Below are 51,655 nucleotides of genomic sequence, written 5' to 3' on the forward strand. Positions count from 1 at the left end.
GATCGCGGCGCGGATGGCGCTTGCCGACGTTCCGCTGAGCCAATTCCTACGGGAGGCCGTGATCCCCTATGAGGCCGACGAGGTCACGCGCCTCGTCATCGACACCCACGATGCAAAGGCCTTCGCGCCGGTGGCCGCGCTCACCGTTGGCGGTTTCCGCGACTGGCTGCTGTCCGACGCCGCGACGACGGAAGGTTTGCGAAAGCTGGCCCACGGCATCACGCCGGAGATGGCGGCCGCGGTGTCGAAGCTCATGCGTAACCAGGACCTGATCCTGGCGGCGCGCAAATGCGAGGTGATCACATCGTTCCGCAACACCATCGGCCTGAAGGGGCGGATGAGCACACGCCTCCAGCCCAACCATCCCTTCGACGACGCCAAGGGCATCACGGCCTCGATCCTCGACGGCATCCTGCTCGGCGCGGGCGATGCCTGCATCGGCATCAACCCGGCGAGCGACGACCCTGCGACCATCGGCCAGTTGCTGCGGCTGCTGGACGAGATCATCGCGCGGCTGAACGTCCCGACCCAGGGCTGCGTGCTCACCCATGTGACGACGACGTTGTCGCTGATCGGGCAGGGCGTACCGGTCGACCTGGTGTTCCAGTCGGTCGCCGGGACTGAGGCTGCCAACCGCAGCTTCGGTATCGATCTCGCTTTGCTCCGGGAAGCGAACGAGGCAGGGCTGTCACTGAGGCGCGGCACAGTCGGGCAGAACGTGATGTATTTCGAGACTGGCCAGGGCTCGGCGTTGTCGGCCAATGCCCATCACGGCGTCGACCAGCAGACCTGCGAGGCGCGCGCCTATGCGGTCGCCCGCGCGTATCGCCCTCTGCTGGTCAACAGCGTGGTCGGCTTCATTGGTCCGGAATATCTCTATGACGGCAAGGAGATCATCCGCGCTGGGCTGGAGGATCATTTCTGCGGCAAGCTGCTCGGCCTGCCGCTCGGGGTCGACATCTGCTACACCAACCATGCCGAGGCGGACCAGGACGACATGGACAATCTCCTGACGCTGCTCGCTGCCGCCGGCGTCACCTTCATCATGGGGGTGCCGGGCGCCGACGACGTCATGCTGAACTACCAGTCGACCTCCTTCCATGACGCGCTCTATGTCCGCGACGTCTTCGGCCTGCACCGCGCGCCGGAATTCGACGATTGGCTGGCGAAGAGCGGGATTGCGGGTGCCGATTTCCGGCTTGCTCGCGATGCGGGGCTGCTACCCGATTTTGCCTCGCGGTTGATCGCCTGAGCCGGCCCAAATTTCGCATGGTCACAGACAATCGGCATGAACCGAGGAAACCATTGGTGCGTCTCATGAATTAGGCCCATGCCACAATATTGAGGAATTTCGGGCCCAGCGTTACGTTATGTGTCTTGATGTCTATTCTGCACGGTTTGTAGGAAGTCGTTGGGGGAAGCTCGATGCGCGCTGAAAGCAACGGAACGATCCGGCATATTCTCTGTGTCTTCCCGCGTTACACCTCGTCCTTCGGTACATTCGAACATGCCTATCCCCTGACCGACGGCGTCAGGGCCTTCATGCCGCCGCAGGGGCTATTGCTCATCTCCGCTTATCTGCCCAGGGAATGGCAGGTGAAGTTCGTCGACGAGAACCTGCGTCCGACGACGGAGGAAGAGTTCGAATGGGCGGAAGCGGTCTTCGTCAGCGGCATGCACATCCAGCGCCAGCAGATGAACGATATCTGCCGCCGCGCCCATGAGCACGATTTGCCCGTCGCGCTCGGCGGCCCCTCGGTCAGCGCCTGCCCGGATTACTATCCGTCTTTCGACTATCTCCATGTCGGCGAGCTCGGCGATGCCACCAATGAGCTGATCGCGATCTTGTCGCGCGAGACCGCGCGCCCGGCGCAGCAGGTGGTGCTGACGACCAACGATCGCGTCCCGATGACGGAATTTCCGATCCCCGCCTACGAGCTTGCGGAGGTGAAGAAGTATTTCCTCGGCAGCATCCAGTATTCCAGCGGCTGTCCCTATCAGTGCGAGTTCTGCGACATCCCCGGCCTCTATGGCCGCAATCCGCGCATCAAGACGCCGCAGCAGATCATCGCCGAGCTCGACCGCCTGCGCGAATGCGGCATGACCGACACGGTCTATTTCGTCGACGACAATTTCATCGGCAACCGCAAGGCGGCGATGGACCTGCTGCCGCACCTGATCGAGTGGCAGAAGAAGACCGGCTACGTGATGCGGCTCGCCTGCGAGGCGACGCTCAACATCGCCAAGCGCCCCGAGATCCTCGAGAAGATGCGCGAGGCCTATTTCATCACCATCTTCTGCGGCATCGAAACGCCCGATCCCGATGCGCTGCACGCGATGCAGAAGGACCACAACATGATGGTCCCGATCCTGGAGGGCGTGCGCACCATCAACTCCTACGGGATGGAAGTGGTGTCCGGCATCATCATGGGGCTCGACACCGACAAGCCGAATACGTCGGATGCGCTGCTTTCCTTTGTCGATGAATCCCGCATCCCGCTGCTCACCATCAATCTGCTTCAGGCGCTGCCCAAGACGCCGCTGTGGGACCGGCTCGAGCGCGAGGGCCGATTGATCAACGACGAGGGCCGCGATTCCAACGTCAACTTCCTGTTGCCTTATGATGATGTCGTGGCGTCCTGGAAGTTCTGCATGGAGCGGGCCTACGCGCCCGAGAAGGTCTATGCGCGCTATCAGCACCAGTGCGACTACACCTATGCCAACCGCCTCAGGGTGCCGGTGCCTGCGGAGATGAAGACCTGGCCCAATATCAGGCGCGGTCTCGTCATGCTGCGCAACATCTTCTGGAAGGTCGGCGTGCTCGGCGACTACAAACGCGTATTCTGGAAGTTTGCGCTGGGCCGGATCAGGCGCGGCGATCTCGAAGGCCTGATCGGCTGCACCATGATCGCGCATCATCTCATCACCTTCGCGCGCGCGGCATCGAGCGGCCAGCAGAACGCGTCGAACTACTCGCTGCGGCTGCGCGAGGCATCCGTTCCCGCCGAATGACGCGACATGTCTAGCCCATCCGTCCCGAACCGCCCGACCCTGGACCTGCGGACGCTAACACCCGCGCGTGTGGCGCTCGGGCGCAGTGGGGCGAGCCTGCCGACCAAGCCGCTGCTCGACTTCACGCTCGATCACGCGCGCGCCCGCGACGCCGTGCATGCCGTCTTCGACGTCGAGCGGATGATCGCGGAGCTAGCCGAGTTCGGCGTTCCCATCCTTGCGACGAGGAGCCGCGCCGCCGATCGCGGCGACTATCTGCGGCGTCCGGACCTCGGACGCCAGCTCGATCCGACCTGCGCCGAGCATCTCGCGGTGCGCGCCGCGGACCGCGGCCGGATTGCGATCGTGATCGGCGATGGATTGTCGCCAACGGCGGTGCATGCGCACGCGGTTGGGTTGTTGCGCGCGCTGCTGCCGGCCCTCGCCGATGCGCCGCCTGTCGCGGTCGGCCACATCATTGTCGCCTCAGGCACCCGTGTCGCGCTGGGCGACGAGATCGGCGCCATTCTCGGTGCATCCATGGTCGTGATGCTGATTGGCGAGCGACCGGGATTGTCGGCTCCTGACAGCCTCGGGGCTTACCTGACCTTTGCGCCCAAGCCTGGCCGTAGCGATGCCGAGCGCAATTGCGTCTCCAACATCCATCAGGCTGGGCTCAGTTATGGCGAGGCGGCCTTCAAGATCGCCTGGCTGGTCCGCGCAGGCCTGTCGCGGGGCGTGACCGGCGTGGCGCTGAAGGACGAGAGTGGCGATCCCCCGGCGCGAATCGGCGCAGCGCTGCCGGAATGAGCCATCAAGAGCCGAAATTGCCGCATCTTGATCGATTTTGTTGCCCAGCGTGTGCTTGCGAGGGGCCGTGCCGACCTGCTAAACCCCTCGCGGCGATTTCCCGCGCATTTTCAAAGGGCAAGCCTCCCATCTGTATGGCGTTTCAGGCCGATATGCGGGACGCATAAGCTCACCGACCGAGCCGATTTAGGAACTGGACAAGGCATGCTCGAAAAGCACAGCGAGAGTGAGGTTCATGTCGACAAGGTCGAGCAGGGACCTTCGTCCTCCATCGCTTTTGGACTCGAACGCATCGGACTGATCGCCGTCCGCGCGCCGGTCCTGTCCTGCCTGATCCTCATCGCACTGATCGTCGGGGCCGTCTTCGGCATCGAGCGGATCAAGATCGACGATTCGCTGTCGCAGCTGTTCCGGTCCAACAGCCGCGAATTCCACCAGTACGAGGAAGTGACCAAGAAGTTCCCGGCCGAGGAGTTCGACGTCCTCGTGGTCATCGAGGGCAAGAACCTACTGGCGCGCGAGAATCTCATGAAGCTGCGCGACTTCATCACCGACATGCAGCTCGTCGAAGGCACGCGTGGCCTCGTTTCGCTGTTCTCCGCGCGCCAGGCGCCGGCGCCAGGCAAGCTGCCCGCCGCGCTGTTCCCGGCCGAGCTGCCCGAAGGCGCCGCCTACGACAAGTTCATCGAGACCGTCAAAAGCAACGAGATCATCCGCGGCAAGCTGTTGTCGGAGGACGGCACCCTCGCGCTGGTCGTGCTCTCCCTCGATCCGGAGGTGGTTGCCTCGAGCAAGCTCGGCAAGGTCGTCGGCGACATCCGCGCGCTGATGAAGGAGGATCTCGGCGACACCGGGCTCAGCGTGCAGCTCTCCGGCGTGCCGGTGATGCAGCTCGAGATCCGCAACGCGGTCGAGCGCGACGGCTTGACCTACAACATCCTCGGCATTCTCGCCGGCTGCATCATCGCCATCATCTTCTTCCGAAAAATCTCCTTCATGGTGGTGGCGGCGTTCCCGCCGATGATCGCGATCCTCCTGGCGCTGGGCGCGCTCGGCTGGGCCAACTTCAATCTCAACATGTTCCTGAACGTGATGACGCCGCTCATCATGGTCATCAGCTTCTCGGACTCGATGCAGCTCACCTTCGCCGCGCGCGACCGGTTGATCGCAGGGCAGGACAAGTTCACCGCGTTCAAGAATGCGGTGCTGGTGGTCGGACCTGCCTGCGTGCTGACGCACGGCACCGCCGGCATTTCCTTTATCGCGCTGCAATTCTCCGACTCCGACCTGATCCGCAAATTCGGCGAGGCGGGATTGGCTGCGACCATCATCGCGCTGGTTACGGTGCTGTCGCTGGTGCCGGTGTTCGGCGTTCTGTTCGTGCGCAACGAAAAGATCTTTGCCGTCAAATTCCAGAGCGCGGACGCCGGCGTGCAGGCGCTGCGCAACTTCTGCTACTGGATCGCGGTGCGCATGGTGGGTCGGCCCGGACTGTTCAGCCTGATCGCGGTGCTGTTCGTAGCGAGCCTCGGCGTCATCTACGCCAACCTCCAGCCACGCTACCGCCTTGCCGATCAGGTGCCGGACAAGCGCCAGGCCGTGGCCGCCAGCAACCGGCTCGACGCCAAGCTGACCGGCGCCAATCCCGTCAACGTCCTGATCACGTTCCCCAAGGGTGAAACGCTCTATTCGGCAGAGACGCTGGAAACCATTGCCGACGTGCACGCGACCGTGGAGAAGGCGGCCGGCGTCGGTAACGTCTGGTCGCTGGAGACGCTGCGCCGCTGGCTGTCGGAAAAGGCGGGCAGCTCGGACGTCGCGACGCTGAAGGAATATGTGAACGTCATTCCCGAGCATCTGGTGCGACGGTTCATCGATGCCGAGCAGGACGCAGTCGTGGTCGCAGGCCGCGTGCCGGACAAGGATTCCAGTCAGCTCCTGCCTATCGTCGACAAGCTCGACCAGGAGCTCGATGCCGTCCGCAAGAAGCATCCCGGCTACGAGGTCGCGGTGACCGGCCTTGCGGCTATCGCCGCGCGCAACTCGGCCAGCATGATCGAGAAGCTGAACCGCGGGCTCACCGTCGAGTTCGCGCTCGTCGCGATCTTCATTGGCCTCGCCTTCCGCTCCTGGGTGGTGATGTTCGCCTGCATCCTGCCGGGCATCTTCCCGGTGGTGATGTCGGGAACGGTGCTGTGGGCGATGGGCGAGGGGCTGCAATTCGCCAGCGTCGTGGCGCTGACCGTCTCGTTCGGCCTGGGCCTTTCCGCGACCATCCACTTCCTCAATCGCCTGCGGCTGGAGAGCAAGCCCGGGGTCTCCTCGGCGCTTGCGGTGGAGCGCGCCACCGTGCTGGTCGGCCCCGCGCTGATCTTGACCACCGTGGTGCTCGCCTGCGGTCTCGTCGTCACCGTATTCTCCGATCTGCCGTCGCTGCGGCTATTCGGTTGGCTCAGCGCGTTCTCGATGGTGGCAGCGCTGGTCGCCGACCTCTTCATCCTGCGCCCGACGGCGATGTGGCTGATCAACCTGCACGAGAAGATTCACGGGGCTGACAAACGCGCGATCTGAGCCGGAGCGGCTCGCGCCGCCTCTTGCTCACGCCTCGATACGGACGATCCCGTACGGATTGGAATTTGAAGTCGTCCTCACGGTACCGCGTCTCGTGCGAGACCGTGAGTTTGCGCGCTAGAAGCGTCGCCTCGATGCCGCGGTGGTAGCCGACCGTCTCGTCGTAGTGCTTGCCGCTAAGTGGGCGCTTGGTTGAGCAGGGGTTCTGCGAATGGGTCCATGTTGAAGAATTCATGTCATGAAAAACCCCCGGCTCGCGAGAACCAGGGGCCATATTGTCTGCTCGTCGGGTGAGGCGAAGCGCTTCAGCTCTTCACCATGGTGATGTTGACGCCGCGGATCTCGCCCTTGGAGCTGATCTGCACCGTCTGCTTGTTGCCGTTGGTGCGCAGCGTCAGGTTGGCGGCAAAACCGTTGGCCTCGACGAACACGTCGATCTGGCCGCCGCCGGCGGTGCCCTGCAGATTGCCGAAGATGTTGCGGCTGGCTTCGCTCCAATTGCCCGAAATGCGGTCGCCCTGGCTCGTCACGTCGCTGGTGAGGTCGAACTTGTAGCTGTCGCTGGCGCAGTGCAGCGCCTGCTTCAGGCCGAGACCGCTGGCCGCGACCTTGTAGTCCGCCTTGCAGCGGATGCGCTCGGTGGAGCCGTCGGACAGCGCCACCGTGCCGGTGCCCGACCACGCGCCGTCGAAGCCAGCAAAGGGGCCGGACGACTGAGCGTGGCTCGCCGAAACCGAGAACAGCAGCGCGGCGCCAATGCCTGCCGCCTTGATCGCGAGTCCAGACCGTCCAAAGAATTTCATGTTCGAATATCCCGTTTTCTGAATGACGTTCGCTCCTAATAGAACGTCTCGCCGCATCGAAGGTTTAGTGTCCCCATCCGCTGGCAGGTTCAAACCATAACCACCCGAGGTGTCAGAACGGCGAACCCTTGCGGCTGCTTTTTCGCTGTTCCGCGCGCGGTTTCACTTGTGTCTTTTCGACGCCGTTGCAAGGGTTTGCGATGCATGTCTGCAACAGGTCCATGGCAAAACACCGCCTGCCTAAATAATCTCATAGTATCAATCTGTTACATCTGCCAATGAAAGCCGTGCGAAGGCGCGATGTGGTGGATTCGGTGCCAATTTGGCCGCATTTGCCAGTGCTTGTGCTGTCTCCACTGCTGCGCGCTCCGCGGCAACGCCATCAGAACAATCCGTTCCGGTCGTCCGCCCTGTGCTGTCCGGGAACGGAGAGATTCTGCCGTCAGAATGAAGGACTACAATGCGTAAATATCTCCTCGCTCTCACCCTGCTGTCGGCATCCCTTTCGACCGCGGCGTTCGCCCAGCAGCCCCAGCAGGGGCGCGGCACGGCCGAAGAGCAGAAGGCCTGCACGCGCGACGTGCAGAAGTTCTGCCGTCCGGTCATCGATCAGGGCGATTTCACGATTCTGGCCTGCCTGAAGGAGAATCGGGCCAAGATCTCGCAGGCTTGCGATCAGGTCCTGAAGACCCACAACCAATAAGCTTTCGCGTGGCCCGTGGAGCGTTCACGGGCCCGCCTTTGCGGCGACCTCGATTCGCGAGGGCAGGGGACCCCGCGAGACAGGTTGGTTTTGCGGGCATATTCCCCTATATGGGGGCCGCGACGGCTTGGCCGGGCGCCTAAAAAAGCCTTCCTGTTCAGACGATTGTTAACCAGTCCTCGATGACCACTGCGAGCGAATTGCGATCCGGCAAGGGTGACCGCGACGAGAATTTTCCCGTCGCGTCGTGGATCATTCATCCGCGTCACCGCGCGCTGATCCTCGCCTTCTACAATTTCGTTCGCACCGCCGACGACATCGCCGACCATGCGACGTTGCCGGCTGAAGAGAAGCTCGCCTATCTCGACCTGCTCGAGGCCGAGCTCAACGGCAACGGCAACTCGCAGGCCGAGGCCGTCAATCTCCGCCGAGCGCTGGCCGAGCGCGGCATGCCGCCGCGCCATGCGCTCGACGTGCTGATCGCGTTCCGCATGGACGTGACGAAGCTGCGCTACGAGACCTGGGATGAGGTCATCCACTATTGCCGCTACTCGGCGATGCCGGTCGGCCGCTTCATGCTCGACGTGCACGGCGAGGCGACCTCGACCTGGGTTGCTTCGGATGCACTCTGCGCCGCCTTGCAGATCAATAATCACCTCCAGGATTGCGGCAAGGACTTTCGCGCGCTCAACCGCGTCTACCTGCCGCGCGATGCGCTGGCCGCAAGCGGCGCGTCGGTCGAGCAGCTCGGCGGCGATCATTCGCCGCCGCAGATGCTGGCCTGTCTCCAGGCGCTCGCCGCGCGCAACGAAGAGCTCCTGAACGAGAGCAAGTCTCTTTCCGCCGAGGTGCGGGACTTCCGCCTCGGCCTCGATATCTCGGTGATCCAGGCCTATGCCGACCGCATCGTGCGCCTGCTCAAGGTGCGCGATCCCCTGCGCGAACGCGTGCATCTGAACAAGGCCGAGCTCCTCACCTTCAGCCTCGCCGGCATCGCCGGCGAAATCGGTCGTCGCGCCTTCGGGCGCAAGCCAATCTCCAATCCGGGGCCGGCCCATGACGCTTGAGGCGACCTCGCCCGGCGCCAATTATGGCTCGACCGCATCCGGCAGCTCATTCTACGCTGCGATGCGGATCCTGCCGCGCCACCAGCGCGAGGCGATGTTCCAGATCTACAGCTTCTGCCGCCAGGTCGACGACATCGCCGATTCCAACGGTCCGCGCGATGAGCGCCTCGCCGCGCTCCAGGAATGGCGCAACGACATCGATGCGCTCTATCAGGGCCACCCGCCGCCACGGCTCGCCGACTACGTCGCCTCGGTGAAGACCTTCGGATTGAAGCGGGAGGATTTCCTCGCCATCGTCGATGGCATGGAGATGGACGTGCCGCAGGACATCCGCGCGCCTGACATGGCGATCCTCGATCTCTACTGCGATCGCGTCGCGAGTGCCGTGGGACGCCTGTCGGTGCGGGTGTTCGGCATGCCCGAAGAGGATGGCATCCTGCTCGCCCATCATCTGGGCCGCGCGCTCCAGCTCACCAACATCCTGCGTGACATCGACGAGGACGCTGGCCTCGGCCGGCTCTATCTGCCGCGCGAGGGCTTGCTGCATGCCGGCATCACCTCCAGCGATCCGCAGCGCGTGATCGCAGAACGCGCGCTGCCGAAGGTCTGCCTGCCGCTCGCCCAGCGCGCGCAGGCGCATTTCGAGAAGTCGGATGAGATCATGGCGCGCAACAAGCGCCGCGCGGTGCGTGCGCCACGGATCATGTCGAAATATTATCACGCCATTCTGGACCTCTTGCTGGAACGCGGCTTTGCCGCGCCCCGCGCGCCCGTGCGCGTGTCCAAGGCCGCACGTATCGCCATCCTTCTCCGCTACGCTTTTTTCTGATGCAAAAGACAGCTCACATCATCGGTGCCGGCATTTCCGGCCTCTCAGCCGCGGTGCGGCTCGCCAATGCCGGCTTCCAGGTCGCCGTGCACGAGGCGACGCAGCAGGCCGGCGGTCGCTGCCGCTCCTATTTCGACGGCGCGACCAATCTCGTCATCGACAACGGCAACCATCTCCTGTTGTCGGGCAACCGCCACGCGCTCGCCTATGCACGCTCGATCGGCACCGAGGCGGGGCTGGTGGGCCCGGCGCGCGCGCAGTTTCCCTTCGTTGATCTGAAGACGGGGCAGCGCTGGCAGCTCGATCTCGGCGACAGCCGTCTGCCGGGCTGGGTATTCGACGAGAGCCGTCGTGTCCCCGACACCGGACTGACCGACTATCTCAAGCTCGCGCCGCTGATCTGGGCGTCGGAGGAGACGCTGGTCGGCAAGTCGATCCCCTGCGAGGGCGTGCTGTATCAGCGTCTGGTGCAGCCGCTGTTGCTCGCGGCGCTCAACGTCGATCCGCCCGAGGGTTCGGCGGGCCTTGCTGGCGCGATCGTGCGGGAGACGCTGCTCGCCGGCGGCCAGGCCTGCCGGCCGCTGATTGCGCGCGACGGCTTAAGCGCGGTGCTGATCGAGCCCGCGGTGAAGTTCCTGGCCGAGCGCGGCCATTCCGTGCAGCTCGGCCATGAGCTGCGCTCATACGCGACCACGGACGGCAAGGTCAGCGCGCTCAATTTCGGCGGCGAGGATGTCGTCGCGATCGGGCCCGACGATATGATCGTGATGGCGGTGCCGCCGCGTGCCGCCGCCTCGTTGCTGCCCGGCTTGAAGACGCCGACGCAATTCCGCGCCATCGTGAATGCGCATTTCCGCTTTGAGCCGCCGCCGGGCTCGGCCCCCATCCTGGGCGTGATCGGCGGTGTCGTCGAATGGCTGTTCGCCTTCCCGAACCGGTTGTCAGTCACCATCAGCAATGGCGATCGGCTGGTCGAGATGCCGCGCGAAGAACTCGCGCAGACGATCTGGAACGAGGTCTGCGACGCGGGCGGCGTTGCCGGCGAATTGCCCCCTTGGCAGATCGTGCGCGAGCGCCGCGCCACTTTTGCCGCCACGCCCGAGCAGAATGCCTTGCGTCCCGGGCCGGTCACCGCGCTGAAAAACCTGTTTCTTGCGGGCGACTGGACTGCTACGGGATTGCCAGCAACCATTGAGGGATCGGTCCGGTCCGGCGATCGCGCCGCCGATTTGGTCCTGGCCGCACGGCGGACCTGACGGGCTTTGGTCCCGGTCAATTATCCCAGCAACTATCGGAGATATCGAGCGAGATGCATTCCGTGAACAAGAGCGCGACCGACCGCGAAGTCTTGGAAACGAGCATTGCGTCGGCCACGCAAGGATTGCTCGGCTTCCAGCAATCCGACGGCCATTGGGTGTTCGAGCTCGAGGCCGACTGCACGATTCCGGCGGAGTACATCCTGCTGCGGCACCATCTCGCCGAGCCGGTCGACGCCGGGCTCGAGGCCAAGATCGGCAACTATCTGCGCCGTGTGCAGGGCGCCCATGGTGGCTGGCCCCTGGTGCATGACGGCGAGTTCGACATGAGCGCGAGCGTGAAGGCTTACTTCGCGCTCAAGATGATCGGCGATTCCATCGATGCGCCGCACATGGTGCGGGCGCGCGAGGCGATCCGTTCGCGCGGCGGCGCGATTCATAGCAACGTCTTCACCCGCTTCACGCTTGCGATGTTCGGCGTCGTGACGTGGCGCGCGGTGCCGGTGCTGCCGGTCGAGATCGTGCTGTTGCCGTTCTGGTCGCCGTTCCATCTCAACAAGATCTCCTATTGGGCGCGCACCACCATGGTGCCGCTGATGGTGCTCGCGGCGCTCAAGCCGCGCGCGCGCAATCCAAAGGCCGTCGGCATCGACGAGCTATTCCTCCAGGATCCGCGGTCGATCGGCATGACCGCCAAGGCGCCGCACCAGAGCATGGCCTGGTTCGTGCTGTTCCGCTCGCTCGATGCCATCTTGCGTGTCATCGAGCCGCTGTTTCCCAAGAGCTTGCGCAAGCGCGCGATCGACGCTGCGCTCGCCTTCACGGAGGAACGGCTGAACGGCGAGGACGGCATGGGCGCGATCTATCCGCCGATGGCCAACATCGTCATGATGTACGACGCGCTCGGCAAGGACGAGAGCTATCCGCCCCGCGCGACCACGCGCCGGGGCATCGACAAGCTGCTCGTGATCAGGGACGACGAAGCCTATTGCCAGCCCTGCGTCTCGCCGATCTGGGACACGACGCTGACGGCCCATGCGCTGCTCGAGGCTGGCGGCACGCAAGCCGTACCGGCTGCGAAGCAGGGCCTCGACTGGCTGATTCCGAAGCAGGAGCTGGAGGTGAAGGGCGACTGGGCGGTGAAGCGGCCCGAGACGCGCCCCGGCGGCTGGGCCTTCCAGTACAACAACGCCCACTATCCCGATCTCGACGACACCGCCGTCGTGGTGATGTCGATGGACCGCATGCGGCGCGAGCACGGCACGGCCGGCTACGACGCCGCGATCGATCGTGGCCGGGAATGGATCGAGGGCATGCAGAGCGACGACGGCGGCTGGGCTGCCTTCGACGTGAACAACCTCGAATATTATTTGAACAACATACCGTTCTCCGACCATGGCGCGCTGCTCGATCCGCCGACCGAGGACGTCACCGCGCGCTGCATCTCGATGCTGGCCCAGCTGGGCGAGACCGAGAAGACCAGCAAGCACCTGGCCGATGGCGTCGCCTATCTCCGGCGGACCCAGCACCCGGAGGGCTCCTGGTATGGCCGCTGGGGCATGAATTTCATCTACGGAACCTGGTCGGTGCTGTGTGCGCTGAATGCGGCCGGCCTCGGTCACGCCGACCCGATGATTCGCAAGGCGGCCGACTGGCTGGTCTCGATCCAGAACAAGGACGGCGGCTGGGGCGAGGACGCCGTCAGCTACCGGCTCGACTACAAGGGTTGGGAGGCGGCGCCCTCGACCGCCTCGCAAACGGCATGGGCCTTGCTTGCCCTTATGGCGGCCGGTGAGGTCGATCATCCGGCCGTCGCCCGCGGGGTGGAGTACCTGATTGCAACACAGAACCAAAAAGGGCTGTGGGACGAGCAGCGCTACACGGCGACAGGCTTCCCCCGCGTATTCTATCTACGGTATCATGGTTACTCGAAGTTCTTCCCGCTGTGGGCGCTGGCGCGGTATCGGAACTTGCGGAACACCAACAGCAGGGTGGTAGGGGTCGGAATGTGACTTTGGGGACGGGGGACGGGGGCTCCGCGGGTAATGCAATAGACCTGCGGCCGATACTAATTGTGACCGGTCTGGTTCAGGAGGCCCGCATCGCGGCAGGGCCCGGGATGGCCGTTATTTGCTCTTCCAGCAGCCCGACGCAGCTGCGGGCGCTTCTGACGGTGGTGGATCCCGAGAGCATCCGGGGCGTGATCTCCTTCGGTGTGGCAGGCGGGCTCGATCCCACGCTCCGGTCGGGCGACGTCGTGGTCGCGACCGAGGTGCTCGCGGGCGACGCCCGCTGGGCCGCCGGCCTGTCGCTCAGCGACGACCTCATTGACAGGCTGACCTCCGGACGCCGCCGCGTCGTGCGTGGCAGTCTCGCCGGTGCCGAACAGGTGGTCACCGGCCGGTCGTGCAAGGCGGCGCTCCATTCCGAAACAGGCGCAGCCGCCGTCGACATGGAGAGCCATATCGCGGCTGCCTACGCCGCCGAGGCAGACCTGCCGTTCGCCGCGCTCCGGGTCATCAGCGACCCCGCCCACCGCGCCTTGCCGGCGCTGGCGCGCGAGGCGATCAAGCCGAATGGCCAGATCGACGTGGCGACGATCTTGCGCGGCGTCGTGCGCAATCCAGGGACGCTGCGCGCGCTGGTCTCCACCGGCATCGACTTCAACCGCGCACTGCGCTCCTTGCGCGTCAGCCGCGACTTCCTGATCGGCAGCGACGGGCCTGTTCCCGAGACGATTTGAGGGGTTTCGAACCGGATAAGCGAGACATACAAAAAGGCCCGATCGAAACGCGATCGGGCCTTTTGCTATCATCGATGTTCCGCCGCTTACGCCGCGGTCGAGGCCTTCTGCTCGGCAGCGAGCGCCTCGTCGCGGCGGATCTCGGAAAGCTTCTTCTGGACCTGCTCCGAGAAGATGTACTGCGCCGGGCGCTGCTTGGAGAGGTCGATCTCCGGCGCCATCGGACCCGAGGTCTTGACGCCGCGCATCGCGACCCAGGCCGCCTTGATCGGGTTCGTCAGCGCAGCGGTGGCCGCCGTCGGCTCGTAGCCGCAATGCGCCATACAGTCGGCGCACTTCTCATACTTGCCGGTGCCGTAGGTTTCCCAATCGGTGGTCTCCATCAGCTCCTTGAAGGTCTTGGCATAGCCTTCGCCGAGCAGATAGCAGGGCTTCTGCCAGCCGAAGATGTTGCGCGCGGGCATGCCCCAAGGCGTGCACTCGTATTCCTGGTTGCCGGCGAGGAAGTCCAGGAACAGGCCAGAATGCATGAAGTTCCACTTCTTGCCCTTGCCCATCGCGAAGACGTCGCGGAACAACTTCTTGGTCTTGGTGCGATTGAGGAAGTGCTCCTGGTCCGGCGCACGCTCATAGGCGTAGCCCGGCGACATCGAAACACCGACGCCGAGCTCGGTGGTGAAGTCCAGGAACTTTGCGATCTCTTCCGCCGGATGGCCATCGAAGATGGTGGCATTGACGTTGACCGTGAAGCCGCGCGCCTTCGCCGCCTTGATCGCGGACACGGCGCGGTCGAACACGCCCTTCTGCGACACTGCCTTGTCGTGGTGATCCTTCAAGCCGTCCAGATGCACCGAGAAGAACAGGTACGGGGAGGGCTCGAACAGGTCGAGCTTCTTCTCGAGCAGAAGCGCGTTGGTGCAGAGCGAGACGAATTTCTTGCGCGCCACGAGGCCGCGCACGATCTCGCCGATCTCCTTGTGGATGAGCGGCTCGCCGCCGGGAATCGCCACCATCGGCGCGCCGCACTCGTCGGCGGCGTCCCAACACTCCTGCGCCGTCATGCGGCGGTTGAGGATCGCGTCCGGGTAGTCGATCTTGCCGCAACCGACGCAGGCGAGGTTGCAGCGGAACAGCGGCTCCAGCATCAGCACGAGCGGATAGCGTTTGCGGCCAAGCAGTTTCTGCTTGAGCAAATAGCCGCCGATACGCATTTCCTTGAAGAAGGGTATTGCCATCACACGTTTCTTTCTGGGCTTGGAATTCAGGTAGGTCAGCTTGCGGCGAGTTCCGCCGGAAGCCGGAATTCGATGTTTTCCTCGCGACCCGGGAGCACCGAGACCGAGACCGGTCCGATCCGTCGCAGGGCTTCGATCACGTCATCCACGAGAACCTCAGGTGCCGAGGCGCCGGCTGTGATGCCGACGGTCTTGGCGTCTTTCAACCATTCCGGATTTAGCACGCTGCCATCGGCGACCAGATAACTCGCCACGCCGGCCTCAGTGCCGATTTCGCGGAGCCGGTTCGAGTTGGAACTGTTGGCAGCGCCCACCACCAAGATCACGTCGACCAGCTTACTCAAGTCCCTTACCGCAGATTGGCGGTTCTGTGTCGCATAGCAGATATCCCGGATGTCGGGGCCTTGAATATCTGTAAAACGGGCCTGGAGGGCCGCGATAATGTCCCTGGTGTCGTCCACCGAGAGCGTGGTCTGGGTGATGTAGGCCACCGGCCGATCCGCCGGCAGGGTCAGGGCCTTAACCTCCTCGACGCTCTGGACCAGCAAAACGGGGCCTGGAACCTGACCCATGGTTCCCTCGACCTCGGGATGGCCGGCATGGCCGATCAGTATCAGGGTACGGCCCTTGGAGATGTAGCGCTTCCCCTGGTTGTGAACTTTCGTGACCAAGGGACAGGTCGCATTCAGCACAGGAAGGTCGCGCGCGGCAGCCTCTTCCTCGACGCTGCGGGCCACGCCATGGGCGCTGAAAACGGTCATCGATTTCGCCGGAACCTCGGACAGCTCCTCGACGAAGATTGCGCCCTTCTTCTTCAAGCTCTCGACGACGTATTTGTTGTGCACGATCTCGTGGCGCACATAGACGGGCGGGCCGTACTTCTCGAGCGCCCGCTCCACGATCTCGATGGCACGCACCACGCCGGCACAAAAGCCGCGCGGCTGCGCTAGATAAACTTCCATAGGACGCCCATTACGCAAGTTGCACCAAATCCGTTCAGTTGTCCCCGGCGGCCCCCGATACATGCCAATAGTGCAATATCCGCACCATTGGTTCCGCATCAGCGGTAGCAGCCCACCCGTCCGTTTGGCCCCAAGCGCATGGAGGCACATAGGCCTTGTGTCAAAAAAACGGGCGCGAGGAAAGGTGGATCGCGTGCTCAGTTCCATTAACGGTATTATGATGCTGCAAGGTTAAGGCAACGGTCTCACCCCTTCGTCACTTTACCGCCTCAACTGGCCGTCTATACCGCCCGCGCGACCATTGACTTCCGTCAATTCCTCGAACCTCCCGACGGGTCAAACCGCCCAAAACAGCGATAGGTTTCGCGGGGGAACTCCGATAAACAGCGGGCGTTTCCGGCAAGCTGTTTTAAAGCCAGAAAGAGAAGATGTGCTGCAAAGTATAGTCGTTGCGATCGTCCGAGCCTGCACCCGATTTGCCACCCTCGTCGTCGTCGCCGGGCTCCTGCTGGCGGTCGGCGCGGGCTACTACGCGGCGCGCCATTTCGCCATCAACACCGATATCAACTCGCTGATCGCGCAAAATCTCGACTGGCGGCAACGCGACCAGGCCTTCGACCGTGCCTTCGACCGTGACGCGACCATTCTGGCCGTCGTCGAGGCGGCAACGCCCGAGATGACGACGGCTGCGGCCGACTCGCTCTACGCCAAGCTGAGGGACGACAGGACCAATTTCGTGTCGATGCAGCAGCTCGGCACCGGCGAATTCTTCGAGAAGAACGGGCTGCTGTTCCTGCCGACCGAAGAGGTCGGCAAGATCACCGGGCAGTTCGAATCCGCGGCGCCCCTGATCGAGATCATGGCCGGCGATCCCTCGATCCGCGGTCTCACCGGCGCGCTGGAGACCGGGCTTGCCGGCGTCAAGCGGGGCCAGGTGAAGCTCGACAATACCGAACGTCCCTTCAACCTGATCGCGCAGACGGTCGAGACTGTCCTGGGCAAGGGCAACGCGATTTTCTCCTGGCGCGAGCTCGTCAGCGACAAGCCGCTTTCCGACTCGGACAAGCGCGCCTTCATCGAGTTCAAGCCGGTCCTCGACTACAACGCGCTCGAGCCTGGCAAGGGCGCAACGGATGCGATCCGCAAGGCCGCGGCCGATCTGGATTTCCCGACCAAATACCAGGCGCGGGTGCGCCTGACAGGTCCGGTCCCGATCGCAAACGAGGAATATGCCACGGTGCAGGAAGGCGCCGTCGTCAACGGCATCGGCACCGTCCTGGTGGTGTTGCTGATCCTGTGGCTCGCGCTGCATTCGGCGAAGATCATCTTCGCCGTGTTCGTCAACCTGTTCGTCGGGCTTGCGATCACGACGGCCGCGGGCCTGATGATGGTCGGCTCGCTCAACCTGCTGTCGATCGCCTTCGCCGTGCTGTTCGTCGGTCTCGGCGTCGATTTCGGCATTCAGTACAGCGTCCGTTATCGCTCGGAGCGCTACAAGGTCAATGATCTCACGTCTGCGCTTGTGCTGGGCGCCAAGCGCTCGGCGATCCCGCTGTCGCTGGCCGCGATGGCGACGGCAGCGGGCTTCCTCTGCTTCATGCCGACCGACTACAAGGGCATCTCCGAGCTCGGGCAGATCGCCGGCGTCGGCATGCTGGTGGCATTCCTCTCCTCGATCACCGTGCTGCCTGCGCTCTTGAAGCTGCTCAACCCGCCCGGCGAGAAGGAGCCGGTCGGCTACGCCTTCCTGGCGCCGCTCGATCACTTCCTGGAGAAGCACCGCGTGGTGATCGTGGGCGGCACGCTGCTGCTCGCCGTCGGCGGCCTGCCGCTGCTCTACTACATGAAGTTCGACTTCAACCCGATGAACCTGCGCAACCCCAGGGCGGAGTCGATCGCGACCTTCCTTGACCTGCGCAAGGATCCGAACACCGGCGCCAACGCCATCAACGTGCTGACCAATTCGGAAGAGCAGGCGAGGCAGATCGAGGCGAGGCTCGAGAAGCTGCCGGAGGTGCTGCGGGTGATGTCCCTCGACAGCTTCGTGCCATCGGATCAGGCACCGAAGCTGAAGCTGATTGCGCAGGGTGCCAAGGTGATCAACCCCGCGCTCAACCCGGACCAGGTCGACGCTGCGCCTTCCGACCAGGAAAACGTCGACGCGCTGAAATCCTCGGTCGAGGCCTTGCGCAGGACTGCAGGCAACGACAAGGGACCCGGCGCTACCGCCTCGCGGCGGCTTGCGGATGGGCTCGAGAAGCTCGCCAACGCGGACGAGGCGACCCGCAACAAGGCGCAGGAGGTCTTCATCACGCCGATGAAGATCGTGTTCGATCAGCTCAGGAACGCGATGCAGGCCGAGCCGGTCACGCTGAAGTCGCTGCCGCCTGATCTGGTCAATGCCTGGAAGAGCAAGGACGGCGTGATCCGCGTCGAGGCGCTGCCGCGCGGCGATCCCAACGACAACGACACCTTGCGCAAGTTCGCCGCGGCCGTGCTCGCGGCCGAGCCGGCCGCGATCGGCGGTCCGGTCTCGATCCTGAAATCGGGCGATACCGTCGTGCGCGCCTTCATCATGGCCGGCATCTATGCGCTGGTCGTCATCAGCCTGCTGTTGTGGGTCACGTTGCGGCGATTCACCGATGTGCTGATGACCTTGGTGCCGCTCCTGGTTGCGGGCGCAGTGACGCTCGAGATCTGCGTGTTGATTGGGTTGCCGCTCAACTTCGCCAATATCGTCGCCTTCCCGTTGCTGCTCGGCGTCGGCGTCGCCTTCAAGATCTACTATGTCGTGGCCTGGCGCTCCGGCAGGACAAATCTGCTGCAGACCAGCCTGACGCGGGCGATCTTTTTCAGCGCGCTGACGACGGCCACCGCGTTCGGCAGCCTGTGGCTGTCGAGCCATCCCGGCACGTCCAGCATGGGCAAGCTGCTCGCGCTGTCGCTGGTGACCACGCTCGCCGCCGTGCTGCTGTTTCAGCCGGCCCTAATGGGCAAACCCCGCAATCTCAGGGAGTAGGCAGATGTCGCCGACGGGATCGGCGGCACCCTTCTGGGCGGGTTTTGCGCTCGCGGCGGCGCTCTTTGGAGCGGCGGGCGCTGCGGTCGCGGCCGTCTTGGGCGCCGCGCCGGTGGTCTTCGGTGAGCCCTTGGCCATGCTGTTGGCGGGGCTCGACGGAATCGGCGGTCCGACTCGGGTCCAGGTCTCGCCGCCGCAGAGAAAGCCGAGCACGCAGCCCTTGATCTCGAGCTGGTCCGTTCCAGCGGGTGTGATGGTCGACGCGTAAAGCTGGCCGTCCTTGGCGTTGTAGACTTGGCCCTCCCACTGGTCGGCACCGGCCTTCTTCTTCATGTCGATCAGAATCGCCATGCCCAGGGTCGGCCTGTTCTTTTTCGAGACATCCGGGTTGTTCTCGTCGCGGCCGCCGGGGGTCTTTTCCCAGGACACCGCGCCCCACATGCTGCCATTGCATTGCGCCACGCGGATGTTGGCGACGCCGTCGGCGACCCGCCAATCGCCGGTGGGATCGGCGGCGAGCGCCGGCGTCAGGCAGGTGTAACCGCAAGCCAGTATTATTCCGGAGTAAAGGGCCAAACGCATGAAAGTTCCTTGGCAGTGCAACATGACCTAAAGCTGTGCTTGCGAAGATGGTCCGAAAAAGGGCAAAAGGCCGCAACGACCGTTTTCTGTTGACGACACAGCCATCAACCGAAGTATGTAGCGGATGCACACTCCAAATCCAAACATGGCTCAGCTCTTTGCTGACCGCGAGGCGCAACGCAGCTCCCTGCATACGCGTCACCTGAACGAGCAGTTCGTTCGGGTGCTCAAGACCATCGGTTACGATGTCGGCTTTCAGAAGGGGCAGGGACAGTACCTCTACGACCGCGATGGCGCGCGCTATCTCGACCTGCTGTCCGGCTTTGGTGTGTTCGCGATCGGCCGCAACCATCCGGTGATGCGCGAGGCGCTGAAGAGCGTGCTCGATGCCGATCTGCCCAATCTCGTTCAGTTCGACGTCTCGACGCTCGCCGGCGTGCTCGCCGAGCGGCTGCTCAAATACGTGCCCTATCTCGACAAGGCGTTCTTTGCCAATTCGGGCGCGGAGAGTGTCGAAGCCGCGATCAAGTTCGCGCGTGGTGCCACGGGGCGCCCGGGCATCGTCTATTGCGCTCACGCCTATCACGGCCTGACCTACGGCGCGCTGTCGCTGACGGGGGACTCGAATTTCCGCAGCGGCTTCGAGCCGCTCCTGCCCGGCTGCACTTCGGTTCCGTTCAACGATCTCGCTGCGTTGGAAAAGGCACTGTCCTCGCGCGAGGTCGCAGGCTTCATCGTCGAGCCGATCCAGGGCAAGGGCGTCAACATGCCCACCGACGAGTTCCTGCCGGGCGCGGCTGCGCTCTGCAAGAAATACGGCACGCTGTTCATCGCCGATGAGATCCAGACCGGCATGGGCCGCACCGGCCGCTTCCTTGCGGTGGAACACTGGAACGTCGAGCCCGACATGGTGCTGCTGTCGAAGTCGCTCTCGGGCGGCCACGTGCCGGTCGGCGCGGTGCTGACGCGGAAAAGCATCTTCGACAAGATCTTCAACCAGATGGATCGTGCGGTGGTGCACGGCTCGACCTTCTCCAAGAACGATCTCGCGATGGCCGCCGGCATCGCCACGCTGGACGTGATGGAATCCGAGAAGCTGATCGAGGCTGCCGCCAAGCGCGGTGCCGAGCTGCGCCTCGCGCTGACGCGCATGGTTCCCGGCTACGAACTGATGAAGGAAGTGCGCGGCAAGGGTCTGATGATCGGCGTCGAGTTCGGCCCGCCGAAATCGCTGCGGCTCCGCGCCTCCTGGAACGTGCTGGAGACTGCCAACAAGGGCCTGTTCTGCCAGCTCATCACCGTGCCGCTGTTCAAGGACCACAAGATCCTGACCCAAGTCGCCGGCCACGGCAGCCACACCATCAAGCTTCTGCCGCCGCTCACCATCACCGAAGAAGACTGCAACTGGATCGAGAAGGCGTTCGACGACGTCATCGCCGGCAGCCACAAGGTCCCCGGCGCGATCTGGTCGCTCGGCAAGACGCTGGTAGACAACGCGGTGAGAAGGTCGGCGTAGGCAGGCGGCTTCCAATCAAGTGACATAGCCATGTCCTTGCATTCGGCTCTTCGTTCAAAGCAGCGTCGGGCCCTGACGGCCTATCTCTGTCTGTGCGCCGTCGCGCTATTGGGTGGATCGCTCGCGCCAAGGGGCGCCGCAGCGCAGACAAGCCAAGCCGTCAACAAGGATGCTGATAATCTGATGGTTGTCATCAGGGAGACGCCCGGTGCCAACAAGCAGGACGAGGCGTTGGAGCCGTTCGGCAAACTGCGTGCCCGACTGGCCGATGGCAAGGAGGTCGAATTTGAATTGGCGGCGTTCAAATTGCTGGGTGACACGCATTTGCGGTTCGTCTTTGACGGATCGATTTCCATGCTGAATGCGACACCACAGGATCTCGCTCGACTGCACCTGAATCCAGCGCAAGTGCTTCGCCTTGCGGTAGGCAACGTCAAGCGGGTTTATGGTGATCCCGTCGCAACGCCCTGGACCGGTGGATTGATGCAGGTCCGTGGAAAATCTCCCGACCTCAACAGCAGCTATTTCCTCGACCAGGATTTCTGGCGAGGTCTTCTTCGCGACCATCCCGAAGGCATCTTGGTCGCCGTCCCAAAGCGCGGTGGACTGTTGTTCGCACCCGTGGGCGACAGCAAAGCGGTGGATGGATTGCGTAAGGGTGTTTCGTATCTCTATTCAAGCAGTGGACAGATGCGCGTGTCGTCAGCCTTGTATTTGTTCAAGGATGACCACTGGACGGTCTTTCAGCCGCCGCAGGCCCAATGAGATCGCGCTGGCGGCATGCAGGCTTGATCTGAATTTTCTTGGACGCGGTGGATGACGGCCGTCCACCGGTTATGCTGCCTTCGGCTTGTTCACCGTCTCGATGCGATCGAGAACCTTGCCTAGATCGCGCTTGGCGATCTGGATGTCGTAGTCGTTCTGAAGATTGAGCCAAAGCTGCGCCGTGGTGCCGAGCGCCTTGGCGAGCCGAAGGGCGGTGTCCGCGGTAACGCCTGTCTGCTCGCCTGCAATGCGCTCAATTCGCGTGCGAGGCAGGCCGCATGCCTTGGCAAGCGCGCCGGCGGACATGTTCAAGGGAACGAGGAATTCCTCCCGTAGCACTTCACCAGGATGCAGGGGTTTGAGCTTCTTGGCCATCGTCGTTCTCCTAGTGATAGTCCACAATCTCGACCTCGGCGGACCCTTCCAGCGTCCAGATGAAGCATATTCGAAACTGGTCGTTGATCCTGATGGAGTGTTGTCCTTTACGGTCGCCCATGAGCGCCTCGAGGCGGTTGCCCGGAGGCGACCTCAAGTCACCTAGATTGTCGGCGGCATGGAGATAGCGCAATTTCCGGCGCGCAACCTTGATCAAGTCGGCAGGAAAGCCCTTGGGATTCTCGCCGTTGAAGACGGCCTCGGTCGTCCTGTCCCGGAAATTTCTAATCACATGGTGAATGTATCATCAAATGATACATAGATCAAGATGACATATTGCGGACGGTTGGCTACCCCTCCACATTCGCCTTCATCGCCGTCTCGAACTTGTCGACGAATTCGGCGAGCTCGTCGGCGCCGATGTCGCTGACGGCCCAGAAGTTAAGGCCGCGATCGCCCCAGCGGCGGCAGTTGAAGCCCTGCATGGTCTGGGTTTTCGGCGGGCGGTGCTCGGCGCTTGCGGTCTGCGACACGAACAGGTTGATGATGTGCTGGCGGCGCCGGTAGACCACCGCGCCGATCGCGCGGGCGTCGATATAATCGAGCCGGCCGCCGACCAGCGTAAAGCCCTGCGCGGTGAGGTCGATCACGGGCGGGGCGACGTCGAGCTTGCCGTTGAACCACGGTTTTACCGTGTGCTGGTCGGTGGAGACGACGTCGGTCAGATGACCGGCCTGAAGCGAGCGCAGATGCGCGGAGACGACTTCGGACAGGATGCGCTGCTGGTCGTCCTGGCGCAGCACGATGGCAACGAGGCCGGTGGCGGCGAGCGCCGACACCGCCGAGCCCATCGCAAAGCCGCGCAGCACCGCGCGGCGGCTCTGCAGGCGCGGCTGCGGCAGCGAGGCCTCGATGCGGGCACGCAAGCTTGCCGGCGCGGTGTAACGCAAATCGGTATCGGCGAGCACGCGCTTCATCTCGCGCTGCGCGGCGAGCTCGGCTGCACAAGCCGGGCAGGTCGCGATGTGTGCCTCGACCTCGCTGGTATGACCGGCGTCGAGCTCGCCGTCGATCAGTGCGTGAAGCAGAAGCTTTGCCTCGTCGCAGGTCATTTCGGTTGCTCCTCTTCCGCCATCCAGGCTGCGCGCAGCATGGCGCGGGCCCGGGCAAGGCGGGACATCACTGTGCCGATCGGCGCGCCGACAGCGTCTGCGATTTCGCGATAGGACAGGTTGTTGATCTCCCGCAGCACAAAGGTCTCCCTGAATGGCTCGGCCAGAGCCTCGATGAGTTTTCTGATCGCCGTCGCATCGCGCGTTCGCAGCATGTCAGCTTCGGGATTTGCTTCGGTCTCGCGCCAGATCGGCGGCTGCTCGGCCGCTTCGGGAATATCCTCGATCGCCGCGGGCGAATGCGCCCGACGCGCATATTCGGCATTGCAGACGTTACGCAGGATCGCGAATAGCCACGGCTTCATCGCCGGGCCGCGATAGCTGTCGAAATGTTTTAGCGCGCGCAGGTAGCACTCCTGCACGGCATCCTCCGCATCCGAGGCGTCACGCAGCAGATAGCGCGCGAGCGTGTAGACGTCGTCCAGATGCGGCAGCGCCGCTTCACGGAAGCGACGCGCCTTGTCGGGATCATCGCTGGTGGAGGACATCGCCGCTCGCTTTGCCTTATCGCCGGTGCCGGCTTTCGACGTGCGTGCCCGGCCAGCGTCAACCCACTGGCCGGGCAGGATGGTGATGCCTTGGTTTGAGCCGTTACTCAACCTTGATCAACCCCGTCATGTGCGGATGCAGCGAACAAAAATATTTGTAATCGCCGGCCGCCGTGAAGGTGAACGAGAACTTGTCCTCGGTGTCGAGTGTCTTCGACCTGAACTTGCCGGCCGAGACGATGGTGTGAGGGATATCGTCCCGATTGGTCCAGGTGATCGTGGTGCCGGTCTTCACTGTGAGCTCGGCCGGCTGGAAGGTGAAATTGTCGATATGCACCTCCACGTCGTCGGCGCGGGCAGTGGTGATGGGCAGCAGCACGGCCGCGGCCACGGCGAGACCGAAGTCGCGGCGATTGAGAGTCTTCATGGTCAGCTTCCGTTCAACCCTGGAGCGGCGTGTCGATGATCGCAAGCGGCTGGTTGCCTTGCTTGAAGTTGACGCTGGCGACCCCGAGCATGGAGCGGAGCTTTGCGTCCTCGACTTTCATCGGGCCGGGTGAGGGGGCAGCTCCGGGCGCGGGCTGCGGGAAGGCGGTGGAGCGCGCGGTGTGGAAGGTGACGTTGCCCTCCACCTTCTGCATCACCTGGTGGATGTGGCCGTTGAGCACGGTGACCGAGCCGAAGCCTTTGACGTATTCAAGCGCGCGCGCGCCGTCCTCGGTGCCCCAGCCCCATTGCGGATAGACGGTCCAGAGCGGGATGTGGGCGAACAGCACCACCGGGGTGGATTTCGATTTGCCGCGCAGATCATCCTCCAGCCATGCGAGCTGCTCGGCGCCGAGATTGCCGAGTCCACCGGCCTTGAGATCGACGACGTTGACGAGGCCGACGAAATGCACACCGCCGGCATCGAACGAATACCAGCCCTGGCCCTTGGTGCCGCGGCCGTAGCGGTCGCGATAGAACTTCACCTCCTCGTCGAGGAAATCATGTTCGCCCGGCACGTAGTGCACGTCGAGCTTGGTCTGCGAGATGATGCGCTCGGCATTGTCGAACTCGGCGGCCTTCGACAGGTGGGTGATGTCGCCGGTGTGGATCATGAAGGACGGCTTGGCCGGCATCGCGTTGATCTTGTTGACCGCCTCCTCCAGCGTGCCGAGCGCGTTGGGATTGGCCGGCTTGTCGAAGCCGACATGGCTGTCGCTGATCTGGAGGAAAGTCATGCCGGGCGCTTCGGCCGCCTGCACGGAATCGACGATGCCGAGCGAGCGCGGCACGCCACCCGTGATGGTCCAGAGCACCCCGGTGCCGGCCCAGGTCATGCATTCGAGCACCTTGCGGCGGTTGACGCCGTCGTCCCCGTGGTCGTGTCCGCTCATCACGCCTCTCCTTGCGCCCGGAATTGGGCTTCGGAGGAGGTGATCGGGGGAGCGGCTGGTTTATTCCGGGAAGTGATGACGATTTCGTGAGGGAGTGGCGCAAGTCCAGCGGCCTCAGATCTGCCGCTTAAGGGCTAAGCCACGCAAATGCGCGGCGCAGAAATGCCGATGCATCCGTCTCGACCGGTGTTCCGTGGGCCATCAGTACCTTTTCTGCAGGCCACGCGAGAACGCGCGTGAGAGCTTCTCGCGCCACGCGTCGGTTGGCAAACGCAATCCGGAACTTGTGCGGCACCGACGGTTCGGGCCCAACCATGCGATCCAGCTTCGCAACGGTTGCCCGCCACCCCGACAGCAGATGAGACGGAATTTGCTGGAGGAGATCTGTGAAGAGCACCGTCCTGCTGCTGGCATGAAAGAACACCACTTCCGTCGTGATTAGGTTGCCACGCACCGCGACTTGGTCGATCACCTCGGCCCAATCGGGGGCCGGTGTATCTTCGACGTCGGCATCGAAGCTGATATCGATGCGCTTCTTGCGCAGGCCGGGAGGCGCGTGGAGCTTGGCTCCCGGGTAGGCCCGCTTCCACTCAGGCAGGAAGAGGTGATGAAGTGAGTTGGGCGCGACGATGTGGCGGACTTCGCCGACGGTATCGACTGCTTCTCGCAGAGCCTCGGTGATTTTCGTGGGCGACCAGACAAACAGACTTCCGTCCGGTAACCTGATGACAGCCATTCGGGTAGGATAGTGAAATCCAGCGACCGCGACGTTGGGCCCATCTGCGATCCAGATGTCGCGGCCGAACTCCTGCAGCATCGTCAAAGCTACCTCGCATCTTCCAAAATCATCATTGCCCCTTTCTCGGCGATCATCGCGGTCGGCGTATTGGTGTTGCCCGACGTGATCGTCGGCATGATCGAGGCGTCGATGATGCGGAGGCCACTGAGGCCGTAGAAGCGCAGGCGCTCGTCGACGACCGCCATCGGATCGTTGGCCGCGCCCATCTTCGCCGTGCCGACGGGATGGAAGATGGTGGTGCCGATATCGCCGGCGGCTTTGGCGAGCGAGGCGTCGTCGTCGCCGACGGAGGGGCCGGGCAGGTATTCGCTGGGGCGATACTTTGCCAGCGCCTTCTGCTGCATCAGGCGGCGCGTGGTGCGGATGGCGTCGGCGGCGACCTGGCGGTCGTCGGCGGTCGAGAGGTAATTCGGCGCGATGATCGGCTTCTCGTCCGGCGTCGCGGCGCGTAAGCGCACGTTGCCGCGCGAGGTCGGCTGGAGATTGCAGGCGCTCACCGTGATCGCGGGGAAGCGATGCAGAGGATCGCCGAACTTGTCGAGCGAGAGCGGCTGCACGTGGAACTGGATGTTGGCGCGCGCGCGCGTCGCGTCGGAGCGGGTGAAGATGCCAAGCTGAGACGGCGCCATGGTGAGGGGACCTCGGCGGCGGAAGGCATAATCGAGCCCCATGAGGCCGCGGCGGAACAGATTGTAGTAGGTCTCGTTCAGTGTGCGTACGCCCTCGACCTTGTAGATCGCGCGTTGTTGCAGATGGTCCTGCAAATTGCGTCCCACGCCGGGCCGGTCCATCACGATGTCGATGCCGAGCGGCGTGAGCCAGTCGGCAGGTCCGATGCCGGTGCGATGCAGGACCTGGATCGAGCCGATCGCGCCCGCCGAGAGGATCACCTCGCGCTTGGCGCGCGCCTCGATGGTCTCGCCGTTCTGGATGAAGCGCACGCCGACGGCGCGGCCATGCTCGATGATGAGGCGGTCCACCAGCACGTGCTTCTCGAGCCGCAGATTGGGACGCTTCAGCGCGGGCTTGAGGAAGCCGCGCGCCGAGGACCAGCGGCGGCCGCGCTTCTGGTTGACGTGGAAATAGCTCGTGCCCTCGTTGTCACCGGTGTTGAAATCCGGGATGCGCTTGATGCCCATCTCCTCTGCGGCATCGCCCACGGCGTCAAGAATAGTCCAGGAGAGCCGCGGCGCCTCGATGCGCCAGCCGCCACCGACGCCGTGATGCTCGCTTTCGCCCAGGAAATGATCCTCCAGCCGCCTGAACAGCGGCCGCACATCATCATAGCCCCAGCCGGCGAGCCCGAGCTGGCGCCAATGGTCGTAGTCGGCGGCTTGTCCCCGCATCGAGATCATGGCGTTGATCGCCGAGCAGCCGCCGATCACCTTGCCGCGGGGGTAAGCGAGCGCGCGGCCGTTCAGTCGCGGCTCGGCCTCGGTCTTGAACATCCAGTCCGAGCGCGGGTTGCCGATGGCAAAGAGATAACCGACGGGGATGTGAAACCAGATCCAGTTGTCGTCGCCGCCGGCCTCGAGAATGAGGACGCGGTTGTTCGGATCAGCCGAGAGCCGGTTGGCGACGATGCAGCCCGCCGTGCCGGCCCCGACGACGATGTAATCGAACTCACCCTCAAGCCGTCTCGGCATTCTGCTTCCGCCCGCTCGTCCTATTTAGTCGGACGTGGATGGCCAAGACAAGCCAGCGGCCAGCCATGACGGCGAGGCAGGGCTACCTCGACTAGGTAGACGGCAGCTTGCATGGTAGACAATGCTGTATTCCCAACTGAAGGCTTGAGATCCTCCATGCCCATCGTGAACCGTGTCGCCGATCTTCAACCTGACATCCAGGCCTGGCGGCGGGACATCCATCAGCACCCGGAGCTGCTCTATGACGTTCACCGCACCGCAGCATTCGTCGCGGACCGTCTGCGCGAGTTCGGTTGCGATGAGGTCGTGACCGGCATGGGCCAGACCGGCGTGGTCGGGCTGATCAAGGGCAAGAAGCCGGCCGGCGAGGGCATCAAGACCATCGGCCTGCGCGCTGACATGGACGCGCTGCCGATCGAGGAACAGACCAACCTGCCTTACGCTTCGAAGAATCCGGGCAAGATGCACGCCTGCGGCCATGACGGTCACACCGCGATGCTGTTAGGGGCGGCCCGCTATCTCGCCGAGACCCGCAATTTCGCCGGCGATGCCGTCGTGATTTTCCAGCCGGCCGAGGAGGGTGGCGCCGGCGGCGCGGCCATGGTCAAGGACGGGCTGATGGAGCGTTTTTCCATCGACCAGGTCTACGGCATGCATAACGGCCCCGGCATTCCGATCGGCTCGTTCGCGATCCGGCAGGGGCCGATCATGGCGGCGACCGACGAGGTCGACATCAAAATCGAGGGTGTCGGCGGCCACGCCGCGCGTCCGCACAAATGCGTCGATTCCGTTCTGGTCGGCGCGCAGCTGATCACGGCGCTGCAGTCGATCGTCGCGCGTAGCATCGATCCCCTGGATTCGGCCGTGATCTCGATCTGCGAATTCCACGCCGGCAACGCCCGCAACGTCATTCCGCAGACCGCGGAGCTGAAGGGGACGATTCGCACGCTGACGCCGGAGGTGCGGGCCCTTGTCGAGAAGCGCGTGCGCGAGGTGGTGGCGGGCGTGGCGCAGATCACCGGCGCGAAAATCGATCTGCACTACAAGAGGAATTATCCTGTGGTGAACAATCATGCCGCGCAGACCGAGATCGCGCGGACAGTGGCCAAACAGGTCGCGGGCGATGCCAATGTGCACGAGATGCCGCCGCTTATGGGCGGCGAGGATTTTGCCTATATGTTGGAAGCGCGCCCCGGCGCCTTCATCTTCTGCGGCAATGGCGACAGCGCGGGTCTGCATCACCCCGCATATAATTTCAACGACGAGGCGATCGTCTACGGTACGTCCTATTGGATCAAGCTGGTGGAGAACTCTCTGGCGGCTTCGTAAGCACGCAAACCTGAGCCAAAATGAAAAGGGCCGCGCGATGCACGGGCCCTTTGTCGTTGAGTGGCGTAGAGCTCAGAACACGCGCGAGAACACGTAATAGAGCACGCCGGAGATGATCATCGCGGCCGGCAGCGTCAGCACCCAGGCCATCGCGATGTTGCGGATCGTCGCCCATTGCAGACCGGAGCCGTTCGCCGCCATGGTTCCGGCGATGCCTGACGACAGCACATGCGTGGTCGAGACCGGCAGGCCGTAGACGTCGGCGGCGGCAATGGTGGCGGCTGCGGTGATCTCGGCGCAGGCACCTTGCGCGTAGGTGAGGTGCGTCTTGCCGATCTTCTCGCCGACGGTGACGACGATGCGCTTCCAGCCGACCATGGTGCCGAGGCCAAGCGCGATGGCGACCGCGATCTTCACCCAACCGGGGATGAACTTCGTGGCGTTGTCGAGCGAGCCCTTATAGGCGGTGAGCACGGCGACGTCGTTGGCGCTGAGCTCGGCCTCCTTGTCCTTCATCAGGAAGCGGATCGCTTCGGAGACGAGGTACATGTCGTTGCGGGTGTTGCCGACGACTTCCGCCGGCACCTTCGCCAGCGAGCCGTAGGTGGTGACCTGCTTGGCGATGTCGCGCACCAGCACGGCGAGCGACGGGAATGTGCCGCCGTTGACCTCGTGTTGAGCGACGTAGTTGGTCACCGCGGGACGCGGGTTGCCGATGACGTTGTAACCGGCGGCCTTGGCCTCGATCACCTTGCTTGCGGCCTCCGAGTTCGCGACGAACTGCTCGATCTGGCTCGCCGGCAGGGCGCGGTTGAGCGCATAGGCCGTCGGCACGGTGCCGATCAGGATCAGCATGATCAGGCCCATGCCCTTCTGGCCGTCATTGGAGCCATGGAAGAAGCTCACCAGCGTGCAGGTGAGGATCAGGATGCCGCGGATCCACCACGGCGGCGGCTGGTCGCCCTTCGGCTCGCCGAACAGAGCGGGCGTGGCGCGCAGCAGCACGGCGCGCAGGATGAACAGCAGGCCGGCGGCGAGCACGAAGCCGAACAGCGGCGACAGCAGCAGTGCCTTGCCGATATTGGTGGCCTGGGTCCAGTCGACGCCCGAGGTGCCGCTGCGGCCGTGCAGGACCGCATTCATGATGCCGACGCCCATGATCGAGCCGATCAGCGTATGCGAGCTCGACGCCGGCAGGCCGAAATACCAGGTGCCGACGTTCCAGATGATCGCTGCGATCAGAAGTGCAAACACCATGGCGAAGCCGGCGCTGGAGCCGACCTGGAGGATCAACTCCACCGGCAGCAGCGAGACGATGCCGAATGCGACTGCGCCCGATGACAGCAGCACGCCGAACAGGTTGAACAGGCCGGACCAGACCACGGCGATATGGGCGGGCAGCGAGCGGGTGTAGATGACGGTTGCGACCGCATTGGCAGTGTCATGGAAGCCGTTCACGAACTCGAAGCCGAGCGCAATCAGCAGCGCGACGAACAGCATGAGGAAGGGCGCAATGCTCTTGACCTGCGTGCCGGTCGCATCGACGTCGACCCAAATGCTGTAGGCGACGAAGAGTAGCGCCGCGGCGATGATCCCCATGTAGATAATGCCGGTCAGCGGATGAAAACCGCGGTCGAGGTCTGGCCCTTTCCGCAACGCTGGCTCGATGGAGCCGGGTAAAGCAAGGTCACTCATTAAAAACTCTCCTGTCCCTGTGCTCCGATTTTGCGCGCGGCATGTGACAGGCAGTTGAAATGACGGTGCTTCTCCACCGGTATCTGCTGCGGCGCAGCGTGTGTTATATCACGCCGCCCGTGCTGATTTTTCCCGGAATCCGGCTGCGATCTTCAGATCATCCACAAAGCGCTGATATTCCAGCTCTTTTGCCTTGGGGTCAGGCAGCCGCAGCAGATAGGACGGATGCACGGTCACCAGTGCCTTGCGGCCGTCGGGCAGATCGATCAGCCGGCCACGGTTCTTGCCGATCGGCGTGATCTTGCCGAACACGCATTGCGCGGCGGTCGCCCCCATCGCCACGACGAGGCTGGGCCGAAGGGCCGCCAGTTCTCGCTCATACCATTGCCGGCAGGCACGGATCTCCGGTGTGTTCGGCTTCTGGTGCAGGCGGATTTTTCCGCGCGGCACGAATTTGAAGTGTTTCACGGCGTTGGTGACATAGACCTTCCTGCGGTCGACGCCGGCCTCTTCCAGCGCGCGGTCGAGCATCATGCCTGCAGGGCCTACGAAGGGATGACCGGCGATGTCTTCCTTGTCGCCGGGCTGTTCGCCGACCAGCATGATGGTGGCAGACTTCGGGCCTTCGCCGAACACGGTCTGCGTTGCATCCTTGTAGAGAGGGCAGGCGCGGCAGTGGGCGGCTTCCTCGCGCAGCGTTTCGAGATCATCGGCGGCGGGTTTGCGTGGCATGGGTGCCTCCGGGCGCGGGGTGATCCGTCCGCCGGTCCAGCGTTCGGCATCGGCGAGCAGAGGTTCAAGTATCGAGGCTTCCGCGAGGTTCCTCCCGCGCGGTTTGGGCGCTTCCGGTGCGATCGGCCGGTCCGGCTGGAAGTGGCGGCGCCAAGTCTCCTCCAATCGGTTTGCTGCAGGCATCTCCGTCTGGCTGATCCCCGGCGTGAACGAGATCACGTGGCCGTCCCAGTGGGCGCAGATGTCGGGCGTGAGGATCGACCAGGGCATGTCGGCATAACGGCGCGCGAAGAAAGATGCGGCGAATTCGACGATGTGATGCTCCGGCACGAACCAGGCGGCATAATGCGCCTTCTGCTCGCGTCCGATTTCGCGGAAACGGACGACATCGCGCATCCGCTGCACGTCGCGATGCACGCTATTCGCCATCGCCATGGCCAGCGCCACATCGGGATCGGTCATCGTTGCCAATAGGTCGTGATCGGCCTTCAACCGCCACAGCAGTCGATAGAGCAGCGCAAAGCGTTCGCCGTCGCGATTGAGGATCGCGACGCGTGCAATCTCGATGAAATTGGCCGGCACGTTGAAGGTGTTTTCGATCTCGATCGGCGGAAGGCTCGGCGCCTCGGACAGGCCGGGCGGAATCTGATCCTTGGTTTGGCCTGGCACGCCCCACGTCACGTCCGCGGGGGCGATGTGATGCAATGCCAGCGCGCGTGCGGCTTTGCGCCAGCCGTCGAAATCAGTCTCGCTATCGAGGGTGATGAGGTACATGGCACTTGAATCCTCTTGATTCCACTCATGAATTTGCGGGTGCGCCAATTCGATTGACTCCGGTGGCGCTGTTAGCTTTATATTAGAACATATCATGAACAAATGAGCCAGCCGATCGTTTGTCTTTCTGACGATCCTGGCGACCATCTCTGAAGGAGCGGCGAGCATGAGCGCACGCATAAGCGCGCTTGCGGCTTTGCGCGGCCAGATCGAGCGCATCGAGACGTCGGAAGCCGCGCATCATCGCGATCGCGTGGCGCTCGGCCACCCGGAAGCAGACGACGCGTTGCAGGGCGGGCTGGCGCGCGCGGCGATCCACGAAGTGTTTTGCGAGGGACGCCAGGGCACGGCCGCGACGGGCTTTGTCACCGGACTTGCGGGGCGCCTGATGGCGCATCGCCCGCTGCTGTGGGTGCGGCAGGATTTTTCGGAGGTCGAGGCGGGTACGCTGTCGATGAGCGGGCTTGCCGAGCTCGGCCTCGATCCGTGCCGCGTGGTGATGGTGCGCGCTGCCGATGTCGAGAGCGCGCTGCGCACCTCGGCCGATGCGCTTGCCTGCGATGCGCTGGGCGCCGTCGTGCTCGAGCTCTGGGGCGAGACGAAACAGTTCGATCTCGTGGCGAGCCGCAAGCTGACGCTTGCAGCCCAAGCCTCAGGAGGCACTGGGCTGCTGCTGCGGATGGCGGCAAACCCTCTGCCGTCGACCGCGGAAACCAGATGGATGTTGCGGGCGGCGCATTCGCCGCCTGGACCTGCGTGGAGCGCCTGGGGCGCGCCTCGCTTCGATGCCGAGCTCGTTCGCAATCGTCATGGCCCGGTCGGCCGGTGGATCATGGAATGGAAATGTGATGAGTGCCTGTTCAGTGAATCGTCGGCGTATCCTCAGCCTGTGGCTGCCGCGCCTGCCCATCGATCGCATCAAGCGGGTGCTTTCGCTCATCAGCGAAAAGCCGGATAAAGCGTTTCCAGGCGAAGTGGACATCGGTTCGGGTGGAGAAAACGCGTTAAAACGAAAAGATGAGCCGAGCATCGTCGTTGCCAAGGAAAACAACGCGCTTTCGATCTACGCGCTCGATGAAGCGGCCGGGCGCCTCGGCCTGCATATCGGCCAGCCGCTGGCGAATGCCCGCGCGATCTGTCCGGAATTAAAAGTGTTCGACGCCGATGTCGCGGCGGATGCCAGGACGCTCGAGGATATCGCCGACTGGTGCGACCGCTTCACCCCGCTGGTGGCGCTCGATCCCCCGCATGGCCTGTTTCTCGACATCACCGGTTGCGCGCATCTGTTCGGCGGCGAAGCCAACCTGTTGCAGGCGCTCGTTCGTGCGTTGGCACGGCAGGGTTTTGCGGTCAGCGCGGCGATCGCCTCGACCTCGATCTGCGCGCGCACGCTGACGCGGCAGGCACCTGGCACCATCGTTGCCGATGGCGCGGAGGCGGAAGCGATCAACCGCTTCCCGGTCTCGGCGCTCGTCGCGGATGACGCCATCACCACGGGTCTGCGTCGCGCCGGCCTGAAGACCATCGGTGATGTCGCTTCACGCAGTCCCCATGAAATCACAGCGCGCTTCGGCGCGCGCTTCTCGACGCTGCTCGCGCATGCGTTGGGGCAGGGCGATGCGCCGATCAGTCCGCGAAAATCGCCGCCTGACTACATCGTGGAAAAACGTTTCGCCGAGCCGATCGCGACCGACACCATGATCGCGATGACGCTGTCGCGGCTCGCGGATACGCTTGTTACCTCCATGGAGAAGCAGGGCAAGGGCGCGCGGCGACTGGAGGCGTCCTTCTTCCGTACCGACGGCGTGGTGCGTGCGATCATGGTCGAAACGGGACGTCCGGTGACGCGAAGCGCAGTCGTCGATCGTCTCTTTCGCGAGCGGCTGGATGCGCTCGCCGATCCCCTTGATCCCGGTTTCGGCTTCGACATGGTCCGTCTCTCGGCGAGTCGCACCGAGATCGTGGTGCAGGAGCAGCGCGATCTCGATGCGCGCGTCCATGACAATGACGAGCTCGCCGCGCTGATCGACCGCATCGCCGCGAGGATCGGCGGAAAACGCGTCGTCGTGCACCTGCCGCAGGATACGCATATCCCGGAGTGCGCCGTGCTGGGCGCGCCTGCGCAGCATCATCTCGCCGCCGCCGCGCAGGCTGAATGGCCATCGCGCGTTGAGAGCGAGCCGCCGCTGCGCCCGTTGCGGCTGTTCGACAAGCCAGAACCGATCAAGGTGCCGTTCGCGACCGTGCCGGACGGGCCGCCCCATCAATTCACCTGGCGGCGTGCGCTGCATGCGGTGGTGCGGGTGGAAGGGCCAGAACGCATCGCGATGGAATGGTGGCGGCAGGACGGCAAGCAGCTCACGCGGGATTATTTTCGCGTCGAGGATGCCGAAGGTCTGCGGTTCTGGATCTTTCGCGATGGTCTCTACGATGGCGAACTCGTGGACGAGGAGGGCAGGTCCGTTCCCGCCAACTGGTATGTGCACGGTCTCTTCGCATGAAGACGCCTGCTTACGCCGAGATCGGCATCACCACCAACTTCTCCTTCCTGCGCGGCGGCTCGGATCCGCGTGCCTATGTGCATCAGGCCAGTATTTTGGGCATTCCCGCGATCGGGATTGCCGATCACAACACGCTTGCCGGCGTGGTGCGTGCCTACAAGGAGCTCGATAATGCCGAGGTGCTGCACAAGCCAAAACTTCTGATCGGCACGCGCATCGTTTTCATCGACGGCACGCCCGACATCCTGGTCTATCCGCGCGACCGCGCGGCCTATGGCCGGCTCTGTCAGCTTCTCACCCGGGGCAAGCGCGGCAATGACATCACGCGGATCGAGAAGGGCGAATGCCACCTCAGCTTCGCTGATCTCCTGGAGTTTGCCGAAGGCCAGCTTCTGGTCCTGACACTGCCGCATCGCTTCGAGCCGGGACAAGCGCTGGATGTTCTCGGAAAACTGAAGGCAAGCCGTGCCGAGGGCGTGTGGCTGGCGGCGAGCCTGCTCTATCGCGGCGACGACCGGCGCCGCCTCGCGCGGCTCGACGATCTCGCGGTGAAGGCAAAAGTGCCGCTGCTCGCGACCAACGAGGTGCTCTATCACCATCCCGCGCGCCGGCCCTTGCAGGACGTGCTGACCTGCATCCGGGAAAAAACCACGATCGAGGCCGTCGGGAAGAAGCTGGAGGCCAATGCCGAACGTTTCCTGAAAACACCCCGGGAAATGGCGCGGCTGTTCCGCGATTTCCCTGCGGCAATCGCGGAGACCATGCGCTTTGCAGACGCAATCGACTTCTCGCTCGACCAGCTCAAATACCAATATCCGGACGAGCCGGTGCCGCCGGGCAAGACCGCGCAAGGGCACCTGGAGGATCTGACCTGGGCCGGCGTGCAGACTTATTTCGGCGGCAAGATCGACGACAAGCTCCGCGCCACCCTGCACAAGGAGCTCGCGCTGATCGCCGAGCTGAAATACGCGCATTATTTTCTCACCGTGCACGACATCGTGCACTATGCGCGCAGCCAGAGCATTCTGTGCCAGGGCCGCGGCTCGGCTGCGAATTCGGCCGTGTGCTACGTGCTCGGCATCACCTCGGTCGATCCGACCAAGGTCGATCTGTTGTTCGAGCGCTTCATCTCCAAGGAGCGGCTGGAGCCGCCTGATATCGACGTCGATTTCGAGCATTCGCGGCGCGAGGAGGTGATGCAATATGTCTATCGCCGCTACGGCCGCCATCGCGCCGCGATCATCGCGACCGTCATCCACTACCGCCCGCGCAGCGCCATCCGCGATGTCGGCAAGGCGCTGGGCCTGACGGAGGACGTCACCGCGGCGCTGGCCGACACGGTCTGGGGGAGCTGGGGCAAGGGCCTCAACGACATGCAGGTCAAGCAGGCCGGGCTTGATCCCAACAATCCCATGGTCAGCCTCGCGGTCGAACTTGCGACCGAGCTGATCGAATTCCCGCGCCATCTCTCGCAGCATGTCGGCGGCTATGTGCTGACCCAGGACCGGCTCGACACCTATGTGCCGATCGGTAATGCCGCGATGGACGACCGCACCTTCATCGAATGGGACAAGGATGACGTCGACGCGCTCAACATGATGAAGGTCGACGTGCTGGCGCTGGGCATGCTGACCTGCATCCGCAAGAGCTTCGACCTGATCGGCCAGCACAAGGGGAAGCGCTGGGTCCTGGCCAGCGTGCCGCAGGACGATCCCAGAGTTTACGACATGCTGTGTGACGGCGAGTCGCTCGGCGTGTTCCAGGTCGAGAGCCGCGCGCAGATGAACATGCTGCCGCGCCTGAGGCCGCGGACCTTCTACGATCTCGTCATCGAGGTCGCGATCGTGCGCCCGGGGCCGATCCAGGGCGACATGGTGCACCCTTATTTGCGGCGGCGGAACGGCCAGGAGCAGGTGAGCTATCCATCACCGTCACCGGAGTATGGCGACAAGGACGAGCTCTACAAGGTGCTGCATAAGACGATGGGCGTGCCCCTGTTCCAGGAGCAGGCGATGCGGATCGCGATCGAGGCGGCAAAATTCACCTCCGAGGAGGCCAACGGCCTGCGCCGCTCGATGGCGACTTTCCGCAATGTCGGCACCATCGGCAAGTACGAGGACAAGCTGATCGGCAATATGGTCGCGCGCGGCTACGACCCTGACTTTGCCCGGAGCTGTTTCGACCAGATCAAGGGATTTGGCTCCTACGGCTTTCCGGAGAGCCATGCCGCGAGCTTCGCCCAGCTCGTCTACATCTCGTCCTGGCTGAAGCATTATCATCCGGACGCGTTCTGTTGCGCACTATTGAACTCGCAGCCGATGGGCTTTTATGCGCCGGCGCAGATCGTCGGCGATGCCCGCAAGAACGGCGTCGAGGTGCGCGAGATCGACGTGTCCTACAGCTTTGCGCAGAACACGCTGGAGGAGGGAAACAACAAATACTGCGCCGTGCGGTTGGGCTTCCGCCAGATCGATGGGTTTCATTGGCTCGATGAGGATGAGGAGAGGCTGAAACAAATTCAGTCGTCATTCCGGGAAGCCAACCACAACGGGACTGCGCTCCCTCTCCCGCTTGCGGGGGAGGGCTGGGGTGGGGGTGTCTCCGCAATCGATGATCCCCAAGAGGAGAGAGCCCTCACCCGGATCACATCTAACGATGCGATCCGACCTCCCCCGCAAGCGGGGGAGGTGAAGGAAGACTGGGCCGACCGCATCGTCGCGGCGCGCAACCGCCGTCCCTTCACCTCGCTCGAAGACTTCGCCCGTGACACCGGCCTGCCCAAGCGCGCGCTGATCCTGCTGGCGGATGCCGACGCCTTCCGCTCGCTCGGGCTCGATCGCCGCGAGGCGCTGTGGCAGGTGCGGCGTCTGCCCGACGACGTGCCGCTGCCGCTGTTCGAAGCGGCGACCGCGCGCGAGCAGCCGGACGAGCACGCAAAACCGCTGCCGGTGATGCCACGCCCCGAGCAGGTCGTCGCTGACTATCAGACCATCCGCCTGTCGCTAAAGGGGCATCCGATGGAATTCCTGCGCGAGATGTTCACGCGCGAGCGGGTCATGGTCTGCAAGGACGTCAGTCATGAGAACGAGCGGCGCCGCGTTCGCTGTGCCGGCGTGGTTTTGGTGCGGCAGCGGCCGGGCAGCGCCAGTGGCGTCGTGTTCATGACGCTGGAGGACGAAACCGGCATCGCCAATGTCGTGGTGTGGCCCAAGATCATGGAGCAATACCGCAAGGAGGTAATGGGCGCGCGCCTCATCCTGGTCGAAGGCTATATCCAGAGCAGCCCCGAAAAGGTGACGCATCTCATCGCGCAACGCATGATCGACCGCTCGTACGATCTGGTCGGGCTCGCCAATGATGCGTTAAGCCGTAAGCACCCGGTGCCATCAGGCGCTGCCCTGATCGAACCCCTCAACGACGACCGCCGCGACCACCTTGATGCGCCCGCGCAAAAACTCCGCCACCCCCGCGACGTGAGGATTCTGCCGCCGTCACGGGATTTTCATTGAGGTGGAGTGCGCGTTATGGCGGAAAATGCTGCCACACCCTCAGTGTCATACCCCGCGAAAGCGGGGTATCCAGTACGCCGCAGCTTCTCTGCGAAGCGACCACTGTCTCTGGAATACTGGATCGCCCGGTCAAGCCGGGCGATGACAGTGTCCCTCAGAAATTCACCCGGTTCGAGATTCCGCCGTCCACGACGAGATTTGAGCCCGTCGTGAACGACGACACCGGGCTTGCCAGAAAAACCGCGGCGTTCGCGATTTCCTGCGGCGTGGCCATGCGTCCCGTCGGATTGCGGGCGAGCGTATCCTCGAAGAGTTTGGGCATATTCTGTTCGGCCATGTTCCAGACGCCGCCCTTGAAATAAACGGTGCCGGGCGACACCACGTTGACGCGGATCTTCTTCTTGGCGTGTTGCCGCGCCAATCCCTTGGCCATGTGGATCAGTGCCGCCTTGATCGGGCCGTAGGAGCTCGCCTGGTTGGCCTGCGCCGCCGACACCGACGAGATGATGACAAAGGCCGCATCGCCGCTTTTTTCGCTGCTCGCTTCGAGGAACGGTCGCGCGGCATCGAACGCATGCACGGCGCCAAGCACGTCGAGCCGGAAATTCTGCTCCCATGAGGCGATGTCGTTGCCTTGCGCCATGGCGCCGGCGTTGGAGAACAGCATGTCGATGCCGCCGAGTTCCCTGGCGACGCCGTCGATCCAGGATTTCAGGACCGCTCCATCGGTCACATCGACCGCGCTGCCTGTCGCGCGTACGCCGGTCGCTTTCAATTCGGCCACGGTGGCCGCGACCTGCTCGGCGTTGCGCGCGCACACCGCGACGTTGGCGCCTTCACCGGCCAGCGTCGTCGCAATCGCCCGCCCGATGCCGCGCGTGCCGCCCAGCACGACGGCGCTTTTTCCTTTGAGACCGAGATCCATTGTTGGCTCCTTTTTGTTGGTCGCATGGACTCTAGTCGTTCACGCGACAATGTTGAATTGGTTCTCGACGTCGTAACCCGCGAAAGCGAGGTATCCGGTGCGCCGCGACTTCGCAGTTCTATTACCGGCGTCTCTGGAATACTGGATCATCCGCTTTCGCGGATGATGACAGCGCGCAAGACGGCCGGAGCACAGCTTCACCTCTCACTCCGGCGACGCGCCCACCGGCGGGCCGCCGGGCGGGCGGTGCAGGAAGGTGAGCGATGCGTAGGCGCCGATCCATGAGCCGATGGCGGCGAAGGCGACGTAAGTCGCGTTTTCGGTGTAGCTGATCACGGCGTAGGAGGAGAGCAGGTACCAGATCGCGCTCCAGGTCGCCGCCGGCACGCGCTTGCGCGCCACGACCGCAGAGGTAAACATGACGTAGACCGCGTCGGTGGCGGCGGTCGCGAGCAGTACGGCACCCGCGGTGAGGGGATCGATGGCAGCCATTGCAGTCCTTTCCGTGCTCATGCGATGCTGCCGAAATTATCGGGAGAGCAATCGCCATGCAAAGCCCTGCCGACATTCTCAGGGACATCTGGACCTCCGCGGGCGGCGACGCCGCTGCGCTCGCGCGCGTGCGGCTGAGCGGCGAGGAGCCGCAAATCCCGTCCTCATTCCGCGTCGCGGCGGCAGGCCAGGTCAGCATCGCCGCGGCGGGCCTTGCAGCCGCCGAAATCTGGAGGCAGCGCACGGGCGAGGCGCAGGACGTCGCGGTGGACATGCGCCATGCCGTCGTCGAATGCCGCTCCGAACGTTATTTGCGTGTCGACGACAAGCCGCCGCCACCGGCCTGGGACGCGATCGCAGGAATCTACAAGACCGGCGACGGCCGCTTCGTCCGCTGTCACACCAACTTCCCGCACCATCGCGACGCCGTCTGCAAGGTGCTCGGCTGCGAGGCAGAGCGCGACAAGGTGCAGGCCGCGCTGATGCAATGGAAGGGCGAGGATTTTGAGACCGCGGCCTATGCTGCGGGCGGCGTCGTTGCGCTGATGCGTTCATATGACGAATGGTCTGCACTGCCGCACGCGCGAGCACTGGCCGAGCTGCCGCTCGTCTCGATCGAGAAGATCGGCGAAGCGCCGCCAAAGCCGTGGCCCAAGCTTCGGCCGAAAGGCGACCGCCCGCTCGCGGGCCTGCGCGTGCTCGATCTGTCCCGCGTCATCGCCGGGCCCGTTGCGGGCCGTACGCTCGCCGTCCACGGCGCCGATGTGCTGCTGGTGTCCGGCCCCGAGCTGCCTGGCATTCCATGGCTCACCATCGACACCGGGCGCGGCAAGCTCACGACCTTCATCGAGTTGAAAAGCGATGCGGGCCGCACGAAGCTCCGCGCGCTGCTTGCCGAGGCCGACATCTTTTCGCAAGGCTATCGCCCGCGCTCACTCGCCGCGCTCGGCTTCGCGCCGGAAGATGCCGCGCGCATCAATCCCGGCATCGTCTATGTGACGCTCTCGGCCTATGGTCATGCTGGTCCCTGGGCGGAGCGGCGCGGCTTCGACTCGCTGGTGCAGACCGCGACCGGCTTCAACCACGCGGAGGGGCAGGCCGCCGGCATCGACGGACCGAAGGAATTACCGGCGCAGATGCTCGACCACGCCACCGGCTATCTGATGGCCTTCGGCGCGATGATGGCGAAGGCACGTCAGGCCTGCGAGGGTGGTAGCTGGCACGTGCGCGTATCGCTGGCGCAAACCGGGCGCTGGTTGTGGAATCTCGGTCGGCTCGCGGACGGTTTGAAGACCCCGGATCTTCCGGGGGCGGCTGTACATCCTGCGTTCATAAAGGCCATGCCATCCGGTTTCGGAACGTTGAAAGCGGTCAGCCATTCGGCGATGCTGTCGAAAACCCCGGCCGATTGGCTGCGTCCGGCAATGCCGCTCGGCAGCCATACGCCGGAATGGCCGAGCCGTGGCTGACACGAAGCTGACACAGAACTGACGTCGCAAAATTTTAACGCAAACCGAAAGGCGACCCGCGTTTTTTAGGTTGTCTGAAATCTCAATTCGGCACTATTAGCGCGATCGATGAGGCAGTCATTTTGCTGAAATCATCGCGAGAATGACCAGGCCCCATGTTAGTCAAAAATACCAAGCAATTGCAGGTATTTACCAAGCAACGGCTGATTGCGTCCGTAGTTTTACTGACGCTCGCCGGCGGCGCCTATGCCTACCTCTATGCCGGGGGCAAGGAAAAGAACCATTCGGAAGTCTCCAGCCAATCGCGCAAGAACGCGCAGAACTTCACGCCGACGCCGTCCGAATGGGCGACGCTGTCGATCGAGCCCGTGAAGCAAAAGACCTTCCGCGCCGAATATGTCACCGAGGGCAAGGTCGCGGTCGACGAGGACCGCTCGACGCCGGTGTTCTCGCCCTATGCCGGGCGGGTGACCAAGCTGCTCGTGAAGCCCGGCGAGAGCGTCAAGCAGGGCCAACCGCTGTTTATGATCGAGGCCGCCGACACCGTGCAGGCCCAGAACGATTTCATCACGGCGATCACCTCGCAGAACAAGGCAAAATCGGCGCTCGAGCTCGCTGACATCCAGTTCAAGCGCGCCAAGGATCTCTATGAGGGCCACGCCGTTCCGCTGAAGGACTATCAGCAGGCGGAAGCGACGCAAGTGCAGGCGCAGAACGACATGCGCTCGTCGGTGACCGCGCTGGAAGCCGCGCGCAACAAGCTGCACATCCTCGGTTTCACCGACGAATCGATCAAGGCCTTCCAGGACAAGGGCAGCATCAATCCGGAGATCACGATCTACGCGCCGATCTCGGGCACGGTCGTGCAGCGCAAGATCGGCCCCGGCCAGTATGTCAGCGCGGGCGCCAGTGATCCGGTGTTCGTGATCGGCGATCTCTCGACCGTCTGGCTCACGGCCTTCGTGCGCGAGAGCGATGCCGCCTCCGTCTGCGTCGACCAGGACATTACCGTGAACGTGATGGCGCTGCCGGGCCGTCCCTTCACCGCCAAGATCAATTACGTCGCCGCTGCGATCGACCCCAACACCCGCCGCCTTCTGGTCCGCGCCACCATCGACAACAAGGAAGGCCTGCTCAAGCCGGAGATGTTCGCCAACGTGACGATCTATTCGGCTGGCGGTCGCGGGGCGCCAGCCGTGCCGAAGCAGGCACTGATTTATGAAGGTGACCAGGTCCGCATCTGGGTCGCGCGCGAGGACAAGTCGGTCGAGTTGCGCCAGATCAAGATCGGCCTCGTCAACGGCGATCTCGTCGAAGTCACAAGCAATCTGAAACCGGGCGAACAGATTGTAACCAAGGGCAGCCTGTTCATCGATCGCGCGGCCTCTGGCAGCTAGCGCATGATCATGCGCCGTCAAAACTGCCGCTAGCGCACAGCGAAAAACTGACCTGTAATGGATCGTCTCGTCGCCCTTGCCGTCAATCGCCGCTACCTGATGGTCGGCATGTTCGTCGCCGTACTGATCGGCGGCCTGATCGCGTTCAACCAGCTCAATATTGAGGCCTATCCCGATCCGACGCCGCCGATGGTCGACATCGTGACGCAGAGCCCGGGCCTGTCGGCCGAGGAGATCGAGCGCTACATCACGATCCCGATCGAGACCCAGGTCGCGGGCCTGAAGAACCTGACGACCATCCGCACCATCTCGCTCTACGGACTGTCCGACGTCAAACTCCAGTTTTCCTTTGCCTACACCTATGACGAGGCGCTCCAGCAGGTCTTGAACCGCCTGGCGCAGCTCGCGCCGCTCCCCGGCAACGTGCAGCCGCAGATCTCGCCGCTGAGCCCGATCGGCGAAATCTTCCGCTACCGCCTGGTCGGCCCGCCGAACTACAGCGTGCTCGACCTGAAGACGATCCAGGACTGGATCCTCCAGCGCCGCTTCCGCGCCGTGCCCGGCGTGATCGACGTCACCGGGTGGGGTGGCAAGACCAAGACCTACGAGCTCCAGGTCGACTTCAACAAGCTGATGGCCAATGGCCTGACGCTGCCGCAGCTGCTCCAGGCAGTGAGCAATTCCAACGTCAATGTCGGCGGCAACACCGTCAACATAGGCTCGCAATCCGCCGTGGTGCGCGGCGTCGGCCTGATCCGCTCGATCGATGACCTCGCCAACACCATGGTGGCGCAGACCGGTGGCAACCCGGTGCTGGTCAAGGACGTCGCGACCGTCACCGTCGGCGAGAAGCCGCGGCTCGGCATCGCCGGCCTCGACGATAGCGACGACATCGTGCAGGGCATCGTGCTGATGCGCCGCGGCGAGCAGAGCACGCCGACCATCAAGCGCGTCGAGCAGCTCGTTGCCCAGATCAACAATTCAACCATCCTGCCGCCCGGGGTGCGCATCGAGCGCATCTACGACCGCAAGGACCTGATCGACCTCACCACTCACACCGTGCTGCACAACATGGTGGTCGGCATTTTGCTGATCGTGCTGTTGCAGTGGATCTTCCTGGGGGATTTGCGCAGCGCATTGATCGTCGGCGCCACCATTCCGTTCGCGCTGTTCTTCGCCGTGATCATTCTGGTGCTGCGCGGAGAGTCGGCCAACCTGCTATCGGTCGGCGCGATCGATTTCGGCCTGATCGTGGACGCGACCGTCATCATGGTGGAGGCGATCTTCCGCCGCCTGACCCAGACCACGCCGCTTTCCGAACTCGAACATGCCTCGCCCGAGACGCTGTTTGGCATGAAGAGCCATGCCATCCTGTCGGCCGCCGCCGACGTGTCGCGCTCGATCTTCTTTGCCGCCGCGATCATCATCGCGGCCTTCCTGCCGCTGTTCACGCTCTCCGGCGTCGAGGGCAACATTTTCGGCCCGATGGCGCGCACCTATGCCTATGCGCTCGCCGGCGGCCTGCTTGCGACCTTTACCGTTACTCCCGCGCTCTCCGCGATCATCCTTCCCGCGCATGTCGAGGAAACCGAGACCAGAGTCATGCTGCTCCTGCACCGGATCTACACGCCGGTGCTGCATTGGGCGGTCAGCAACCGCAATATCGTGCTGGGCGGCGCCATCGGCCTCGTCGTCATGACGCTCGCGCTCGGGCGGCTGCTCGGTCTCGAATTCCTGCCTAAGCTGGAAGAGGGCAATCTCTGGATCCGCGCGACGCTGCCGCCGACCATCTCGCTCCAGGAGGGCAATACCTACGTCAACGAGATGCGCAAGCTGATCCGCGCCCGTCCGGAGGTCGAGTCCGTGGTGTCGCAGCACGGCCGTCCCGACGACGGCACCGACGCGGCCGGCTTCTTCAACGCCGAGTTCTTCGCACCGCTCAAGCCCGCGAGCGAGTGGCCGGGCACTCACGACAAGGAAGAGCTGACCGCGCAGCTCCTCAAGCAGCTCGACGACCACTTCCCGGGCGTCGAGTTCAACTTCTCGCAATATCTCCAGGACAACGTCTCCGAAGCCGTCTCGGGCGTGAAGGGCGAGAACTCGATCAAGCTATTCGGTAGCGACCTCAAGGCGCTGACTGACACTGCCAACAAGATCAAGTCGGTGCTGTCGACGGTGCAGGGCGTCACCGACCTTGCGGTGTTCACCTCGCTCGGACAGCCGACGATCCAGATCGATATCGATCGCGCCAAGGCCGCGCGTTACGGCTTGGCGCCCGGCGACATCAATGCCACCATCAAGGTCGCGATCGGCGGCGACACTGCGGGCGACCTGTACGAGCCGGGCTCGGACCGCCATTTTCCGATCATCGTTCGCCTGGCGCCGGAATACCGCAAAAGCGCCGAGGCGATCCAGAATCTGCGCATCGGCGCGCCCGGACCGAACGGCACTGTCACGCAGATTCCCCTGAGCGAGGTCGCCACGATCAGCCTCGTCTCGGGCGCGGCCTATATCTATCGCGAGCAGCAGGAGCGCTATTTGCCGATCAAGTTCTCGGTGCGCGAGCGCGACCTCGGCAGCGCGATCCGCGAGGCGCAGCAGAAGATCGCCGAGCAGGTGCAGTTGCCGCCGGGCTCGCACATGGAGTGGGTCGGCGAGTACGGCAACCTCCAGGATGCGATCCGGCGGCTGTCGATCGTGGTGCCGATTTCGCTGGCGCTGATCGGCATCCTGCTCTGGTTCAATTTCGGCTCGATGACCGACACGCTGCTCGCCATGAGCGTGATCCCGATGGCGATCTTCGGCGGCGTGCTGGGTCTCTTGATCTCCGGCACGGCGTTCAGCGTCTCGGCGGCGATCGGCTTCATCGCGCTATTCGGCATCGCCGTGATGGATGGCATCATCATCATCTCGCAGTTCAACCAGCTCATCGAGGAAGGCCTTGACCGCATGACGGCGGTGGTGCGCACCGGCGAGTTGCAGCTCCGCCCGGTGCTGATGACCTGCGTGGTCGCCGGCGTCGGGCTGCTGCCGGCCGCGCTATCCGAGGGCATCGGCTCGCAGGTGCAAAAGCCGCTCGCGGTCGTCGTCGTCACCGGCATGATGCTGGCGCCGGTGGTGATCCTGGTGACGCTTCCGGTCCTGATCTCGTTCTTCTCGCGTCGCGCCCGCTGATCCCTGTGGGCATGTGCCCACAAATCCTGCCCACTCGGTTTGTGGTTGACGAAATCGCCCGGCGTTCCTTGATTAGAGGCAAGGGCAACCGCGGGAGAGACGAGCCATGCGGATGGAGGAACACGCGGGCAGGGGAGCCGCCACGGCGGAGCAGATCCTGGGCGAGATCCGGGATTACTGCCGCGCGACCAGAACGGCGGAATCGACCTTCGGCAGGCTCGTCGTCAACGACGGCAAGCTGGTGTCGCGCCTGCGCGACGGCGCCAGGATCACGACCGGCACGCTCGACAAGGTGCGCGCCTATCTCAGCGAGCACCGGCCGGAACGGTCGGGCAGCGCCGCGACCGTCGCGGTGAAGGCGACCAATGGCGTGGCTCCCGTGCTCGAGGTCGCGCCGCCCGGCTTCCGCTTCTTCGACAATAGGCAGAAATATCTGCTGTTCGTCTCCACCTGTAGCGAGAAGACGGAGGTCGCCAACCGGATCTCGCTGGAAATCTCCAATCTCCAGCCGGCACCGCCGGCGCTCAGGCTGTTCGACGCCGGTTCCGGCGATGGCACCGTGCTGTCGCGGGTGATGCGCGCGCTGCATGCGCGCTTTCCGGCGATGCCGCTCTATGTCGTGGCCAAGGAGATCTCCTACGAAGACGTTCGCATGATGCTGGAGAAGATGGCCGACCGCCTGTTCGAGCATCCAGCGACCGTGCTTGTCGTGACCAACCTTTATTACGGTGAAGCGCCCTGGCTGACGCCGCGCTCGGCGACCGCGGCGCAAGGCTTGCTCTGGAAGGACGCCGCGCTCCAAGGCAACACCGCGCACGGCTTTGCCGAGCAGATCAGCGAGCTCGAGCCCTTCCTCGCCGAGAACTGGCGCGCCGGGATCAGCCCGAAGACCGGCAATCCTGTCTATGTGCGTCCGGTGATTCTGACGCTCAGGCGCGAGGATCATTCCTTCCTGCTCGATCCGATCATGCCGCGTCCCGGCCGCGTGATGGCGGACTACGATCTCGTCATCGCCTCGCAGCCCTATCGTGCCCGCGCCAGCGTCGCGTTCAAGGCCTCGAAGGTCGTAACGCCGCTGGTGCGGTCATTACGTCCCGGCGGCCGTCTGATCGGCATCCATTCCCACGGCCGCGATCCCGGGATGGAGATCATCGACCAGGTCTGGCCCGGCGATGATCCCTTTGACACGGATCGTTACGCGATCCTGCGCCAGGTCAAGCACGAACTCGGCTCGGCGGCGCGGCACTTCAATTTCAATGCTTCGTCGGATGCGCGCGCGATCTTCCGCTACCGCATGCACACGCTGCCGGATGAAGTCTCGGGCCCGATCGGGACCTCGACACTGTTCGCGGCCTGGAACGCGGCGATCTATGTCGCGCAGATCGAGGACGACAGGCTGTCCGAGGTCGTGCGCGACGGCCGCTATCTCGAGGCCACCGATCGCGTGGTGAGAAAACATGGCGGACTCTGGTTCAACGACGAGACCTATGTGATCTCGCGCCGTCGGGCGCCTGCGTGAACGATCGGAGCACGCGATGACGATGACGCTTGAACAGCTCGAACAGTCCCTATCCGGCGATCTCGCCGTGCTGCTGCCGAAGGCGTCGGTGGAAATCTCCTCGCGCGGACACCAACTCGACGAGCTGCGCCAGCAATTTGCGCCGGGCATCGATGTCAGCATCACCTTCCTGCCGGGGGACCACTACCAGCACAATGTCGAGACCGCAGCCAGGCTGCGCCGCGCCGGATTCAACCCGGTGCCGCACATCGCCGCGCGCGAGATCGCCTCGCGCGAAGCGCTGGACGATTTCTTCCGCCGGCTGCGCGGCGAGACGGATGTCCACCGCATCCTCCTGATCGCCGGCGATCTCGCCACCGCCAAAGGGCCGTTCAGGTCGAGCCGTGATGTCGCCGCAAGCGGCCTGATAGAGACGCACGGCTTCTCGCGCGTCAGCGTCGCGGGCCACCCCGAAGGACATCCTTACCTCGACACGGCGCAGACGACGAGATCGCTTGCGGCGTGGCGCGAGTGGGGCAGGGAGCGGCAGATCGCGCTCGATATCGTCACGCAATTCTGCTTCGAGGCCGCGCCGATCCTGAATTGGCTGGGCGAGCTTCGCATCGCGGCCATCGATCTTCCCGTGGTGATCGGCCTCGCAGGTCCCGCGAGCCCCGGCACGCTGATGAAATTTGCGCTCCGTTGCGGTGTCGGCAATTCGATCCGTGCGGTTCGCAACCAGATCGGCCGCCACGGCCGGCTGCTCACCGAGACCGGGCCGGACGAGGTCGTGCGTGGGCTCGAGACAGCACCGAAGGCCGTGACGTCGCCGGTCAGCGGCTTCCATTTGTTCCCGTTCGGCGGTCTTCGCAAGTCAGCGCGCTGGCTGAACGAGCACGCCAGCGTGTCCGACGCCTGTCAGAACCGGTAAAGCTGCGCCGGATTGTCGACCAGGATCTTCCTGCGGATGCCTGCATCCGGCACCCAGACCGGCAGCTGGTTCAGCAGGCGGCCATCGTCGATCTGATAGAGCGGCGCGATGTCGGTGGCCTTTCGTCCCTCCACATGGCTGGAGTCCGGATGCGGCCAGTCGGTGCCCCACACGATGCGATCGGCATTGGCCGCGATCAGTGCGCGGGCGAACGGCACCATGTCCTGGTAATCCGGCGTGAGCTTCGACGAGCGATAGGCGCCGGAGATTTTCACATAGGCCTTGCCGGATTTCACGAGTTCGAGGAGGTCGGAAAATCCGGGCTGCTCCAGCCCTAGCGATGCCTCCAGGCCGCCGAAATGATCGAACACCGCCGGCACGGGCGCAGCCGACACGAGGTCCTTGATCGCGGAGATCATCGGCAGTGTGGTGTAGAGCTGGACATGCCAGCCGCGCGACTTCATGCGTTCGACGGCGGCCGTGAAGCGTGCGCGCCCGACATTGGGATCGCTGATGCCGCCGGTTGCCAGATTAATGCGGATGCCGCGGAAGCCGTCCTCTCCCATCGCATCGAGCTGGGCTTCCGTCGTCTTGTCGTCGATCACGGCCACCCCCCGTGCGGTCGCGCCGCGGGCCTTCATGCCGAACAGGGTGGACGAGTTGTCGGTGCCGTAGACGCTCGGCGTCACGATCACCACGCGCTCGATATGCAGCGCCTTGTGCAGCGCCGCCATCTCCTCTGGCGACGCCGGCTCCGGCGTATAGACGCGACCCGCGAAGAAGGGAAATTTCGCGGGATCGCCGTGGATGTGGGTGTGGCAGTCGCAGGCATGGGCCGGGACGTCGAAATTGACTGATGTCGACGGCTGCGACGCCCGGGCATGGGCTTTGCTGGTCATGGTGACTCCGGCAGCCAGGGAGGCGAGCACAACGCTTCGTCGGGTGAGCATGGTTGTCTCCTTGCTTCGTTGTTCCGAGAACGTCGGTGACGATATCACATCAGCCCGGCGATCGCCGCGCGTCGCTGCATAGCTGCTCGACGAGTTCTGCAATCGGCCGCGCGCCATCGACGCGCAAGACCGGGCAGGGCAAGCCCGCAAGCCACGCTTCATGCTTCGCGAGACTGCGGCCTTCACGCTCGCCCGTCTCGTAGTGCGCGGCCCATTCGATAAAGGCTTCGGTTTCCTCGTGGCGCCAGCCATCGGGCGCCACCGCATCAGCGCCGAAATGCGCGGCCTCGCGGGCGCGCAGGCGCGTCAGCCGCACCTCGCGCGGCGTGATCACGAACACGACGAGATCAAAGAACGGGATGAGCGCGTCGCCCCAACCGGTGACGGATCCGCTCAGCACCCAATCAAGACGTGGCAGGAACATTTCGCGCATGAGACGCAGGCGCTCGGGCATGGGGCGAAGCGTCTGGTAGGGCGGTGCCTTCGGCAGCCAGAAATAATCGTCGCTGTCATGATGCGGAAGCGCAAGCCGATCGGCAAGCGCCCGGCCGAGCGTCGTCACGCCGGAGCCTGACGCTCCCGTCAGATGAACGCGGCAGCTTTTCATGGTCACGTCCCGATAACGGCTTGAACCAGGTGGCCAGCGGTTTGACTAATGATCCGCGCTCCCGGATCATCTGTCTCCCACCGGAATCACTTTATGCAAAAATCCTTTGGCAAATTCAAAGCGGGCGTCTCGGCCGCCGCTGTCCTCGTCGCGCTGTTCGGTGTCTATGGCTTCCGCAAGATTCAGGCGCTGGCGGCCGATCCAGCCGGTCCAAAGGACTGCCGTGCCGCGGATGACATCGGCGAGCGAGGCAGGATCGACCTTGAAAAGGTGAGGGCGATCGCGCCGCTTCAGGGCGTGAAGTGGTCCCAGCTCGGCGGCAGCCTCAATGATGCGAGCTGCCTCAACCGCACCGAAATCTACGGCATGGTTGAGGTGCATACCGTCGATGATATTACAAAAACTCTCGCCTTCGCGCGCGAAAACAAGCTGCCGGTGACGACGGCTGGCGTGCGCCACTCCATGGGCGGCCAGGCCTTTCGCAGGGGAGGCATCGTGCTGGACATGCGCAATTTCAACCGCATCACGCTCAACGAAGCGGCGCGCAGCGTCACCGTGCAGCCGGGCGCGACATGGCATGACATCCAGATCGCGCTGCATCCGCGCTTTGCGGTGCGCGCGATGCAGTCGACCGACATCTTCAGTGTCGGCGGTTCGATCTCGGTCAATGCCCACGGCATGGACCATCAAGCCGGCGCGCTGGCCCGCTCGATCAAGACGATGAAGGTGATGCTGGCCGACGGCTCGATCCAAAGCGTCTCGCCGACCGAGAACCAGGAGCTGTTCAACCTCGTCGTCGGCGGTTATGGCCTGTTCGGCGTCATCGTCGAGGCCGAGCTCGATATCGCCGACAACACGGTCTACCAGACCGGACGGCGCGTGCTCGACTACAAGGCCTTCCCGGCGCTGTTCGCGGGCGAGATCGAGAAGGACACCAATGTCGGCCTGATGTACGGCCACCTCTCGACCGCGCCGAGCAGCTTCTTGCAGGAGATGCTGCTCTACACCTACACCAAGGTCGACGGCAGCGATTTCGCGATCGAGGAGCTCGGCGAGGTCACCAGCACGAAGCTCAGGCGGCTCACGATCAACCTCTCCAAGCAGGGGCCGTTCTTCCAGGAGCTGAAATGGCTCTCGGAGAAGCACATCGAGCACCGGATGGAGACCTGCACGGTCACCCGCGCCAAGGCGATCGCCTCGGGCGAAGCCTGTCTCGTCAGCCGCAACAATCCCATGCACGACTCCGTGCCGTACCTGCGCAATGCCTTGCAGGACGAGACCGACATCCTCCACGAATACTTCATCCCGCGCAAAAACTTCGTCGCCTTTGTCGACGGCATGCGCAGGATCATGCTCGACAACAAGACCAATCTCCTGAACGCCTCCGTCCGCGTGGTGCACAAGGAGGAGAACTTCCTCACCTATTCGCCGGAGCCGGCGTTCTCATTGGTGCTCTACATCAACCAGCCGACGGACGATGAGGGCAACCGCCGCATGAAGAAGGTGACGGAAGAGCTGATCGACCTCACCATCGCCAACCAGGGGCGCTTCTTCCTGCCGTACCAGCTCTATTATTCACGCGACCAGCTCGAGAAATCCTACCCGCAGATCGACGACTTCTTCGCCGCCAAGCGCAAGTACGACCCGGCCGGTCTCTTCACCAACACGATGTATCAGAAATACGGCTCGTAAGGCACGATCCGGACAAGTGTTCAGCAGTCTTCCCTCGCGACAAACGCGGAACACGTTTGCGCGGAGATCGTGCTCCGCAAATAAAGCCTACCAGGCCGTGTACTCATAACCGTCGGTGAAACCAACGAAGGCTACGTCCGCTTTCGCGCGGTTAGCGACCAAGTTCGTGCGGCCGCGCAACATGTCGCAAAGGGCCGATTCCGTTGAAAAAGGGCGGCAGTAATCCGATGTATTGGCGTCAGCGGCGATGCGGCCGAGCGGCTGTGTCG

At 63.8% G+C, this 51,655-nt stretch carries 42 protein-coding genes (1 of these 42 running past the window's edge); 23 read left to right on the forward strand and 19 right to left on the reverse strand.

Going from position 1 to position 51,655, the window contains the following annotated elements; all coding sequences use genetic code 11:
• The 4 genes from SO140_RS21835 to SO140_RS21850 all read left to right on the forward strand — a co-directional run.
• Nucleotides 1-1,252 carry the 3' portion of an ethanolamine ammonia-lyase subunit EutB gene (locus tag SO140_RS21835; RefSeq protein ID WP_449379632.1) on the forward strand. It extends 131 nt beyond the left edge of the window, so 1,252 of the gene's 1,383 nt are visible here — the last part of the coding sequence; its start codon lies beyond the left edge, outside the window; it ends in the stop codon at nucleotides 1,250-1,252.
• Nucleotides 1,253-1,425: 173 nt separating this feature from the next.
• Complete coding sequence (locus SO140_RS21840) at nucleotides 1,426-3,012, forward strand: B12-binding domain-containing radical SAM protein (RefSeq protein WP_449379580.1); 1,587 nt, start codon at nucleotides 1,426-1,428, stop codon at nucleotides 3,010-3,012.
• Between the two features lie 6 nt (nucleotides 3,013-3,018).
• Nucleotides 3,019-3,801, forward strand: a complete 783-nt coding sequence (gene eutC / locus SO140_RS21845) for an ethanolamine ammonia-lyase subunit EutC (protein ID WP_449379579.1) — start codon at nucleotides 3,019-3,021, stop codon at nucleotides 3,799-3,801.
• Between the two features lie 204 nt (nucleotides 3,802-4,005).
• A complete protein-coding gene (locus SO140_RS21850; RefSeq protein WP_449379578.1) occupies nucleotides 4,006-6,372 on the forward strand; it encodes an efflux RND transporter permease subunit in 2,367 nt (788 codons plus the stop codon).
• A 305-nt stretch (nucleotides 6,373-6,677) separates the two neighbouring features.
• Here the strand turns inward: SO140_RS21850 and SO140_RS21855 are convergent, their stop codons facing one another.
• Nucleotides 6,678-7,175: a hypothetical protein gene (locus tag SO140_RS21855; RefSeq protein WP_027528199.1), complete on the reverse strand. Its 498-nt coding sequence runs from the start codon at nucleotides 7,173-7,175 to the stop codon at nucleotides 6,678-6,680.
• A gap of 460 nt (nucleotides 7,176-7,635) precedes the next feature.
• Between SO140_RS21855 and SO140_RS21860 the strand changes: the two genes are divergently transcribed.
• The 6 genes from SO140_RS21860 (at nucleotide 7,636) to SO140_RS21885 (ending at nucleotide 13,773) form a co-directional block, all read left to right on the forward strand.
• Nucleotides 7,636-7,878 (forward strand): hypothetical protein, encoded by a 243-nt coding sequence (locus tag SO140_RS21860; RefSeq protein ID WP_027528198.1) that lies wholly within the window; start codon nucleotides 7,636-7,638, stop codon nucleotides 7,876-7,878.
• Between the two features lie 182 nt (nucleotides 7,879-8,060).
• Nucleotides 8,061-8,945 (forward strand): squalene synthase HpnC, encoded by an 885-nt coding sequence (hpnC, locus tag SO140_RS21865; RefSeq protein WP_449379577.1) that lies wholly within the window; start codon nucleotides 8,061-8,063, stop codon nucleotides 8,943-8,945.
• Complete coding sequence (gene hpnD, locus SO140_RS21870) at nucleotides 8,935-9,774, forward strand: presqualene diphosphate synthase HpnD (RefSeq protein WP_449379576.1); 840 nt, start codon at nucleotides 8,935-8,937, stop codon at nucleotides 9,772-9,774. Before hpnC ends, hpnD begins: the two co-directional genes overlap by 11 nt.
• Nucleotides 9,774-11,030 (forward strand): hydroxysqualene dehydroxylase HpnE, encoded by a 1,257-nt coding sequence (gene hpnE / locus SO140_RS21875; RefSeq protein WP_449379575.1) that lies wholly within the window; start codon nucleotides 9,774-9,776, stop codon nucleotides 11,028-11,030. Before hpnD ends, hpnE begins: the two co-directional genes overlap by 1 nt.
• Before the next feature lie 53 nt (nucleotides 11,031-11,083).
• Entirely contained in the window at nucleotides 11,084-13,042 is a 1,959-nt protein-coding gene (gene shc, locus SO140_RS21880) for a squalene--hopene cyclase (protein ID WP_449379574.1), read from the forward strand.
• Complete coding sequence (locus SO140_RS21885; RefSeq protein ID WP_449379573.1) at nucleotides 13,039-13,773, forward strand: phosphorylase; 735 nt, start codon at nucleotides 13,039-13,041, stop codon at nucleotides 13,771-13,773. The genes shc and SO140_RS21885 overlap by 4 nt, the downstream gene beginning before the upstream one ends.
• Before the next feature lie 86 nt (nucleotides 13,774-13,859).
• Here the strand turns inward: SO140_RS21885 and hpnH are convergent, their stop codons facing one another.
• The gene (gene hpnH / locus SO140_RS21890) at nucleotides 13,860-15,008 is read right to left on the reverse strand and encodes an adenosyl-hopene transferase HpnH (RefSeq protein ID WP_449379572.1); all 1,149 of its coding nucleotides are present in this window, start codon (nucleotides 15,006-15,008) and stop codon (nucleotides 13,860-13,862) included.
• A gap of 35 nt (nucleotides 15,009-15,043) precedes the next feature.
• The gene (gene ispH, locus SO140_RS21895) at nucleotides 15,044-15,970 is read right to left on the reverse strand and encodes a 4-hydroxy-3-methylbut-2-enyl diphosphate reductase (RefSeq protein ID WP_449379631.1); all 927 of its coding nucleotides are present in this window, start codon (nucleotides 15,968-15,970) and stop codon (nucleotides 15,044-15,046) included.
• 430 nt (nucleotides 15,971-16,400) lie between these two features.
• Here ispH and hpnN point away from each other — a divergent pair, with 430 nt between their 5' ends.
• On the forward strand, nucleotides 16,401-18,989 hold the full coding sequence (gene hpnN, locus SO140_RS21900) for a hopanoid transporter HpnN (protein WP_449379571.1): 2,589 nt from the start codon (nucleotides 16,401-16,403) through the stop codon (nucleotides 18,987-18,989).
• Here the strand turns inward: hpnN and SO140_RS21905 are convergent.
• Nucleotides 18,957-19,571: a DUF2147 domain-containing protein gene (locus SO140_RS21905; RefSeq protein WP_449379570.1), complete on the reverse strand. Its 615-nt coding sequence runs from the start codon at nucleotides 19,569-19,571 to the stop codon at nucleotides 18,957-18,959. The genes hpnN and SO140_RS21905 overlap by 33 nt on opposite strands.
• A gap of 124 nt (nucleotides 19,572-19,695) precedes the next feature.
• On the opposite strand from SO140_RS21905, the gene hpnO reads away from it, so the two are divergent.
• Both hpnO and SO140_RS21915 read left to right on the forward strand, forming a co-directional pair.
• On the forward strand, nucleotides 19,696-21,087 hold the full coding sequence (gene hpnO / locus SO140_RS21910; RefSeq protein ID WP_449379569.1) for an aminobacteriohopanetriol synthase HpnO: 1,392 nt from the start codon (nucleotides 19,696-19,698) through the stop codon (nucleotides 21,085-21,087).
• A 30-nt stretch (nucleotides 21,088-21,117) separates the two neighbouring features.
• Nucleotides 21,118-21,852 (forward strand): DUF1444 domain-containing protein, encoded by a 735-nt coding sequence (locus tag SO140_RS21915; protein WP_449379568.1) that lies wholly within the window; start codon nucleotides 21,118-21,120, stop codon nucleotides 21,850-21,852.
• A 69-nt stretch (nucleotides 21,853-21,921) separates the two neighbouring features.
• Here the strand turns inward: SO140_RS21915 and SO140_RS21920 are convergent, their stop codons facing one another.
• The 8 genes from SO140_RS21920 to SO140_RS21955 form a co-directional block, all read right to left on the reverse strand.
• Nucleotides 21,922-22,227, reverse strand: coding sequence for a HigA family addiction module antitoxin (locus tag SO140_RS21920; RefSeq protein WP_449379567.1), 306 nt, complete (start codon nucleotides 22,225-22,227; stop codon nucleotides 21,922-21,924).
• A gap of 10 nt (nucleotides 22,228-22,237) precedes the next feature.
• The gene (locus tag SO140_RS21925) at nucleotides 22,238-22,519 is read right to left on the reverse strand and encodes a type II toxin-antitoxin system RelE/ParE family toxin (protein WP_449379566.1); all 282 of its coding nucleotides are present in this window, start codon (nucleotides 22,517-22,519) and stop codon (nucleotides 22,238-22,240) included.
• A 58-nt stretch (nucleotides 22,520-22,577) separates the two neighbouring features.
• The gene (locus tag SO140_RS21930) at nucleotides 22,578-23,339 is read right to left on the reverse strand and encodes an anti-sigma factor family protein (RefSeq protein ID WP_449379565.1); all 762 of its coding nucleotides are present in this window, start codon (nucleotides 23,337-23,339) and stop codon (nucleotides 22,578-22,580) included.
• Nucleotides 23,336-23,887 (reverse strand): sigma-70 family RNA polymerase sigma factor, encoded by a 552-nt coding sequence (locus SO140_RS21935; protein WP_449379630.1) that lies wholly within the window; start codon nucleotides 23,885-23,887, stop codon nucleotides 23,336-23,338. Before SO140_RS21935 ends, SO140_RS21930 begins: the two co-directional genes overlap by 4 nt.
• A 103-nt stretch (nucleotides 23,888-23,990) precedes the next feature.
• On the reverse strand, nucleotides 23,991-24,314 hold the full coding sequence (locus SO140_RS21940) for a cupredoxin domain-containing protein (RefSeq protein ID WP_449379564.1): 324 nt from the start codon (nucleotides 24,312-24,314) through the stop codon (nucleotides 23,991-23,993).
• Between the two features lie 13 nt (nucleotides 24,315-24,327).
• On the reverse strand, nucleotides 24,328-25,266 hold the full coding sequence (locus tag SO140_RS21945) for a metallophosphoesterase family protein (protein WP_449379563.1): 939 nt from the start codon (nucleotides 25,264-25,266) through the stop codon (nucleotides 24,328-24,330).
• A 127-nt stretch (nucleotides 25,267-25,393) separates the two neighbouring features.
• Nucleotides 25,394-26,083, reverse strand: coding sequence for a DUF4336 domain-containing protein (locus tag SO140_RS21950; RefSeq protein ID WP_449379629.1), 690 nt, complete (start codon nucleotides 26,081-26,083; stop codon nucleotides 25,394-25,396).
• Between the two features lie 8 nt (nucleotides 26,084-26,091).
• Nucleotides 26,092-27,711, reverse strand: a complete 1,620-nt coding sequence (locus SO140_RS21955) for a GMC family oxidoreductase (RefSeq protein ID WP_449379562.1) — start codon at nucleotides 27,709-27,711, stop codon at nucleotides 26,092-26,094.
• Nucleotides 27,712-27,867: 156 nt separating this feature from the next.
• Between SO140_RS21955 and SO140_RS21960 the strand changes: the two genes are divergently transcribed.
• Nucleotides 27,868-29,040 (forward strand): M20 aminoacylase family protein, encoded by a 1,173-nt coding sequence (locus SO140_RS21960; RefSeq protein WP_449379561.1) that lies wholly within the window; start codon nucleotides 27,868-27,870, stop codon nucleotides 29,038-29,040.
• A 72-nt stretch (nucleotides 29,041-29,112) separates the two neighbouring features.
• Here the strand turns inward: SO140_RS21960 and SO140_RS21965 are convergent, their stop codons facing one another.
• On the reverse strand, nucleotides 29,113-30,735 hold the full coding sequence (locus tag SO140_RS21965) for an inorganic phosphate transporter (protein ID WP_449379560.1): 1,623 nt from the start codon (nucleotides 30,733-30,735) through the stop codon (nucleotides 29,113-29,115).
• Nucleotides 30,736-30,843: 108 nt separating this feature from the next.
• On the reverse strand, nucleotides 30,844-32,241 hold the full coding sequence (locus SO140_RS21970; protein ID WP_449379559.1) for a UdgX family uracil-DNA binding protein: 1,398 nt from the start codon (nucleotides 32,239-32,241) through the stop codon (nucleotides 30,844-30,846).
• Between the two features lie 166 nt (nucleotides 32,242-32,407).
• On the opposite strand from SO140_RS21970, the gene SO140_RS21975 reads away from it, so the two are divergent.
• From SO140_RS21975 to SO140_RS21985, 3 genes are read left to right on the forward strand one after another with little or no spacing between them, the layout of a single operon-like run.
• Nucleotides 32,408-33,199, forward strand: a complete 792-nt coding sequence (locus SO140_RS21975; protein WP_449379558.1) for an ImuA family protein — start codon at nucleotides 32,408-32,410, stop codon at nucleotides 33,197-33,199.
• Entirely contained in the window at nucleotides 33,090-34,742 is a 1,653-nt protein-coding gene (locus SO140_RS21980; RefSeq protein ID WP_449379557.1) for a Y-family DNA polymerase, read from the forward strand. The genes SO140_RS21975 and SO140_RS21980 overlap by 110 nt, the downstream gene beginning before the upstream one ends.
• Nucleotides 34,739-38,251: an error-prone DNA polymerase gene (locus SO140_RS21985; RefSeq protein ID WP_449379556.1), complete on the forward strand. Its 3,513-nt coding sequence runs from the start codon at nucleotides 34,739-34,741 to the stop codon at nucleotides 38,249-38,251. Before SO140_RS21980 ends, SO140_RS21985 begins: the two co-directional genes overlap by 4 nt.
• Nucleotides 38,252-38,405: 154 nt before the next feature.
• On the opposite strand, the gene SO140_RS21990 is transcribed toward SO140_RS21985, so the two are convergent.
• Both SO140_RS21990 and SO140_RS21995 read right to left on the reverse strand, forming a co-directional pair.
• Nucleotides 38,406-39,176, reverse strand: a complete 771-nt coding sequence (locus SO140_RS21990; protein WP_449379555.1) for an SDR family NAD(P)-dependent oxidoreductase — start codon at nucleotides 39,174-39,176, stop codon at nucleotides 38,406-38,408.
• A gap of 204 nt (nucleotides 39,177-39,380) precedes the next feature.
• Nucleotides 39,381-39,668 carry a hypothetical protein gene (locus SO140_RS21995; protein WP_449379628.1) on the reverse strand — a complete coding sequence of 96 codons (288 nt, stop codon included), beginning with the start codon at nucleotides 39,666-39,668 and terminating at the stop codon, nucleotides 39,381-39,383.
• A gap of 56 nt (nucleotides 39,669-39,724) precedes the next feature.
• Here SO140_RS21995 and SO140_RS22000 point away from each other — a divergent pair, with 56 nt between their 5' ends.
• The 5 genes from SO140_RS22000 (at nucleotide 39,725) to SO140_RS22020 (ending at nucleotide 48,137) form a co-directional block, all read left to right on the forward strand.
• Nucleotides 39,725-41,137: a CoA transferase gene (locus SO140_RS22000; protein WP_449379554.1), complete on the forward strand. Its 1,413-nt coding sequence runs from the start codon at nucleotides 39,725-39,727 to the stop codon at nucleotides 41,135-41,137.
• Between the two features lie 155 nt (nucleotides 41,138-41,292).
• On the forward strand, nucleotides 41,293-42,534 hold the full coding sequence (locus SO140_RS22005) for an efflux RND transporter periplasmic adaptor subunit (RefSeq protein ID WP_449379553.1): 1,242 nt from the start codon (nucleotides 41,293-41,295) through the stop codon (nucleotides 42,532-42,534).
• Nucleotides 42,535-42,591: 57 nt separating this feature from the next.
• A complete protein-coding gene (locus tag SO140_RS22010) occupies nucleotides 42,592-45,708 on the forward strand; it encodes an efflux RND transporter permease subunit (protein WP_449379552.1) in 3,117 nt (1,038 codons plus the stop codon).
• Nucleotides 45,709-45,814: 106 nt separating this feature from the next.
• Nucleotides 45,815-47,227, forward strand: coding sequence for a hypothetical protein (locus tag SO140_RS22015; protein WP_449379551.1), 1,413 nt, complete (start codon nucleotides 45,815-45,817; stop codon nucleotides 47,225-47,227).
• A 16-nt stretch (nucleotides 47,228-47,243) separates the two neighbouring features.
• Complete coding sequence (locus SO140_RS22020; protein WP_449379550.1) at nucleotides 47,244-48,137, forward strand: methylenetetrahydrofolate reductase; 894 nt, start codon at nucleotides 47,244-47,246, stop codon at nucleotides 48,135-48,137.
• Here SO140_RS22020 and SO140_RS22025 read toward each other — a convergent pair.
• Together SO140_RS22025 and SO140_RS22030 are read right to left on the reverse strand one after the other, a co-directional pair.
• Nucleotides 48,125-49,087 (reverse strand): amidohydrolase family protein, encoded by a 963-nt coding sequence (locus SO140_RS22025; RefSeq protein ID WP_449379549.1) that lies wholly within the window; start codon nucleotides 49,085-49,087, stop codon nucleotides 48,125-48,127. The two genes, SO140_RS22020 and SO140_RS22025, sit on opposite strands and share 13 nt — an antisense overlap.
• 49 nt (nucleotides 49,088-49,136) lie before the next feature.
• Nucleotides 49,137-49,694, reverse strand: coding sequence for a P-loop NTPase family protein (locus SO140_RS22030; protein ID WP_498543084.1), 558 nt, complete (start codon nucleotides 49,692-49,694; stop codon nucleotides 49,137-49,139).
• Nucleotides 49,695-49,787: 93 nt separating this feature from the next.
• On the opposite strand from SO140_RS22030, the gene SO140_RS22035 reads away from it, so the two are divergent.
• Complete coding sequence (locus tag SO140_RS22035; protein ID WP_449379547.1) at nucleotides 49,788-51,386, forward strand: FAD-binding oxidoreductase; 1,599 nt, start codon at nucleotides 49,788-49,790, stop codon at nucleotides 51,384-51,386.
• An 87-nt stretch (nucleotides 51,387-51,473) separates the two neighbouring features.
• Here the strand turns inward: SO140_RS22035 and SO140_RS22040 are convergent.
• The coding region (locus SO140_RS22040) for a hypothetical protein (RefSeq protein WP_449379546.1) at nucleotides 51,474-51,655 on the reverse strand (182 nt) is incomplete at its 5' end.

The sequence above is a fragment of the Bradyrhizobium sp. UFLA05-108 genome (assembly GCF_059803455.1).

Excerpts from the sequence above, each read along its gene's own strand:
- SO140_RS21850 (WP_449379578.1), top strand. The coding sequence starts at position 4,006 with ATGCTCGAAAAGCACAGCGAGAGTGAGGTTCATGTCGACAAGGTCGAG.
- SO140_RS21985 (WP_449379556.1), top strand. The coding sequence starts at position 34,739 with ATGAAGACGCCTGCTTACGCCGAGATCGGCATCACCACCAACTTCTCC.
- SO140_RS21860 (WP_027528198.1), top strand. The coding sequence starts at position 7,636 with ATGCGTAAATATCTCCTCGCTCTCACCCTGCTGTCGGCATCCCTTTCG.
- SO140_RS21950 (WP_449379629.1), bottom strand. The coding sequence starts at position 26,083 with ATGCTGCAGGAGTTCGGCCGCGACATCTGGATCGCAGATGGGCCCAAC.
- SO140_RS21965 (WP_449379560.1), bottom strand. The coding sequence starts at position 30,735 with ATGAGTGACCTTGCTTTACCCGGCTCCATCGAGCCAGCGTTGCGGAAA.
- SO140_RS21975 (WP_449379558.1), top strand. The coding sequence starts at position 32,408 with ATGAGCGCACGCATAAGCGCGCTTGCGGCTTTGCGCGGCCAGATCGAG.
- SO140_RS21935 (WP_449379630.1), bottom strand. The coding sequence starts at position 23,887 with ATGTCCTCCACCAGCGATGATCCCGACAAGGCGCGTCGCTTCCGTGAA.
- SO140_RS21960 (WP_449379561.1), top strand. The coding sequence starts at position 27,868 with ATGCCCATCGTGAACCGTGTCGCCGATCTTCAACCTGACATCCAGGCC.
- ispH (WP_449379631.1), bottom strand. The coding sequence starts at position 15,970 with ATGGAAGTTTATCTAGCGCAGCCGCGCGGCTTTTGTGCCGGCGTGGTG.
- SO140_RS21995 (WP_449379628.1), bottom strand. The coding sequence starts at position 39,668 with ATGGCTGCCATCGATCCCCTCACCGCGGGTGCCGTACTGCTCGCGACC.
- SO140_RS21915 (WP_449379568.1), top strand. The coding sequence starts at position 21,118 with ATGTCCTTGCATTCGGCTCTTCGTTCAAAGCAGCGTCGGGCCCTGACG.
- SO140_RS21970 (WP_449379559.1), bottom strand. The coding sequence starts at position 32,241 with ATGTACCTCATCACCCTCGATAGCGAGACTGATTTCGACGGCTGGCGC.
- hpnH (WP_449379572.1), bottom strand. The coding sequence starts at position 15,008 with ATGGCAATACCCTTCTTCAAGGAAATGCGTATCGGCGGCTATTTGCTC.
- eutC (WP_449379579.1), top strand. The coding sequence starts at position 3,019 with ATGTCTAGCCCATCCGTCCCGAACCGCCCGACCCTGGACCTGCGGACG.
- SO140_RS21840 (WP_449379580.1), top strand. The coding sequence starts at position 1,426 with ATGCGCGCTGAAAGCAACGGAACGATCCGGCATATTCTCTGTGTCTTC.
- shc (WP_449379574.1), top strand. The coding sequence starts at position 11,084 with ATGCATTCCGTGAACAAGAGCGCGACCGACCGCGAAGTCTTGGAAACG.
- SO140_RS21940 (WP_449379564.1), bottom strand. The coding sequence starts at position 24,314 with ATGAAGACTCTCAATCGCCGCGACTTCGGTCTCGCCGTGGCCGCGGCC.
- SO140_RS21990 (WP_449379555.1), bottom strand. The coding sequence starts at position 39,176 with ATGGATCTCGGTCTCAAAGGAAAAAGCGCCGTCGTGCTGGGCGGCACG.
- SO140_RS21930 (WP_449379565.1), bottom strand. The coding sequence starts at position 23,339 with ATGACCTGCGACGAGGCAAAGCTTCTGCTTCACGCACTGATCGACGGC.
- SO140_RS21855 (WP_027528199.1), bottom strand. The coding sequence starts at position 7,175 with ATGAAATTCTTTGGACGGTCTGGACTCGCGATCAAGGCGGCAGGCATT.
- SO140_RS21945 (WP_449379563.1), bottom strand. The coding sequence starts at position 25,266 with ATGAGCGGACACGACCACGGGGACGACGGCGTCAACCGCCGCAAGGTG.
- SO140_RS22030 (WP_498543084.1), bottom strand. The coding sequence starts at position 49,694 with ATGAAAAGCTGCCGCGTTCATCTGACGGGAGCGTCAGGCTCCGGCGTG.
- hpnC (WP_449379577.1), top strand. The coding sequence starts at position 8,061 with ATGACCACTGCGAGCGAATTGCGATCCGGCAAGGGTGACCGCGACGAG.
- SO140_RS21955 (WP_449379562.1), bottom strand. The coding sequence starts at position 27,711 with ATGCCGAGACGGCTTGAGGGTGAGTTCGATTACATCGTCGTCGGGGCC.
- SO140_RS22035 (WP_449379547.1), top strand. The coding sequence starts at position 49,788 with ATGCAAAAATCCTTTGGCAAATTCAAAGCGGGCGTCTCGGCCGCCGCT.
- SO140_RS21980 (WP_449379557.1), top strand. The coding sequence starts at position 33,090 with ATGAGTGCCTGTTCAGTGAATCGTCGGCGTATCCTCAGCCTGTGGCTG.
- hpnD (WP_449379576.1), top strand. The coding sequence starts at position 8,935 with ATGACGCTTGAGGCGACCTCGCCCGGCGCCAATTATGGCTCGACCGCA.
- hpnO (WP_449379569.1), top strand. The coding sequence starts at position 19,696 with ATGCACACTCCAAATCCAAACATGGCTCAGCTCTTTGCTGACCGCGAG.
- SO140_RS22005 (WP_449379553.1), top strand. The coding sequence starts at position 41,293 with ATGTTAGTCAAAAATACCAAGCAATTGCAGGTATTTACCAAGCAACGG.
- SO140_RS21905 (WP_449379570.1), bottom strand. The coding sequence starts at position 19,571 with ATGCGTTTGGCCCTTTACTCCGGAATAATACTGGCTTGCGGTTACACC.
- SO140_RS22025 (WP_449379549.1), bottom strand. The coding sequence starts at position 49,087 with ATGCTCACCCGACGAAGCGTTGTGCTCGCCTCCCTGGCTGCCGGAGTC.
- SO140_RS22010 (WP_449379552.1), top strand. The coding sequence starts at position 42,592 with ATGGATCGTCTCGTCGCCCTTGCCGTCAATCGCCGCTACCTGATGGTC.
- SO140_RS22020 (WP_449379550.1), top strand. The coding sequence starts at position 47,244 with ATGACGATGACGCTTGAACAGCTCGAACAGTCCCTATCCGGCGATCTC.
- SO140_RS22000 (WP_449379554.1), top strand. The coding sequence starts at position 39,725 with ATGCAAAGCCCTGCCGACATTCTCAGGGACATCTGGACCTCCGCGGGC.
- hpnE (WP_449379575.1), top strand. The coding sequence starts at position 9,774 with ATGCAAAAGACAGCTCACATCATCGGTGCCGGCATTTCCGGCCTCTCA.
- SO140_RS21920 (WP_449379567.1), bottom strand. The coding sequence starts at position 22,227 with ATGGCCAAGAAGCTCAAACCCCTGCATCCTGGTGAAGTGCTACGGGAG.
- SO140_RS22015 (WP_449379551.1), top strand. The coding sequence starts at position 45,815 with ATGCGGATGGAGGAACACGCGGGCAGGGGAGCCGCCACGGCGGAGCAG.